The sequence below is a fragment of the Streptomyces sp. NPDC052107 genome (assembly GCF_040680215.1).
Classification (GTDB): domain Bacteria; phylum Actinomycetota; class Actinomycetes; order Streptomycetales; family Streptomycetaceae; genus Streptomyces.
This window is the reverse complement of the sequence record NZ_JBFAWG010000047.1, coordinates 1-57,671: the sequence shown is the minus strand read 5'-3', so window position 1 is coordinate 57,671 and position 57,671 is coordinate 1. Positions and strand designations below refer to the sequence as shown.

Annotated in this window: 41 protein-coding genes and 3 pseudogenes (1 of these 44 running past the window's edge); 24 read left to right on the top strand and 20 right to left on the bottom strand. The window is 71.4% G+C overall.

All coding sequences use genetic code 11. The features are described 5' to 3' along the window. Nucleotides 1-530, top strand: the end of a protein-coding gene (locus tag AB0M27_RS32880) for a carbohydrate-binding protein (RefSeq protein WP_365727183.1). It extends 2,476 nt beyond the left edge of the window; 530 of the gene's 3,006 nt are visible here — the last part of the coding sequence; its start codon lies off the left edge, out of view; its stop codon occupies nt 528-530. 114 nt (nt 531-644) lie between these two features. On the opposite strand, the gene AB0M27_RS32875 is transcribed toward AB0M27_RS32880, so the two are convergent. Together AB0M27_RS32875 and AB0M27_RS32870 are read right to left on the bottom strand one after the other, a co-directional pair. Continuing rightward, nucleotides 645-1,481: a discoidin domain-containing protein gene (locus AB0M27_RS32875; protein WP_365727187.1), complete on the bottom strand. Its 837-nt coding sequence runs from the start codon at nt 1,479-1,481 to the stop codon at nt 645-647. Nucleotides 1,482-1,563: 82 nt separating this feature from the next. After that, nucleotides 1,564-2,925 (bottom strand): annotated as a pseudogene (locus tag AB0M27_RS32870) (choice-of-anchor D domain-containing protein); the annotation flags it as partial. Nucleotides 2,926-4,326: 1,401 nt separating this feature from the next. Between AB0M27_RS32870 and AB0M27_RS32865 the strand changes: the two are divergent. The 11 genes and pseudogenes from AB0M27_RS32865 (at nt 4,327) to AB0M27_RS32815 (ending at nt 17,043) form a co-directional block, all read left to right on the top strand. Further along, a complete protein-coding gene (locus AB0M27_RS32865; protein WP_228620843.1) occupies nt 4,327-5,349 on the top strand; it encodes a LacI family DNA-binding transcriptional regulator in 1,023 nt (340 codons plus the stop codon). Between the two features lie 196 nt (nt 5,350-5,545). Continuing rightward, on the top strand, nt 5,546-6,904 hold the full coding sequence (locus AB0M27_RS32860) for an extracellular solute-binding protein (RefSeq protein WP_365727181.1): 1,359 nt from the start codon (nt 5,546-5,548) through the stop codon (nt 6,902-6,904). Nucleotides 6,905-6,955: 51 nt separating this feature from the next. Continuing rightward, nucleotides 6,956-7,897 carry a sugar ABC transporter permease gene (locus AB0M27_RS32855; RefSeq protein WP_365727179.1) on the top strand — a complete coding sequence of 314 codons (942 nt, stop codon included), beginning with the start codon at nt 6,956-6,958 and terminating at the stop codon, nt 7,895-7,897. After that, complete coding sequence (locus AB0M27_RS32850) at nt 7,894-8,760, top strand: carbohydrate ABC transporter permease (RefSeq protein WP_365727177.1); 867 nt, start codon at nt 7,894-7,896, stop codon at nt 8,758-8,760. The genes AB0M27_RS32855 and AB0M27_RS32850 overlap by 4 nt, the downstream gene beginning before the upstream one ends. A gap of 26 nt (nt 8,761-8,786) precedes the next feature. Further along, nucleotides 8,787-10,388, top strand: a complete 1,602-nt coding sequence (locus AB0M27_RS32845; RefSeq protein ID WP_365727175.1) for a glycoside hydrolase family 13 protein — start codon at nt 8,787-8,789, stop codon at nt 10,386-10,388. A gap of 170 nt (nt 10,389-10,558) precedes the next feature. After that, the gene (locus tag AB0M27_RS32840; protein WP_365727186.1) at nt 10,559-12,547 is read left to right on the top strand and encodes a glycosyl hydrolase family 28-related protein; all 1,989 of its coding nucleotides are present in this window, start codon (nt 10,559-10,561) and stop codon (nt 12,545-12,547) included. A 90-nt stretch (nt 12,548-12,637) separates the two neighbouring features. Further along, nucleotides 12,638-12,880: pseudogene (locus AB0M27_RS32835) on the top strand (IS5/IS1182 family transposase); the annotation flags it as partial. A gap of 1,164 nt (nt 12,881-14,044) precedes the next feature. After that, nucleotides 14,045-14,227, top strand: a pseudogene (locus tag AB0M27_RS32830) (serine/threonine-protein phosphatase); the annotation flags it as partial. 257 nt (nt 14,228-14,484) lie between these two features. Then, on the top strand, nt 14,485-14,811 hold the full coding sequence (locus AB0M27_RS32825; RefSeq protein ID WP_365727172.1) for a putative quinol monooxygenase: 327 nt from the start codon (nt 14,485-14,487) through the stop codon (nt 14,809-14,811). Nucleotides 14,812-15,112: 301 nt separating this feature from the next. After that, entirely contained in the window at nt 15,113-16,117 is a 1,005-nt protein-coding gene (locus AB0M27_RS32820) for an aldo/keto reductase family protein (RefSeq protein ID WP_365727171.1), read from the top strand. A 155-nt stretch (nt 16,118-16,272) separates the two neighbouring features. Next, the gene (locus AB0M27_RS32815) at nt 16,273-17,043 is read left to right on the top strand and encodes an SDR family oxidoreductase (RefSeq protein WP_365727170.1); all 771 of its coding nucleotides are present in this window, start codon (nt 16,273-16,275) and stop codon (nt 17,041-17,043) included. A 230-nt stretch (nt 17,044-17,273) separates the two neighbouring features. On the opposite strand, the gene AB0M27_RS32810 is transcribed toward AB0M27_RS32815, so the two are convergent. The 5 genes from AB0M27_RS32810 to AB0M27_RS32790 all read right to left on the bottom strand — a co-directional run bounded on the left by AB0M27_RS32810 (nt 17,274) and on the right by AB0M27_RS32790 (nt 20,874). Further along, nucleotides 17,274-17,888, bottom strand: a complete 615-nt coding sequence (locus AB0M27_RS32810; RefSeq protein WP_365727168.1) for a GAF domain-containing protein — start codon at nt 17,886-17,888, stop codon at nt 17,274-17,276. Then, nucleotides 17,851-18,474 (bottom strand): ATP/GTP-binding protein, encoded by a 624-nt coding sequence (locus AB0M27_RS32805; protein WP_365727166.1) that lies wholly within the window; start codon nt 18,472-18,474, stop codon nt 17,851-17,853. The genes AB0M27_RS32810 and AB0M27_RS32805 overlap by 38 nt, the downstream gene beginning before the upstream one ends. After that, complete coding sequence (locus AB0M27_RS32800; RefSeq protein WP_365727164.1) at nt 18,452-18,841, bottom strand: DUF742 domain-containing protein; 390 nt, start codon at nt 18,839-18,841, stop codon at nt 18,452-18,454. Before AB0M27_RS32800 ends, AB0M27_RS32805 begins: the two co-directional genes overlap by 23 nt. A 3-nt stretch (nt 18,842-18,844) precedes the next feature. After that, the gene (locus AB0M27_RS32795) at nt 18,845-19,237 is read right to left on the bottom strand and encodes a roadblock/LC7 domain-containing protein (protein ID WP_365727184.1); all 393 of its coding nucleotides are present in this window, start codon (nt 19,235-19,237) and stop codon (nt 18,845-18,847) included. A gap of 74 nt (nt 19,238-19,311) precedes the next feature. Then, nucleotides 19,312-20,874, bottom strand: a complete 1,563-nt coding sequence (locus AB0M27_RS32790) for an ATP-binding protein (RefSeq protein WP_365727163.1) — start codon at nt 20,872-20,874, stop codon at nt 19,312-19,314. 171 nt (nt 20,875-21,045) lie between these two features. On the opposite strand from AB0M27_RS32790, the gene AB0M27_RS32785 reads away from it, so the two are divergent. Then, nucleotides 21,046-21,540 (top strand): 2-oxo acid dehydrogenase subunit E2, encoded by a 495-nt coding sequence (locus AB0M27_RS32785; RefSeq protein WP_365727162.1) that lies wholly within the window; start codon nt 21,046-21,048, stop codon nt 21,538-21,540. 205 nt (nt 21,541-21,745) lie between these two features. Here the strand turns inward: AB0M27_RS32785 and AB0M27_RS32780 are convergent, their stop codons facing one another. Continuing rightward, entirely contained in the window at nt 21,746-22,255 is a 510-nt protein-coding gene (locus tag AB0M27_RS32780) for a peptidoglycan-binding domain-containing protein (RefSeq protein ID WP_365727160.1), read from the bottom strand. A gap of 288 nt (nt 22,256-22,543) precedes the next feature. Between AB0M27_RS32780 and AB0M27_RS32775 the strand changes: the two genes are divergently transcribed. The 5 genes from AB0M27_RS32775 (at nt 22,544) to AB0M27_RS32755 (ending at nt 30,761) form a co-directional block, all read left to right on the top strand. After that, the gene (locus AB0M27_RS32775; RefSeq protein WP_365727159.1) at nt 22,544-26,794 is read left to right on the top strand and encodes an FtsK/SpoIIIE domain-containing protein; all 4,251 of its coding nucleotides are present in this window, start codon (nt 22,544-22,546) and stop codon (nt 26,792-26,794) included. Between the two features lie 107 nt (nt 26,795-26,901). Further along, nucleotides 26,902-27,180 (top strand): hypothetical protein, encoded by a 279-nt coding sequence (locus AB0M27_RS32770; RefSeq protein ID WP_365727157.1) that lies wholly within the window; start codon nt 26,902-26,904, stop codon nt 27,178-27,180. Between the two features lie 30 nt (nt 27,181-27,210). Beyond that, entirely contained in the window at nt 27,211-28,875 is a 1,665-nt protein-coding gene (locus AB0M27_RS32765) for a serine/threonine-protein kinase (protein WP_365727155.1), read from the top strand. Nucleotides 28,876-28,917: 42 nt separating this feature from the next. Next, a complete protein-coding gene (locus tag AB0M27_RS32760) occupies nt 28,918-29,220 on the top strand; it encodes a hypothetical protein (protein ID WP_365727154.1) in 303 nt (100 codons plus the stop codon). Between the two features lie 29 nt (nt 29,221-29,249). Further along, nucleotides 29,250-30,761 (top strand): hypothetical protein, encoded by a 1,512-nt coding sequence (locus AB0M27_RS32755; protein ID WP_365727152.1) that lies wholly within the window; start codon nt 29,250-29,252, stop codon nt 30,759-30,761. Here AB0M27_RS32755 and AB0M27_RS32750 read toward each other — a convergent pair. Further along, entirely contained in the window at nt 30,732-31,868 is a 1,137-nt protein-coding gene (locus AB0M27_RS32750; protein WP_365727151.1) for an AraC family transcriptional regulator, read from the bottom strand. The genes AB0M27_RS32755 and AB0M27_RS32750 overlap by 30 nt on opposite strands. Nucleotides 31,869-32,180: 312 nt before the next feature. On the opposite strand from AB0M27_RS32750, the gene AB0M27_RS32745 reads away from it, so the two are divergent. Next, complete coding sequence (locus AB0M27_RS32745; protein WP_365727149.1) at nt 32,181-33,143, top strand: DUF2690 domain-containing protein; 963 nt, start codon at nt 32,181-32,183, stop codon at nt 33,141-33,143. On the opposite strand, the gene AB0M27_RS32740 is transcribed toward AB0M27_RS32745, so the two are convergent. Next, nucleotides 33,121-33,621 (bottom strand): peptidoglycan-binding protein, encoded by a 501-nt coding sequence (locus AB0M27_RS32740; RefSeq protein ID WP_365727147.1) that lies wholly within the window; start codon nt 33,619-33,621, stop codon nt 33,121-33,123. The genes AB0M27_RS32745 and AB0M27_RS32740 overlap by 23 nt on opposite strands. Nucleotides 33,622-33,752: 131 nt before the next feature. On the opposite strand from AB0M27_RS32740, the gene AB0M27_RS32735 reads away from it, so the two are divergent. Then, a complete protein-coding gene (locus tag AB0M27_RS32735) occupies nt 33,753-34,709 on the top strand; it encodes a DUF2690 domain-containing protein (protein ID WP_365727145.1) in 957 nt (318 codons plus the stop codon). 294 nt (nt 34,710-35,003) lie between these two features. Here AB0M27_RS32735 and AB0M27_RS32730 read toward each other — a convergent pair whose 3' ends face one another. The 8 genes from AB0M27_RS32730 to AB0M27_RS32695 form a co-directional block, all read right to left on the bottom strand. Beyond that, on the bottom strand, nt 35,004-35,921 hold the full coding sequence (locus AB0M27_RS32730) for an alpha/beta hydrolase (RefSeq protein ID WP_365727143.1): 918 nt from the start codon (nt 35,919-35,921) through the stop codon (nt 35,004-35,006). Between the two features lie 417 nt (nt 35,922-36,338). Next, nucleotides 36,339-36,569, bottom strand: a complete 231-nt coding sequence (locus tag AB0M27_RS32725) for a hypothetical protein (RefSeq protein WP_365727141.1) — start codon at nt 36,567-36,569, stop codon at nt 36,339-36,341. Further along, nucleotides 36,566-37,195 (bottom strand): ParA family protein, encoded by a 630-nt coding sequence (locus AB0M27_RS32720; RefSeq protein ID WP_365727139.1) that lies wholly within the window; start codon nt 37,193-37,195, stop codon nt 36,566-36,568. Before AB0M27_RS32720 ends, AB0M27_RS32725 begins: the two co-directional genes overlap by 4 nt. A 181-nt stretch (nt 37,196-37,376) precedes the next feature. Further along, on the bottom strand, nt 37,377-37,958 hold the full coding sequence (locus AB0M27_RS32715; RefSeq protein ID WP_365727137.1) for a hypothetical protein: 582 nt from the start codon (nt 37,956-37,958) through the stop codon (nt 37,377-37,379). A 210-nt stretch (nt 37,959-38,168) separates the two neighbouring features. Next, a complete protein-coding gene (locus AB0M27_RS32710) occupies nt 38,169-38,468 on the bottom strand; it encodes a hypothetical protein (RefSeq protein ID WP_356316759.1) in 300 nt (99 codons plus the stop codon). A 67-nt stretch (nt 38,469-38,535) separates the two neighbouring features. Then, entirely contained in the window at nt 38,536-39,390 is an 855-nt protein-coding gene (locus AB0M27_RS32705) for a mycofactocin-coupled SDR family oxidoreductase (RefSeq protein WP_365727135.1), read from the bottom strand. Nucleotides 39,391-39,584: 194 nt separating this feature from the next. Next, a complete protein-coding gene (locus AB0M27_RS32700) occupies nt 39,585-39,977 on the bottom strand; it encodes a cold shock domain-containing protein (RefSeq protein WP_365334298.1) in 393 nt (130 codons plus the stop codon). 105 nt (nt 39,978-40,082) lie between these two features. Continuing rightward, nucleotides 40,083-41,795: a DHA2 family efflux MFS transporter permease subunit gene (locus AB0M27_RS32695; protein ID WP_365727133.1), complete on the bottom strand. Its 1,713-nt coding sequence runs from the start codon at nt 41,793-41,795 to the stop codon at nt 40,083-40,085. A 166-nt stretch (nt 41,796-41,961) separates the two neighbouring features. Here AB0M27_RS32695 and AB0M27_RS32690 point away from each other — a divergent pair, with 166 nt between their 5' ends. Continuing rightward, the gene (locus AB0M27_RS32690; RefSeq protein ID WP_356316751.1) at nt 41,962-42,699 is read left to right on the top strand and encodes a TetR/AcrR family transcriptional regulator; all 738 of its coding nucleotides are present in this window, start codon (nt 41,962-41,964) and stop codon (nt 42,697-42,699) included. Between the two features lie 14 nt (nt 42,700-42,713). Here AB0M27_RS32690 and AB0M27_RS32685 read toward each other — a convergent pair whose 3' ends face one another. Continuing rightward, a complete protein-coding gene (locus AB0M27_RS32685; protein ID WP_365727131.1) occupies nt 42,714-44,285 on the bottom strand; it encodes an AMP-binding protein in 1,572 nt (523 codons plus the stop codon). Nucleotides 44,286-44,374: 89 nt separating this feature from the next. Between AB0M27_RS32685 and AB0M27_RS32680 the strand changes: the two genes are divergently transcribed. Continuing rightward, nucleotides 44,375-44,620: an acyl carrier protein gene (locus AB0M27_RS32680; protein WP_365727129.1), complete on the top strand. Its 246-nt coding sequence runs from the start codon at nt 44,375-44,377 to the stop codon at nt 44,618-44,620. Between the two features lie 38 nt (nt 44,621-44,658). Here the strand turns inward: AB0M27_RS32680 and AB0M27_RS32675 are convergent, their stop codons facing one another. Then, nucleotides 44,659-45,615, bottom strand: coding sequence for an ACP S-malonyltransferase (locus AB0M27_RS32675; RefSeq protein ID WP_365727128.1), 957 nt, complete (start codon nt 45,613-45,615; stop codon nt 44,659-44,661). A 250-nt stretch (nt 45,616-45,865) separates the two neighbouring features. Between AB0M27_RS32675 and AB0M27_RS32670 the strand changes: the two genes are divergently transcribed. Both AB0M27_RS32670 and AB0M27_RS32665 read left to right on the top strand, forming a co-directional pair. Beyond that, nucleotides 45,866-47,470, top strand: a complete 1,605-nt coding sequence (locus tag AB0M27_RS32670) for an AMP-binding protein (RefSeq protein ID WP_365727126.1) — start codon at nt 45,866-45,868, stop codon at nt 47,468-47,470. A gap of 473 nt (nt 47,471-47,943) precedes the next feature. After that, nucleotides 47,944-57,671, top strand: a 9,728-nt coding sequence (locus AB0M27_RS32665; RefSeq protein ID WP_365727124.1) for an SDR family NAD(P)-dependent oxidoreductase, incomplete at its 3' end; no start/stop codon positions are given.

Below are 57,671 nucleotides of genomic sequence, written 5' to 3'. Positions count from 1 at the left end.
TCAGCGTCACCTTCACGCCGACCGTCTCCGGCACCCGCACCGGCACGCTCACCGTCAACAGCGACGCCTCCAACGGCCCCACCACCGTGGCGCTGTCCGGCACGGGCGGCACCACCAGCACCGACCTGGCCGCCGGCAAGGCCACCAGCGAGTCCAGCCACACCCAGACGTACGCCTCGTCGAACGTCACCGACGGCAACCAGTCCACCTACTGGGAGAGCGCCAACAACGCCTTCCCGCAGTGGGTCCAGGTCGACCTCGGCTCCGCCCAGAGCGCGTCCCGCGTCGTCCTCAAGCTGCCTGCCGGCTGGGGCGCCCGTACCCAGACGTTGTCCCTGCTCGCGAGCACGGACAAGGCCACCTTCACCACCCTCAAGGCGTCGGCGAGCTACACCTTCGACCCGTCCGGCAACAACACCGTCACCATGACCTTTCCCGCCACCGCCCAGCGCTACTTCCGGGTGAACATCACGGCGAACACGGGGTGGCCGGCCGGGCAGCTCTCGGAGTTCCAAGTCTGGAACTCCTGAATCGACCGGCACCTCATCGGTACGTCCCTGCTGGTGTCTGTGCCTGCCGAAACGGACGGCATGACGGTGCCGCCGAGCACACAGGGCCCGGCGGCACCTTGGGTTCGGGTCAGTTCAGGTGTTCCAGACCTGGAGCTCCGAGATCTGTCCCGCCGGCCAACCGGTGTTCGCCGTGATGTTCACCCGGAAGTAGCGCTGGGTGGTCGCGGGGAAAGTGATGGTGACCGTGTTGCTGGTGGCGGGGTCGAAGGTGTACGTGGCCGACGCCTTGACGGTGGAGAAGGTGGTGCCGTCGGTGCTGCCCAGCAGCGACAGCGTCTGGTCGCGGGCGCCCCAGCCGGCAGGCAGCTTGAGGACGACGCGGGACGCGCTCTGCTGGGAGCCGAGGTCGACCTGCACCCACTGCGGGAAGGCGTTGTTGGCGCTCTCCCAGTAGGTGGACTGGTTGCCGTCCGTCACGTTCGACGACGCGTAGGTTTGGGTGTGGCTGGACTCGCCGGTGGCCTTGCCGACGGCGAGATCGGTGCTGACGGTGCCGGAGTCGTTGCCGCTGGGGAACACCTCGAAGTCCGACAACTGGGCTGCGTTCCACCCGGTGTTCGCGGTGATGTTCGCCCGCACGTAGCGCGCCGTGGTGGCGTTGAAGGTGATGGTCACTGTGTTGGTGTTGGTGTTGGGATCGAAGATGTATCCGGCCGACCCCGCGATGGTCGAGAACGTGGAGCCGTCCGTGGATCCCAGCAGTGACAGGGTCTGCGTGCGGGCCCCCCATGCCGTCGACGGCGGCAGCTTGAGGACGACCTTGCCGATGCTGTAGCCCTGGCCGAGGTCGACCTGGGCCCACTGCGGGAACGAGCCGTTGGTGCCCTCCCAGTAGCTGGACGGTGAGGTTCGAGGCGACGTACGGGCTGTTGCTCGAACTCGCCGATGCCGGCCGGCCGGCCGCCACATTGGTGCTGCTGTCGATGCCGCTGCCGGCGAGGGCCACCGTGAGCGGGTTGTTGTTCGCGTTGCTGGACACGGTGAGGGTGCCGGTGCGGGATCCGGGGGCGGTGGGCTTGAAGGCGACGCTCACCGTGCAGGACGCGCCGACGGCGATGGTGGAGCAGTTGTTGGTCTGACTGAAGTCGCCCGTCGCCGCGACGCTGGACACGGTCGCCGTGCTGGTGCCGGTGTTGGTCACCGTCACCGTCTTCGCGTCGGCGGAGGAGCCGACCACCGTGCCGGGGAAGGACAGGTCCGCCGGACCGGCGCTCAGCACGGGGCCGGCGGCGGTGCCGGTACCGGAGAGGCTGATGGTGTTGGTGATGCCGCCCGCGTCGACGGTCAGCGTTCCGGTGCGTGTGCCGGTCGCCGTCGGCGTGAAGGTGACGCTGACGGTGCACGAGCCGTTCGCCGCGATGGAACTGCCGCAGTTGTAGGTCTGGGCGAAGTCACCGCTGGTGGAGATGGAGGAGACCGAGGCGGACGAACCGGTCGGGTTGGAGACCGTCACGGTCTGCGCCGCGCTGGTCGTACCGCCGGCCTGCGAGCCGAAGCTCAGCGCGCTCGGGGAGGCGGTGACCGTGCTGGCAGGGTAGGGCGGGTAGACGGGGGTGGGCCACCCGCCGCAGTACGCGGTGCCGCCGATGCCCGAGTTGCCGCCGCCGTCGGTCACCGTGAAGTTGCCGCCCTCGCAGCAGTAGACGGGTGCGGGTCCGTTGACGCCGGTCGCGGTGACGTTGGTGAAGCTCGCCGAGCCGCCGGTCTGCTCCTGAAGGGCGAAGGTGCCGGTCCCGGCGATGGTCACGTTGTCGAGGTGGACACCGCTGACGGTGCCCTCGACCCACTGGATCGCCTCATAGGGGCTCTGCTGGATCAGCGCGTTGGTCACGTTGACCGGACCGTTGATGGCCCCCTGGCTGCCGTCGAACCACAGAGAGCCGACCCCGAACTGCCAGTTGGGGTCGAGGCTTCCGTTGCGGATCAGCGCGTTGTCGGAGATGGTCGTGGTGCCGACCGGGGTGGAGCTGAAGCGCTGCCCGACGTGGATGCCGCCACCCTGGGTGATGCCGGTGTCCTGCACCAGGTTGCCGCTCACGGTGTTGTCGTGCCCGCCGTAGATGGCGATGCCGTTGGCGAGCATCTGAAGCTGCACCGTGTTGTCGGAGATGGTGTCGTTGGCGTCCGCGCCGATGCCGGCGTCCGCCCAGGTCGCGATGCCGTCGTCGCCCGTGTTGCGGATGTCGCTCCCCCTGACCTTGGAGTTGGTCACGCCGCCGTGGAAGTTGATGCCGTCGGCGGTGGTGTCGCGGATGCGCATGCCGCTGAAGGTCGGGCCGTCCATCGGCCCGTCCATCCAGGCGCCGACCTTCTCGTGCTCGATCCACACGCTGGACACGGTGGAGTTGCTCATCGCGCCGCCGATGCCGTTCACCTGCGCGCCGTCGTTGCGGTCCTGGACGTCACCGGAGATCGCGAAGTTCTGCAGGTGCACGCCGGTGCTCGGCGACGGCGCGGAGTTGCCGTAGAAGCCCGGCGCCGACCCGGTGACCGTCGAGTACCACATGCCGGCGCCGGCGATCGTCACGTTGTTCACCGCGACGTGGCCCGGGATCTTGTACGTGCCGGGCGGGATCCGCACGGTGCCACCGGCGCCCGCGGCGCTGATCGCCGAGTTGAAGGCGCTGGTCGAGTCGTTGACTCCGGTCGCGTCCGCGCCCTTGCTGGTCACCGACACCGAGCCGGCCGGCTGCGTCAGCGGGGCACCGACCTGCTCGAAGTCGGCGAAGTCGATGGTGTAGGACGTTGCGGTGTCCTCGGGGTCCACCTGCAGCGTGAAGGTGGTCCCGGCCGGATAGGTCTGCGTGAAGAGGCGATGGGCCTCGTCGAAGAAGTGGTGCGGGTTGCTGCCCGGGCTGTTGGTGAAGGGGTAGCTGCCGTAGAACCAGCTGTATGCGTTGGGCAGGGTGAAGTTGCTCTGCTTGGTGCCGTTGACGTACAGGGACAGCGGCGCGTTGTAGACCGACCCGTTCGAGCTGTCCGGGATGCTGTACCGGAAGTTGATCGAGTTCGTGGGCACCGGCGTGGTGAAGGTGACGTACTTGCCCGCCCCCTGCAGCGTCACGGCCTTGCGGTAGGAGGCTTCGTCGGCCAGCTGGCCCTGCGTGTAGCTGGGACCGATGACGCTGCCGTTGGTGGCGGCGTCCTCCGCCTGGACCTCGACATAGGGGAGGGCGGCACCGCTGCCGCCGGTGGCGGCGGCCTATGCCGGGGGCGCCGCCAGGAGGACGCCCGTGGCGACCAGCACTGCGCTGGTGCCGCCCAGGGCGACCGCGCGTCTGAGTGTGCGTAGGGACTGTAACAATGGTTGTTCCTTGGGACCGAAGCCGTCGTGAGGCGTGCCGCCGTCGGGTGGGGTGCCCGAGGTCAGGTGCCCTTGGGCACGACGCAGCGCTTCGCCGGCCCTTCGCGGCCGGGCAAGGTGGAGCTGGTGCGAACAGGTGGAGCGGGAGGATCCGATCACAGGCGGCGGCGCGCGCGGCACCGTATTGGCTCGGACAGACGCGAGTAATATTCCGACCATAGTTTGTTTCAAACTTACTTTTTCTTGTAAGTTGTCGATCTCCAGCATCGCGGTCGCGTCGGCGTATGGAGAAGGCCTACTCCCCTGGGTAGGGCGCGTCCGCCCCTGGCGTCGGATCGTCCCCGGGTGAAGCTTTCTCGCCGTGGCTGTCCCGACGTTCTTGCTGCAAAGACTGACGAATTTTTACGCCAGGCCGTAAGTGGATTGCGGATCATGCCCTAGGCTTGAGCCATGACACGACGACTTGCCGAGGTGGCCAGGAAAGTCGGGGTCAGCGAGGCGACGGTCAGCCGGGTGCTCAACGGCAAGCCCGGTGTCTCCGAGCAGACCCGCGAGGCCGTGCTGACCGCCCTGGACGTGCTCGGCTACGAGCGCCCGACCCAGCTGCGGGGCGAGCGCTCGAGGCTGGTCGGGCTGGTCCTGCCGGAGCTGCAGAACCCCATCTTCCCCGCCTTCGCCGAGGTGGTCAGCAGTGCCCTGGCGCAGCAGGGCTTCACCCCGGTGCTGTGCACGCAGACGGCGGGCGGCGTCTCCGAAGCCGACTATGTGGAACTGCTGCTCCAGCAGCAGGTCTCGGGCGTGATCTTCTTCGGTGGCCTGTATGCCCAGGCCGAGTCCCCGCACGAGCACTACGAGCGGCTGTCCCGCCGCGGTCTGCCGACGGTGCTCATGAACGCCGCCATACCCGACCTGGACTTCCCACAGGTCAGTTGTGACGACGCGGTCGCGGTGGAACAGGGCGCCGGGCACTTGCTGTCGCTGGGCCACCGGCGGATCGGCCTGGTGCTCGGGCCGCCCGATCACATGCCGTCGCGGCGCAAGCTGGCGGCGGCTCGCACGGTACTGGAGGGGGCCGGGCTGGAGCTCGAGGAGGCGGACGTCGCACACGCGCTGTTCTCCCTGGAGGGTGGGCAGGCCGCGGCTGCGCGCCTGCTGCAGCGCGGTGTCACCGGCATCATCTGCGCCTCGGACCCGCTGGCCCTGGGGGCGGTGCGTGCTGCCCGCAGGCGCCGGCTCGATGTGCCCCGGGACGTGTCGATCATCGGCTACGACGATTCCTCCTTCATGACCTGCACCGATCCGCCGCTGACCACCATCCGCCAGCCCATCGAGGCGATGGGCCGCGCCGCCGTGGAGCTGCTCGTGGGAGAGCTGGCCGGCGCCAAGGTCACCCACGACGAGCTGCTCTTCGAGCCGGAGCTCGTGGTGCGCGGATCCACCGGTCTGGCGCGAGAGAGCCCGGCCGCTGACTGAGCGCCAACTCGCAGCGCCGGCAAGGGCCGTACCCCCACGGGGTGCGGCCCTTGCGTTGTTTGTGGCGCGCTCCATCACGGTTTCGCGTTGACTTCTTGCAAAGTACCGTCGAGATATTGCGGCGCCGACGGGGTCAGTGCTTAAGTGAGGCACGCCACATCCCCACGCACTCCGCCCATGAAGGGGTCTTCCATCCATGCGCAGATCCGCAGCGCTGCTGATCGCCGGCGCTCTCACCCTGACCGCTGCCGCCTGTTCCAGTTCCTCCGACGGCGGTGCCAAGCCGACCAACGGCAAGGTCACGATCTCCATCGACTGCGCCCCGCCGAAAAGCCGCCCGACGCAGCGCAAGCAGTGGGCCGACGACATCGCGGCCTTCGAGAAGCTGCACCCGAACATCACGGTGAAGAGCATCGACACGTTCCCGTGCGAGACCCCTGAACTGTTCACAGCCGCGCTCAAGGGCGGCACCGAGCCCAACGTCTTCTACACCTACTTCACGGACAAGCAGCAGGTCCTGGACGCCGGCCAGGCGGCCGACATCACGAAGTACGTCACCTCCGAGAACCTGCCGGTCAAGGACGACATCATGTCCTCGGTGTGGGACACCCAGAAGTCCGGCGGGAAGATCTACGGCATTCCGCGCACCAACTACACCATGGGCGTGATCATCAACCGGAAGCTCTTCCAGAAGGCCGGGCTGAACCCCGACCAACCGCCGCAGACCTGGGCCGAGGTCGAGGCCGACGCCAAGAAGATCGCCGCTCTGGGCAAGGGCATCGCGGGCTACGGCGACTACAGCGCGGGAAACAACGGCGGCTGGCACTTCACCGCCGAGATCTACGCCCAGGGCGGCCGGATGGTGAGCGACGACGGCACCAAGGCGGCCTTCAACAACCCCCAGGGCCTGGCCGTGCTGCAGAACCTGCACAAGCTCCGCTTCGACGACAACGTCATGGGCAGCACTCAGCTCTACAAGTGGGGCGACCTCCAGAAGCAGATGGCCGCGGGCAAGTTGGGGATGTACATCGCCGCGCCTGACGACATCACCTACATGGTGCAGAGCCTCGGCGCCCACTACGAGGACTTCGGCATGGGCCCGGTCCCCGGCCAGAGCGGACCCGGCGTCGGCACCCTCACCGGCGGCGACGACTACATGTTCAACGTCAAGGACACCCCCGAGCAGATCAAGGCCGGGATCCAGCTGCTCAGCTACCTCTGGCTGACGGAGGGCCAGGGCCAGCAGTACAACTACCCCCGCTCCAAGTCCTCCGGCCAGGCGGTCGGCCTGCCCCAGCCGCAGCTGTTCCAGGGTGCCACCGCCACCAAGGACGCCCAGCTCAAGGCCGCCAACGCCACCATGTCGGTACAGGCCTTCGAGTCCTTCGTGAAGGCCAACGTCCCCGGCGTCACCGAGCCCGGCAACGCCCAGGCCATCTACAAGATCCTCGACACGGCAATGGCGTCCACGCTGACGAACCCCCATGCCGACCTGCAGAAGTTGCTGGACACCGCTGAGCAGCAGGTCAACCAGGTCCTCGCCAACGCCCAGTAGTCGCAAGGGCCGCCAGGCCCCGGGACGGGCAGCCTCCCAAGGAGATCGACGATGGCGGTCGCGACCGCATCCTCCGGAACCGACGCGCCGCCCGCCAGGGCGGCCGGCCGGGCCGGGGCACTGCGCAGATCCGTACAGCGCAACCTCACCGCACATGGCTTCCTGATCGGCGCGGTGCTCTGCTTCGCCTGCTTCCAGTGGTATCCCATGGTCCGCGAAGTGATCATGAGCTTCCAGAAGGCGAAGGCGGGCAGGACCACCTGGGTCGGCCTGCACAACCTCGACCAGATCGTGCACGACCCCAGCTTCTGGCCGGCCTGGCGGAACACCGCCGAATTCACCGGCCTGGCCCTGCTGTTCGGCTTCGCGCTGCCGTTCGTCACGGCCGTGGTGATGAACGAACTGCGGCACGCGCGCGGCTACCTGAGGATCCTGGTGTACCTCCCGGTCATGCTGCCGCCGGTGTCCTCGCTGCTGCTGTTCAAGTACCTGTACAACCCCGAGTACGGGCCGATCAACCGGTCACTGCAGCTGCTGCACCTGCCCACCTCCGGCTGGCTGCAGTCCCCGGACATGGCGATGCTCGCCGTTGTCATCGCATCCACCTGGATGAACATGGGCAGCGCCACGCTGATCTACCTGGCGGCGCTGCAGAACATACCCGGTGAGCTCTACGAGGCCGCCGAACTGGACGGAGCCGGACTGCTGCGGCGCGTCTGGCACGTGACGATCCCACAGACCCGGCTCGTCCTCTCGCTGATGCTGATGCTTCAGATCGTCGCCACCATGCAGGTCTTCGTCGAGCCCTTCATCCTCACCAACGGCGGCCAAGGGGTGGAGGGTTCGACCACCACCGTCGTCTACCTGATCTACCAGTACGCCTTCAACTTCTCCAACTACGGCGCAGCCTGCGCCCTCGGGCTGCTCCTGCTGCTGGTGCTCGCCGGGTTCTCGGTGATCTACGTGCGACTCAACCGGAGGCTGGAGTCATGAGCGACACCCGCACCCTGGTCAATCCGGCCCAGCTGAACCGCACGCTCTACCGAGCGACGCTGATCCTGATCGTCGTCGCCTTCACACTGGTCTTCCTGGGCCCCCTCTACCTGCTGGTGACGGGCGGACTCAAGGGCACCACCGAGTCCATCCAGACCCCGCCCACCTTCTACCCGCACCACATCGAGGCCTCCAACTACAGCGACGCGTGGACTCGCCTCAGCATCGCCCACCTGCTGCTCAACACGCTCTGGTACGCCTTCGGGGCACTCGCCTTCCAGCTCGTCCTGGACGTCACCGCGGCCTACTCGCTGTCCAAACTGCGGCCGGCGCTGGGCAACGCGATCCTCGGCCTGATGCTGGCCACTCTCATGATCCCGGCCATGGTGCTGGTCGTCCCGCAGTACCTGACCGTGCTGGACCTGCCGCTGATCCACCAGAACCTGCTCAACTCCCCCTGGGCGATCTGGCTCCCGTCGGTGGCCAACGCCTTCAACATCTACCTGCTGAAGCGCTTCTTCGACTCGGTGCCCCAGGAACTGCTCGATTCCGCCGCCATCGACGGCGCCGGACCGCTGCGCACACTGCTCTCCATCGTGCTGCCCATGTCCCGGCCGATCATCGGCGTCGTGTCCATCTTCGCCCTGGTCAACGTGTGGAAGGACTTCCTCTGGCCGCTGCTGGCCGAGCCCGACCCGACCAGGCAGACGCTCAACGCCGGCATCTACTCGCTCTCCCTGGGCGTGCCGGAGAACGTGCTGATCGCCGCCTCGGCCATCTCCGCCGTGCCGACGGTGGTCTTCTTCCTGATCTTCCAACGCAACATCATGTCCGGGCTCACCGCCGGCAGCCTCAAGGGCTGACACCATCTCCCGAGGAGACTTCTACCGTGCACCAACCCCACGAGTGGTGGCGTGGCGCCGCGATCTACCAGATCTACGTGCGCAGCTTCGCCGACGCGGACGGCGACGGGGTGGGCGACCTGGCGGGCGTCCGGTCCCGGCTGCCGTATCTCGCCGAACTCGGTGTCGACGCGCTCTGGTTCACCCCCTGGTACGCCTCACCGATGGCCGACGGCGGCTACGACGTGGCCGACTACCGTGCCATCCACCCGGCCTTCGGCAGTCTGGGGGAGGCCGAGAAGCTGATCTCCGAGGCACTGGCGTCGGGTATCCGCACCATCGTCGACATCGTGCCCAACCACGTCTCCGACCGGCACCGCTGGTTCCAGGAGGCGCTCGCCGCAGGCCCCGGCTCACCCGAGCGCGATCGGTTCTGGTTCCGTGAGGGCCGAGGCGCGAACGGCGAACTTCCTCCCAACAACTGGATGTCCCAGTTCGGTGGGAGCGCCTGGACCCGCGTCCCGGACGGCCAGTGGTACCTGCACCGCTTCGCCTCCGCCCAGCCCGACCTGAACTGGCAGCACCCCGAGGTGCGCCGGGAGCACGAGGAGGTGCTGCGCTTCTGGTTCGACCGGGGCGCGGCCGGGGTCCGCATCGACTCCGCCGCCGAGGTCATCAAGGACCCGGCGCTTCCCGACCTGGTGGACGGCGCGGACCCGCACCCCTACCTGGACCGCGACGAGATCCACGACGTGTACCGGGACTGGCGCAAGGTCGCCGACTCCTACACCCCGCCGCGCGCTCTGATCGGCGAGGTCTGGCTGCCCGACCCCGAACGCTTCGCCCGCTACCTGCGCCCCGACGAACTCCACACCGCCTTCAACTTCGGCTTCCTCACCTGCCCTTGGGACGCCGTGCGGCTGCGCGAGGCGATCACGACCACGCTGGCCGTGCACACGCCCGTCGGCGCGCCCGCCACCTGGGTGCTGGCCAACCACGACGTGACCCGGACCGTCACCCGCTACGGCCGTGCCGACACCGGCTTCGACTTCGCGGCCAAGGCCCACGGCACCCCCACCGACCTCGCACTGGGCACCCGGCGCGCCCGGGCGGCAGCGCTGCTGAGCCTGGCCCTGCCCGGCTCCGTCTACCTCTACCAGGGCGAGGAGCTCGGCCTGCCCGAGGTCGAGGACCTGCCGCACTCGGTCATCGAAGACCCGATGTTCCACCGCACCGGAGGAGCCGACCCCGGCCGGGACGGCTGCCGCGTGCCGCTGCCGTGGAGCGGCGACGCCCCGCCGTTCGGCTTCGGCCCCGAGGGCACTCGGCCCTGGCTGCCCCAGCCTCGCCACTGGTCGGCGATGACGGCGGAGCAGCAGGTGGCGGACCGGGACAGCATGCTGAGCCTGTACCGCACGGCGCTGCGCCTGCGCCGGAGCGAGACCGCACTCGGCGACGGGCAGATGACCTGGCTTCCCAGCGGCCCCCAGGTCCTCTCCTTCACCCGCGACCCCGGCTTCGGCTGCGTCGTCAACCTGGGCTCGGAGCCGGCACCGCTGCCTCCGCACCGACAGGTCCTGCTGAGCAGCGCCCCGCTGACGGACGGGAAGCTGCCCACCGATACCGCGGTCTGGCTGCGCCTGCCCTGACCCGGACGCGGCACCGACCGCACCCGGGCCGTGCCGCTCATCGAAGTGAGCGGCGCGGCCCGCCCCTTTCCACAGCTCCCGCGAGGATCCATCGCCTTCCACCACAGAATCGAGGCGCAGTGAACCGCACAAGCAGACGAACCGGTGCGAGGCGAAGAGCCGCCGCAGCACTGGCGGTCGTGACAGCGACGGTAGGCCTCACCGCCGTACCGGCCGGCGTTGTCGCGGCGGCACCGGCCGGCGTGGCCGGGGAGACCCAGGCCACGCCGGTGACCCGCGCCGGGCTCGACCCCGCCCTGGTCGCCGGTCGCGGAGCCGATCTCGGCTTCCTGGAGCAGGAGGCGGAGCGCGCCCCGACCGACGGCACCGTCATCGGCCCGGGTCGCGCCGCGTACACGCTCGCCGCCGAGGCTTCAGGCCGCAGTGCGGTCAGTCTCGCGCCCGGCCAGTACGTCGAGTTCACGCTGCCGCGGGCCGCCAACGCCATCACCGTGCGCTACAGCATCCCGGACGCTCCGACCGGCGGCGGGATCGACGCCCCGCTCGACGTCGGCGTGAACGGGCGCCACCGCAGCACCATGACGCTGACCTCGCGGTACGCCTGGCTGTACAACCAGTATCCCTTCACCAACGACCCCACCGCCGACGTGCTGCACCCCGACTGGTGGATCACCGAGTGCGGCTGTGTCCCAGGCGCCACCACCCCGGCCCCGGCGATTCCCAAGCCGTTCCGGCCCAACCACTTCTACGACGAGCAGCGGCTGCTGCTCGGCCGTACCTATCCGGCCGGTGCACACATCCGGCTGCGCGTGCCGCAGCGCAGCGAGGCCGCGACCACCGTGATCGACCTGATGGACTCCCAACTCGTCGCTCCGCCGAAGACGGACCCGTCCGCGGTCGACGTGCTGGCCTTCGGAGCGGACCCCAGCGGACGGCGCGACTCCGCCGACGCTGTCGACAAGGCCATCGCGTTCGCCGGACGAGCACACCGGAAGGTCTACATCCCTCCGGGGACGTACCAGGTCAGCCGCCACATCATCGTCGACGACATCACGATCGAGGGCGCCGGCAGCTGGTACACGATCATCAAGGGACACCAGGTCACCCTCGCGGCACCGGCCCCGGACGGCTCGGTCCACACCGGCGTCGGTTTCTACGGCAAGGACGCCTCGGCGGGCGGCAGCCACCACGTGCACCTGTCGGGCTTCGCCATCGAGGGCGACGTGCGCGAACGGATCGACACCGATCAGGTGAACGGCATCGGCGGGGCACTGAGCGACTCGACCGTCGAGGGGCTGTACATCCACCACACCAAGGTGGGCATGTGGTTCGACGGGCCCATGAGCAACCTGCGGATCACCGGCAACCAGATCGCGGACCAGATCGCCGACGGCATCAACTTCCACACCGGGGTGACCGACTCACTCGTCTCCAACAACTTCATCCGGAACACCGGCGACGACGGGCTGGCCATGTGGTCGGAGAAGGCGGAGGACGCGGGCGACGTCTTCGACCACAACACCGTGCAGACCCCCGTGCTGGCCAACGGCATCGCGCTGTACGGCGGAACGGACAACACCGTCTCCGGCAACCTCGTCGCGGACCCCGTCCGGGAGGGCAGCGGTATCCAGGTCGGCTCCCGTTTCGGCGCCGAAGCCTTCACCGGCCACCTGTGGATCACCGACAACACCACGGTGCGTGCCGGTACCTACGAGCTCAACTGGAACATCGGGCTGGGGGCGATCTGGTTCTACGCCCTGGAGAAGGACATCGGCGCGGACGTCGAGGTGGTGGGCGACTCCTTCCTCGACAACACCTACAACGCGGTGATGTTCGTCGCCGACTGGCCGGTCAAGGACAAGTACTCGATCACGAACGTGCACTTCAAGGACATCAAGGTCGACGGTACCGGCACGTCCGTGGTCAGCGCACGCGCCGCGGGGTCGGCGAGTTTCGAGGACGTGCAGGCCCGCAACGTCGGTGCGGTGAGCATCAACAACTGCGGGTCCTTCCACTTCACTCCCGCCGGTTCGGAGTTCTCCGTCTCCGACCGCGGCGGCAACGGGTCCTGGCTCGCGCCGTGGGAACTCCCCAACACCATCACCTGCGACGACCGGCCGGCGGTGATGCCCCCACCCGCACCCAGCCCCTGGCCCTAGGAGTCCAGAGGATCCCCTGTGACGGTCACCTCCCCGGGCCCCCAGGCTCAGGGAGGCCGACTGCGAGGGCCTGGACCGCCTGGACGCCGGGGACCGCTGCCCGACGACGTCACCGTGCACCTGGACGCCGGCTACGACTCGGACAAGATCCGCACTCTGCTCGACGAACGCGGTCTGCACGGCCGCATCGCGCACAAAGGGGAGAAGGCGTCCATCCAGGCCAGTCAGCGCCAGCACATCGAACGTACCCACGCCGGGCAGAACGCCTTCCACCGGCTCGCCCGCTGCTACGAGCGCCGCACCACCGTCGTCGACGCCCTCGCCTACTTCAACCGAGACGCCAGGGGCGTTGGACGTGATCCGCCTGCGCCTCCTGGCGTTGCACAGCGTCCAGTCCAGCGCGGCCGTTGCACCGACGCGATCGACCGCGGCGATGGCCGCCACCATCACCCCGCCCGGAGCCGCCACCGTCATCCACGACGACCCGTACGAGCTGGGCGCGGCGGCACGGACGCGCTCGTTCGGTGCCCGCTCCGCTCCGTACGCTGTCCGCGCCTGCCAGGCAGCCGCCACGGCCGACCGTCAACCGCCGCCTCGGCCCGCTAGAGGGCTTGGTCTTCTGAGGGATGCCCGCTGGACGGGCCTGATCCCCGGCCCCGGTGGTGTGCGGAGGCTTCCGCGACCTGCTTGAGAGCAGACGCCGTGGCAGAATCACCGACCCGGGCGGGTTGCTCGTGCGGGTGGCTCTCGTGGTGGAAGTGGGAAGGCGCCAGCCTGTCGCCCGGACCGTAGCGCTGCGACAAGGTGTCGGAGGATGTCGCGGGGGCGCGGGCGGGGGCTGCCGCAGCGGGCCGCCTGCCGTCCCTCGTGTCATTCTCAGCGCTTCCGGCCCTGTCGGCCCGGGCCGCCTCCTCCCGCGCGCCTCGTCGGGGGCCCGCCTGGGTCAGCCACGCCACAGCCGCGCCGGCGAAAGCCACGGGCCATTCCACCACCCCGGCGACGCCGAGCACCCCGGCTCCGGTGTAGACCGCCATCCGCCGACCGCGTGGAGAGATCGCTCCGATCCAGTCCAGCGCGCTGTCGGCGACCTTGCCCACCTGCTCGGCTCCAGGCAGGCGGCTCAGCCGGGAACCGACCGCCCGAAACGGTTGCGGAAGATCCGATGAATTTGTCCTGACCTGGCTCATGTCCTGCTCCCTCCGACGTCCACAAGGGGTGCCAGCCCCCGAGTTTCCCGATGTCACACCGCATATGCCCCCGTCCAAGCGTTGTCAGGTTCCAGGGCCCCGGCGCGTCCGGTCTCTGATCGCGCGTGCGAAGCCAGGCTGGCGTAACTCGGGCCGGATGGATCAGGGAGGTGGCTTGGTGGCTGGTGAGGGTTTGGGCCTGGACGAGGTGCTGCGGGCGGCGGAGGACGCCGCGCCGGTGGAGTCGGTGGACGTGGTCGCCCGGAACCTGGGGAAACGGTTCTCGGCGACAGAGGTGTCGTTCCTGTTCGTCGACCTGCCCGCCCTCATCCATGACACCCGCGACGAACACCCCCGCGAAGTGGTCCGCGCCCTGACTGGTGCGGTCCACGACGCGTGCGGCGGCTCTCTGCGGGACGACGCCACCACCATGGTCCTGGACTGGCACAGCGGCTCCGGCCGACGCCACGGCGACGCCGGCGCCGACACCTGACACTGCGGGTGCCGATGATTCATCCATCCAGGTCGGGGCCCTGCTCTCGATGCCTGTTCCACTGTTCCACCACCTCCCGAGGAGTAACCCGCAGCGCCTGCTCCTCCTGGTACGCCCTGAGACGCTCCTACGCTGGCACCGTGATGCTCAAACGGCGCCATGCTGGGACTTGCGTGCCCAAGCGACGCGGCCGTCCGCGCGGTGGCGGCCCGTCGTCCTACGATGGGTGAAGATCACCTGCGATCAGGGAGCGTGAAATGATCTTTATCACGGCCAAGTTCCGGATCAAGCCGGAGTACGCGGAGAGGTGGCCCGAGATCTCGCGCGAGTTCACGGAGGCCACCCGCAGTGAGCCCGGCTGTCTGTGGTTCGACTGGTCGCGCAGCGTCGACGATCCGACCGAGTATGTGCTCGTCGAGGCGTTCCGGGACGGTGACGCCGGTGCCGCGCATGTCCAGTCCGGCCACTTCAAGTCGGCACAGCAGACCCTGCCACCCCACCTGGTCGAGACGCCGCGCATCGTCAACGCGGTCCTGGAACAGGATGACTGGTCCCTGCTCGGGGAAATGGCCGTCCAGGGCTGACGGAGTCGCGGAGGAGCAGGGGAACGCGGCTGCCGCATTCTTCTGGGCCGGAACATGTCACTCACCGGCACCATGTGCGTCGCCGGGGCACGAGGCCGGCCGGCGGCTGGGTAACCCTGTCCTGAGTACGTTCAGCAGGAGCAGGCAAGTGCTGTTGCCGGGAGGCACGAAATGATCTGATGAAAGCCCTGCCAAGCGTCGCTCCAGCAACCGCCCGGGTGCCGAGCCGGCGGCAGACCATGGTGCGCTCGCACCGGGCCGTGTCGACCGCCTCGCACATGCCGACAAAGGACTGCCACCTATGGAATACCGTCATCTCGGCCGCAGTGGCCTGGTCATCAGCGAGATCGCCTACGGGAACTGGCTGACCCACGGCTCGCAGGTGGAGGCGGAGGCGGCCACCGCGTGCGTGCGCGCGGCGCTGGACCTCGGCATCACCACCTTCGACACGGCCGATGTCTATGCGGCGACGCGTGCCGAGTCGGTCCTGGGCGACGCGCTGAAGGGCGAGCGCCGCGAGGGACTGGAGATCTTCACCAAGGTGTACTGGCCGACCGGACCGGGTCGCAACGATCGAGGGCTCTCACGCAAGCACATCATGGAGTCGATCGAAGGGTCGCTGCGACGCCTGCGGACCGACTACGTGGACCTGTACCAGGCGCACCGGTACGACGTGGCCACGCCGCTGGAGGAGACGATGGAGGCGTTCGCCGACATCGTCCACTCCGGCAAGGCCCACTACATCGGTGTTTCCGAGTGGCCCGCGGAGCAGATCCGGCGTGCTCACGCGCTGGCGCGGGAACGGCACATCCCTCTGGTGTCCAATCAGCCGCAGTACAACGCCTTGTGGCGGGTCATCGAGGGGGAGGTCGTGCCCACCTGCGAGGAACTGGGCATGGGTCAGGTGGTGTTCTCTCCCATCGCGCAGGGTGTGCTGACGGGCAAGTACGAGCCCGGTCGCCGGCCTCCGCAGGGCTCGCGGGCCACCGATGACAAGGGCGGGGCCGACATGATCGCGCGGTGGATGCGCGAAGAGGTGCTGGAGGCCGTTCACCGGCTCAAGCCGCTGGCCGTCGAGGCCGGGCTGTCGCTCGCGCAACTGGCGGTGGCCTGGGTGCTGCAGAACTCCAACGTCTCGGCCGCCATCATCGGTGCCTCGCGTCCGGAGCAGGTCGAGGAGAATGCCAAGGCGTCCGGTGTCGTGCTGGAGGCTGACCTCATGGACCGCATCGAGGAGGTCCTGGAGCCGGTTGCAGTCACCGACCCCAAGAGGGTCCACGACAATGTGCCGCAGCGCCGCCCCTGAGCCATCGACGCCATTACGGTGATCGGAAGTCGCGACCGTTCAGGCGTCCAAGCCGACTTCCGTGAAGCGTCACCACAGCACGCCCCGCCTGCTCCGGCTCGACAGGGCAGTCCACTTCCTCCGCACATCCGAATCACACACAGTGGCTGGATCACATGGCTCGTTTTCAGGACCGGGTGGCCATCGTCACGGGCGCTGGAGCTCCGGACGGGATCGGTGCCGCGGTGGCGCGGGGACTCGTCGCGGAGGGCGGCCGCGTCGTGTTGTGCGCGACCTCCGAGCGGATCCACGAGCGCGCCGCGGAATTGGGCGAGGCTGCTGTGGGTGTGGTCGCCGACCTGACCCTCGAAGGAAGCGCGGATGCCGTGCTGCACGCCGCGTTCGAGCGGTGGGGCCGGGTCGATGTGCTGGTGAACAACGCGGGCATGACCTCGGTGACCTCGGGCTGGGACGCCGATGGGGATGTCGTCGCCCTGTCACTGGCGGACTGGAACGCGGCTCTGGCCCGTAATCTCACGACGGCCTTCTTGATGTGCCGCGCCGTGGTGCCCGCCATGAGGGCGGCTGGATACGGCCGGATCGTCTCGGTCGGCTCCACCACGGGAACGGTCACTGCGATGCCGGGCCAGGCCACCTATACAGCGGCGAAGGCCGGGCTGGTGGGGCTGTCCCAGGCGCTCGCCCTCGAGGTCGTCAGGGATGGCGTGACGGTGAACGTCGTGGCTCCCGGGTATGTGGCGACCGGTTCACAGCTGGAGTTCGAGGCCGCGGCCGCCGTGGCGGGGCCGTTCGGGCGCAGCGGTACGGCGGAGGAGATCGCGGCGTGCGTGCTGTTCCTGGCGCACGAATCGGCTTCCTTCGTCACCGGCACGGTCCTGGTGGCGGACGGCGGTCACCATCTCCCGGAGACCTGGCCCGCCCCGTGAAGCCACGGGGTCAGGCATCCTCCTGTCGCCCCTGCCCTTGTCGAAAACCTCATCCGTGCTGATGGGGGGCGGTGTGCGCGGTGCAGGGGATCTTGGTGTGGTCGCTGGGGGGCTGCCGTGAATGCCGAGAACTGCGAGAGCATGATCGATCGTGCTGCTGGCGGTGGCTTGTGCGCCCCGAGACGGTGTGGCCGCTGCGGGGCGGCCGCGTGCGAGTCCGGCAGTGCCCGTCAGCTGCGACGGTGCGCCGACTCCTCCAGCCGCTCGACCAGTTCGGCAGCCATGGCCTTGATGGTTTCCAGCCCCTTGCGCCCCCATGGCTGTGGGTCCTGGTCGACCACGCAGATCGTGCCGAGCACCACGCCGGTGCTGTCTATCAGCGGTGCGCCCAGGTAGGAGTGGACGCCGATCGCGTCGACCACCGGGTTACCGGCGAACCGCGGGAAGTCCCGGATGTCCTCCAGCACCAGCGCCCGGCGGCGCTTGACCACGTGCGGGCAGATGCCCATGTCGATGTCGCGGGGCATGACGCGGCCGGGCACCGGGTCCTCCAGCAACGGCGGCCCCACGTGGACCGTGGTGTCCTGCGCGGCGCTGTACAAGCCTGCGAAGTACTGACGGTCGGCGTCGAGGAAGAAGTTGACCCCGGCGTAGCAGCCGCCGGTACGGTGTGCCAGTTCCCGTGCGAAGGCGTCGAGTTCAGCATCCGGACGCGCATCGATGCCCAGCTCGCGCAGCCGCTCGGAGCGGGCACGTACCTGTGGGTCCTCCGGGGGGAGGAGCAGGTGGCGCAAGGCGATCCCGGACTCAGGCCCGGAGGAGGGGTTGGTCGGTGTCGCTGCCATGGGAACTCCTTGTCGTGAGCAGATGCTGAATCAGTTCGAGCAGCACACGGATGCCCGAGCTCTGGACGCGGGCGTCGCACAGCACCACCGGCACCTCCTGACTGAGGTCGAGCGCGGCCCGCACCTCCTCCCCGCGGTAGCGGTGGGCCCCGTCGAACTGGTTGACGGCGACGACGAAGGGCACGCCGCGCCGCTCGAAGAAGTCCACCGCCGCGAAGGAGTGGTCCAGTCTGCGGGTGTCGGCGAGAACCACCGCCCCGAGCGCTCCCTCGGAGAGTTCGTCCCACATGAACCAGAAGCGCTCCTGTCCGGGCGTGCCGAACAGGTACAGGACATGGGACGGACTGAGCGTGATCCGGCCGAAGTCCAGCGCCACCGTGGTCGTGGCCTTGTTCTCCACTCCGTCCAGCCGGTCCGTGGCCGCGCTGACGGCGGTCAGTATCTCCTCGGTGCTCAGCGGCTCGATCTCGCTGAGCGCGTTGACGAAGGTGGTCTTTCCCACGCCGAACCCACCGGCGATCAGCACCTTGATTCCCACCGGCAGGACGTCGGCGGTCAGCAGGTCACAGTCGTTTGAGGAGGCCATCGCGTACCGCTTCCAGGAGGTCTCGGTCAGGTCGTGCGCAGTGGCTGCCCGGGGGCGCCGGCGGCGCATCGCCTGCGACCACCGCGCCTCCCTCGGCCAGATCGGACAGCAGCACCTTGACCACGGCGGCGGGCACCTGCATCCGGGCCGCGACCTCGGCGACGCTCACAGGCCGCTGGCACAGCGCCAGCACCTGCGCATGGTCCAGGCCGAAGGCGCCCTGCGTCTGGGCGCCGGTGGCCCGCACCATGGTCACCAGCGTGAAGGGGGACGTGGCCCTGGTCCGGCCGTCGCTCACCGTGTAGGGACGGACCAGCCGCCCGGCCGCTTCGTCGACCAGCGGTCCGTCCGGGAGGACCGGCGTCATCGGTCATCCCACCGGGTGCCGGGGCGGCGTAGCCAGGTGGGGGCGCACGCTCTTCACCATCATCCCCATCTCGTAGCCCAGCACCGCTGCGTCCGCCTCGCGTCCGGCCAGCACCGCCAGCACCGCGCCGTGCCCGGCGGCCGAGACGAACAGCAGCGAGCTGCTGAGCTCCGTCACGATCTGTCGCACGTCACCGCCGTCGTCGAAGTGCCGGCCCGCGCTGCGCGCCAGCGAGTACAGCCCACTGGCGAGCGCGGCCAACTGGTCCGCGGCGTCCTCGTCGAGCCCCTCCACTGCCTTCACCAGCCCGTCCGAGGACAGCAACAAGGCGCTTCGGGTGTGCGGCACCCGGTTCACCAGGCCCGTCAACAGCCAGGAAAGGTCTTCGCTCGCCACGATCGTGTACTCCTCTTCGACGGAAGGAAACGGCTTGCAGGACGGGGCCCGGGCCTGCAGGGCGGTGTCGGCCATCAGGGCGTCTCCGCTTCCTCCGCCCTGCGCAGGCCGGTCTGGAACGCGGCCATCAGGCCCGGGTCGTGTGCGATGTCCTCGGAAGCTCCGGCGCCGCGGACCGGGTGCGGCCGTTCGGCGGCGTGGTCCTGGCGGCGGCGCTGAGGCAGCCGCGGACGGTCGCCCTCGCTGTCGGAGTGCGCCGGGGCGGGCTGGGTTTCGGAATCGGACACGCGCGGATCCGCAGCGACGGTCATCACTGTCGCCCCGGGGTCCGCCGCCTCGGGCTCCCCTGGGTCCTGCGGCGCCGCGCCAGGGGTCGGGACGGTGTGGTGCGCGGGAGCTGCCGGCTGCGGGCCGAGCAGTGCGCTGGGCAGCACCATGACGGCCTGAGTGCCGCCGTAGACGTTGCTCTGCAACCGCACAGCGACGTCGTGCCGCTGAGCCAGGACGGAGACCACGTACAGGCCGATCCGGCCGTCTTGCAGCAGCTCGCCGAGGGCGACCTTGTCGGGTGCACTCAAAACGGTGTTCATCTGGTTGCGCTCGCCCGGGGACATGCCCAGGCCCCGGTCCTCGACCTCGATCGCCACCCCCGCGGCGACGGTCTCCACCCGCACGTGCACGGTGGTCTGGGGCGGTGAGAAGACCGTCGCGTTCTCCAGCAGCTCGGCCAGCAGATGGACGACGTCGACCACGGCGTGGCCGCTGACCGTTCCATCGATGGGTGGGACCAGCTTGACCCGGGCGGACTGGTCGATCTCGGCGACGGCGGAACGCAGCACGTCGGTCAGGCCGACGGGACGGGTCCACTGGCGGTGGGTGTTCGCGCCGCCGAGCACGGCCAAGTTCTCGGCGTAGCGGCGGATTCGGGTGGACAGGTGGTCCACCCGGAACAGCCCCTTGAGCAGGTCGGGGTCCTCGACCTCGTTCTCCAGGGTGTCCAGGAGGCCGATCTCGCGGTGCACCAGGGACTCCAGGCGGCGCGCCAGGTTGGCGAACACCTCGAACTGCTCCAGGCGGGAGTTGTGTTCCGCGCCGACCGCGCGCGCGGCGGTCTCCAGCAGGGCTGCCTCCGCCTCTTGCCGGGCCGCAGCGATCTCGAATCCGAGGCGGGAGAGCTCGTCCGGGCCGGTCTGCGGCGGCAGTTCCGGCCGGCGCCGCACAGGCCGCTCCCCGGCCTGCAACCGGCGGCACAGCGACTCCAGTTCGGTCCTGCCCTCGGCTGTGGTACGGGTCAGCTCGGCAAGCTCGGCACGGTTCCGGTCGGCCGCGCGGGACAGCTCCGCCCAGTGCTTGGTGACTGCTCGTGCCTCCGCCGAAGCCCGTATGCCCGCGATCCCGGCCGCCATGGTGCCGATGAGGACCACGCCGCCGAACAACGCGCCCTGGTCCGCCCGGTCCAGGTGGCCATCGCGCACCAGCGCGGTGGCCACGGCACCGGTCACGGCGACCACGCCCGGCGGCAGCACGGACGACAGCACCAGACGCCGCCTCAAGGACCCGGCTCGCGACTCGGCCGTCACACGGGCGGTCACGGGCGACGTCGGCCGGTCGTCCGGCGGCATGGAAGGATCAGGCATGGCAGTCCCGGGACAGTGCGATGATCGGGTCGAGCGCGCACGCTATCGCGCACCAGGACCTCGGTGTCAGCCCCTGGCGCGTACAGAAATCGAACCGTTGTCCTCAACTGCGATTCGAAGTGCCCGTCCCCAGCGTGCGAGTGGGGACAAAGAAGCATTGGGGACGGCGTCGTGCGTGCGGCACTCAACGCGTCTGTGCGGGGCGACGGGCTGCTCGTCCACCGCGACGTGCACCTCGGCATCGCCGTCGACCTCGACGCCGAAGGCCTGGTGGTGCCGGTGATCCGGTCGGCCGGCGGCAAGCGGCTGCGCCGGATCGCGCAGGAGGTGAGCGAGTACGCCGTACGGGCGCGGGCCGGCCGACTGCGCGCCGACGATCTCGGGGGCGGGCCGTTCACCATCACCAACCCCGGCCCCTACGGCACCTTGCTCACCGTTCCCATCATCAACCATCCCCAGGTCGCGATCCTGGCGACCGACCACGTGCGACCGCGCCCGGTCGCGGTGCCCACCAATGGCGGCGGCGAATACGCCGCAGCCGTGCGGCCGGTCGGCAACGTGACCCTCAGCTTCGACCACCGAGCCGTGGACGGCGCGTACGCCGCCCGGTTTCTCGCCGAGGTCCGCAAGAACAGCGAGGGGCGCGACCGGGACTCCGAGTTCTGAGCGCCGGGCGTGAGTGCGGTCTCGAAGACGAGACGGACACCGGTCGACCGAGCGACCGGTTCGCCATCGACTTCGGGCCGCGGCTCGTAATCACCTCAGCCGACAGGCCCGTGATCCTCCGGTCGCTGGTGATCGCCGCACGAGTCGCAATCCCCACCACGCAACCGTGATCGACGATCAACGGCTCGACGCCTCCGTGCCGCGCTCAGCACACGCTGAAGGTGGCGGTGTTGTAGAAGAGCCCCTTCTTGTCGCTGCCGATGTACATGTACCAAGCGCCGCTGTAGTCGTCTCGGTCGAAGGTGATGTATCGGCCGTTGACCCCCTGGTAGATGTAGTTGGCACCTGACTGATAAAGCCATGTGCTGGCCTTTTTCAGGGTGTTGGGTCCGACGATGCCGTCGGCGGTGACCCCGTGCTTGCTTTGCCAGCTCTTGGTGGCGGACGTGGTCCCGGACCCGAACCGGCAGTCGATGCCGGAGTACGAGAGGTACCCGTCCGCCCAGAGGATCGTCTGCCACATCGCGGCCGCGTTGCTGTAGGAGTGTGACGACGCCGAGATCGGGCCCTCGTCCCACCAGTCGTCAGTCCAATCGCCGCTGCCCGAGACGTAGCCCAGGCTCGTGTCGGCCGAAGCCGGCGTCGTCGAGACGGTGATACCACCGACGACAGCGACGGCCAACGCCAATGCGGCTGCGTTGGTGCGCAGTGACATGCGTGATTCCTTTCCGTACTTGCCCGGAGTGACCACCGACCTGCCGACGGTCGTCGATGACCGTGGCCTGCTCAATACCGTCCCTTCCGTCAGGGGGGGTGTCATTGACGGACAACGCAAAGTCATGGACGTCGAATGAGCCGCCGATGGGTGGTGGAACGGGATGCATACGACGGATGCGTGTTGCGTGCTCGGTCAATCGGTTTGCACGCGGTGCCGATGCCCTCCCCGGCGAGCCGCGGAAGACTGGACGCTCCGTCATCTGGAGCGATGGGGAGGCGGCGCGCGGTGCGGATCGTCTGTGTCGACGGTGGTCGCGAGTGGGACGTGGAGGTGCGATTCGGCCGGCCGGACGCCTCTCTCGCCGATCTGGCCGCGGCCGTGGGCATGCCAGGCCATGTGCTTGTTGTCGACGGCCGGGTGATGCCCCCGGAGACGGTGGTGCACGAGTCCGGCCTCGTGCACGGGTCGCGGGTGGCCGGTGCCGGTGGACCTGTGGCCGGGCGGTCTGTGGTCGGCGGGCTACGGAAGGCGGCGGTCGTCCTGCGGCTGGTGGGAGGGCTGGAGGCGGGCCGCAGCATCCCGCTGGCGGCGGGTCGCACGGTCGTCGGGCGCGGAGCGGACGCGGACGTCCGTCTTGTGGCCACGGGCGTGTCACGGCTCCATGCCGCATTCGATGTCCTGCCCGACGGCCGGGTCGCCGTCAGCGACCTCGGTTCGGCGAACGGCACGGACGTCAACGGCGCCAGGATCCGCGAGGCGGTCCCAATCCGTGCCGACGACCTGGTGTCGCTCGGCGGTGAAATTCTTCTCCGCGTGCTGCCCGGGGACCGGCTCGGCCCGGTGCAGCGGATCAACGCCGTCCGCGAGGCCGGGCCCGGTGGGACGCTGCCGTTCAACCGCCCGCCACGGGGTGGACGTCCGGCCGGGACGGGGCCGATCGCCGTTCCTGTGCCGCCGGCTCGTACACACAAGGCTCCCTTCAGCATCGCGGCCCTGCTCGGCCCGCTGGCCATGGCCGCCGCGACCGTTCTGCTGACCGGCGACCCGCGCTACGCGGCCATCGCGGCGCTCACCCCGCTGATGTTCCTGGCCAACTTCGCCGAGGAGCGCCTGCGCGGCAGGTCCGCGCTGCGCCGGGGGAGTCGCGAGTACGCCGCCCGGCTCGCGGAGTTCGAGGTGGCGGTGGAGCGGAGGCACACCGACGAGGTCCGATCCCGCCGCGCCGCTCACCCCGATCCGGCCGAGGTGCTGTACCGGGCGACGGCCCCCGGGACCGCGCTGTGGGAGAGACGTTCGGCCGCGGAAGACTTCCTCCAGCTCGTGGCCGGCACGGCCGACCTGCCCTGGGATCCGCCGCTGGACCGGGGTACGACCGAACCGGCACCGAATCCCGCGGCCGTGCTCGCGCGCAGGTCCGTACTGCCCCAGATGCCCGTGGTGGTGGGGGTCTCGGCGGGTGAGGCCGTGGGCTTCGAGGGCAACCGGAAGGCGTGCCTGGCCGTCGCCCGTTCCCTGCTGTGCCAGGCCGTGGTGGGCAGTGGGCCCGCGGACGTCACGGTGGCGGTGTTCACCGACGCCGACCGGCTCGCCGACTGGGACTGGACGAAGTGGCTGCCGCACGGAGCCGACGTACGATCCGGGACGACACGCCTGGTGGCGGTCGGCCCCGAGCAGGCCGAAACGCTGGCTCAGTACCTGCTCGCCGCGGGGTCGCCCCGAGACGCCGCGGCCGGTGGGCCGGCCGCCGGCCCGGTGCTGCTCGTGGTGGTGGACGGCGCCACCTTGCTGGAGGGCCGTCCCAACCGGCTGCGGGACCTGATCGCCGGCACCTCCGTGCGCTGCGGGGCGCTGGTGCTGACCACCCGGCTGCCCGCGCTGTGCACCTCCGTGGTCACCGCCTCGCCCGAGGGGATCGGGCAGGTTCGTGACGTGGCCCTGGGCGTCACCGTGGAGCGGGTGCTGCTCGACGGCATGCCGGTGGCCGAAGCCCGGGACACCGCACGGGCACTGGCCCGCTTCGAGGACCCCGAGCTGCGGATCGAGGGCGCCGGACTGCCGGACCGCATCTCGCTGCTTCCCCTGTTGGACCTGGAGAGGGTGGACGGCACCGCGGTGGCCGGCCGCTGGGAAAAGCGGGTGCCCGAGCTCCGGATCCGGGCGGTGCTGGGGGTCACCGAACGGGACCTGTTCACCGTGGACCTCGATGACGACGGCCCGCACGCACTCATCGCCGGGACGACCGGTTCCGGCAAGAGCGAGCTGCTGCGCACGCTCATCGCGAGCATGGCGGTCGACGCGGACCCGGAGCACCTCACCTTCGCGCTGATCGACTACAAGGGCGGCGGTGCGCTGGACGAGTGCGCCGCTCTGCCGCACACCGTGGGCCTGGTCACCGACCTCGACGAGCAGCTCAGCGAACGCGCCCTGCGCTGCCTGGAAGCCGAACTGCGGCACCGCGAAAGGCTGTTGCGTGAGACGGGCCTGAGCCACGTACGCGACTACCAGCGGCTGCGGGACAACGGGCGGACCGAGCTGGAGCCCATGCCGCGGCTGGCCGTGGTCATCGACGAGTTCGCCACGCTGGTCAAGGCGCTTCCGGACTTCGTGGACGCCCTCGTCGGCATCGCGCAGCGCGGCCGCAGTCTGGGCGTCCACCTGATCATGGCGACCCAGCGGCCCGCCGGCTCCGTCAACGACGCGATCAAGAACAACGTCAAGCTCCGCATCGCGCTGCGGCTGGAGTCGACCGGCGACTCGCAGGACGTCATCGACGATCCGGCCGCCGCGGCGATCGGCAGCCGGCAGTGGGGCCGCGCCTTCTACCGGCTCAGCGCCCGTGAAGTCGTGCCGGTGCAGACCGCCCTGTCCACCGGCGTCACCCCTGAAACGGCCGTGACAGCACCGGTGACCTCGGTCCCCTTCCTGCTGGGCCTGCCCGATGCCGGGCCGGGCGTGGCGGATCCCGGCGGAGAAACCGATCTGCAGCGCCTGGTCGCGGCGGCCAGGGAGGCGGCAGGGCTGGCCGGGTTCGCCGAGCCGCGCCGGCCCTGGCCCGACCCACTGCCCGCCGTCGTACGCACCGCGGATCTGCCGCCCGTCGCGGAGCGCGGTCTGCAGACGGAGACCGCCGGCCTGCCCGCGTACGCCCTCGCCGACGACCCCGAGCGGCAGCGGCAGTACCCGGTCGGTTGGGACCCCGCGGCGGGGAACGTCCTGATCTACGGCAGCGGCGGCTCGGGGACGTCCACCGCCCTGGCCGCCCTCGCCCTGGCCGTCGCCGGCGCCCAGCAGCCCGAGCGGTGCCACATCTTCGCACTCGACATGGGCGCGGGCGACCTGGCGCCGCTGACCGGCCTGCCGCACACCGGGGCCCACATCGGGCCGGCCGAACGCGAGCGACAGATCCGCCTCATCCGGCTGCTGCGCCGGGAACTCGACGAGCGCAAGGCACGTGGCGCCGCGGCGCCCGGCCACCGGGAGCCGGACCCGGACTGGCTGGTGCTCCTGGACAACCTGGGGGCGCTGCTGTCGGACTTCGACAAGGACATCGCCGGAATGAACCTCATCGACGAACTGGCCCGGGTCTACGCGGACGGGCCGGCCGTCGGCATCCGCTTCGCCGTCGCCGCGGACCGGTCCGGCGTGGTGCCGTCTGCCTGGGCGGCGCTGACCCAGCAGAAGCTGCTGATGCGCATGGCCGACTCCGGCGAGTACGGCTACTTCGACGTGCCGCGCGGCGCGGTTCCCGCCTATGTCCCCGGGCGCGCGCTGGTGGCCGCGACCCGCCAGGTGATCCAGATCGGGCTGCTTGCCGAGGACCTCGGTGCCGCGGTGGCCGCCTGCACCGCCCGCTGGCCCGGCGCCGTCACCACCGCGCCCCGCGTCGGCCTGCTGCCCGCCGAGATCTCCCTCGGCGCCCTCGCGGCACCGGCCGCCGTGACCGCCGAGCCCTGGCACATCCCGATCGGTCTGGACGCTGAGACCCTCGCCGGCACGGGCCTGCGGCTGTACGAGCAGGAGCACGCGCTGATCGCCGGGCCGCAGCGGTCAGGCCGCTCCACCGCCCTGTGCACGATCGCCCGCCAGGTGACCGCCGCGGCCGACCCGCCGACCGTCGTCGCGTTCGCCCCGCGCCGCTCGCCGCTGCGCGAACTGTCCGGGCCGGCTGTGCTCGTCACCGAGTACAGCGGCCTCGAAGCGGCCCTGGCCCGGCACCCGGGCCCCACCCTCCTCCTCGTCGACGACGCGGACACGGTGGAGGACGACCTGGGGGTCCTGGACCGCTGGCTGTCCGCGGCCGTGCCCGGACACCACCTCGTCGCCGTCGGCCGCGCCGACGCCCTGCGCCGCACCTACGGCCACTGGACGCAGCGGGCCCGCGACAGCCGCTGCGGCATCCTGCTCGCCCCGGACCACGACCTCGACGGCGACCTGCTCGCCACCACCTTTCCCCGCCACGACCGCCTCGCACCCCTCCCGGGCCGCGGCTACCTGGTCACCGACGGCATCGCGGCCGGAGTCCAGGTGGTCCGCTGAGACTCGCTGCGTGCAGGGTCAACGGGTCTGCGCTGCGTGTCAATGACACGGCGGATGCGGCCTCGGAGAATCCTCGTGACGGCAGTGGCCCGCGTAAGGAGAAGGAAATGGCGAGGGTAACCTCCAGCGATCTGGCGCACCAGGAAGCCGGCAAGATGATGGCCCTGATCAACAACCAGCTTCCGGGCCTCATCAGCCAGTTGAACAGCCACGGGCAGACGCTGAGCGACCCCAACCACTGGGACGGTCCCCTCGCGCAGAGGTTCCGTGCCGAGGTGTGGCCGCAGGCCAAGGGCGACCTGGACAAGATGAAGGCGTCGCTGGAGCACCTGCAGCAGCAGGTACAGAAGATCCTCACCAACATCTCGCACGCGGGCGGCGCGTGATCGTCGGCGCGGCGTTTCGAAGGGTTCCTGATGTCCGTTGCGGATCCGGGCCGGTCCGGTGCCACGGAGTTGAGTGCGAGTGATGCGGCCCTTCTCGGCGCGGAGTCGCTGCGCAGGACGGACCCCCGGGACATCGGCCCGTACCGGGTGCTCGCGCGGCTGGGCGGCGGGGGGATGGGCCGGCTGTACCTCGGCCGAAAGGCGGAGACCGAGGGGGCGTACGGGGCGCGGTCGCTCGTCGCGGTGAAGGTGATCCGCTCGGAGTACGCGGAGGACGAGCGGTTCCGCCGCCGCTTCGAGCGCGAGGTCGAGGCCGTGCGCCGGGTGCACGGCACGTACACCGCCGAACTGCTCGACTCCGGCTACGACGGCGACGAACGGTTGTGGATGGCGACCGCCTACGTGCCCGGGCTCAGCCTGGGCGACGCCATCGAGCGGTGCGGGCCCCTGCCCGCGCCGGTCGTGTGGCGGCTGGCGTACGAGATCGGGCAGGCGCTCACCGCGATCGCCGCCGTGGGCATCGTCCACCGCGACCTCAAACCGTCCAACGTCCTGCTGGGGCCGGACGGAGCGCGCGTCATCGACTTCGGGGTCGCGCACACCGCGGACGCCAGTTCGCTCACCATGACCGGTCAGCACCTGGGGACACCGGCCTTCATGTCCCCGGAACAGGCGGACGGCCGCGAGGTGGGCACGGCCTCGGACGTGTTCTCCCTCGGCTCGGTCCTCGCCGTGGCGGTCACGGGTGCGGCCCCCTTCGGCGAGGGAACCACCGGTGACGTCATCCACCGGATCATCCACTCGCCGCCGAGCGAGCAGGTGCTCGCCGAGGTCGCCCGGCGCGATCCCGTCCTTGCCGAACTGATCGGCCGGTGCCTGGACAAGGACCCGCGGCGGCGCCCGAGCCCGCAGGACGTCGTCGAGGCCACGCGGGGGCACGTCGTCGGCGGGGAGTGGCCGGATGCGGTCGCCGAGACCGTCGGGGAACGGGTCGGCTGGTGCGGGACAGCGGTGGCGGTGCAGCCCATGGATCAGCTGACGGTCCTGCGCCGCACCAAGCCCGAGGAGCCGCGAGAGGAGGCGGCCCGCCGGCGCCGGTGGCCACTGGCCGTGGGCGCGGCGGCAGCGGTCGCGGTCGCGGCAGCGGCCGGCGCCCTGGCGTTTTCCGGAGGAGGCACCGCCCGCCAGGAGGCATCGACTCCGCTCGCCGGATCACACTCCTCCGCCACCGCCACGATGTCGCCGCACACCACGCCGGCCTCTCCGCGCCCGCGGGCCCGGCACACGAAGGGGGCGGCCGCCGTCACTGTCACGGCTCCACCCCCGCCGGGGAATGCGCCGCCCGACGGCGCCACGGTCTCTGTCCCGCCGCAGCGGCCGTACGATCCCCCGTCGGCCGCACCGCCCACCACTTCCGCGGCCGAGAAGCCCGCACCGCCGACCACCCCTGCCAAGCCCTGGAAGTCCTGCACGTACTACTCCGGCACCGATCTCACCCGGTACGGCGACCACGGGCCGGCGGTGCAGGAGGTGCAGTGCATCCTCAAGGCCCGCGGCTACAACATCGGCCCCAGCGGCGTGGACGGCATCTTCGGCGCCGACACGCTCACCGAGGTCAAGAAGTTCCAGAGCAACCACCACCTCCAGGTCGACGGCGAGGTCGGCGTCAAGACCTGGGCCGCCCTGCGGGCGTGAGCACCCTCGCGACAGCGCATCCGAAAGACGACAGGGAACACGATGGCCCCACCGTACGAGCACGTGAACTACGACTTCGGCGCGGCAGCGGAGCTGAGCCAGGCGCTGGCCCAGGCCGTGAAGAAGCTGCACGCGTTCGCGGGCCTGCGGGTGAAGCAGCGCTCGCACCTGCTGGGCGAGTCCCCCGGACCGAACTGGAGGGGCGCCAAGCGCAACGTCTACGACACCGCGTTCGGGCCCCAGAAGGACGCGCTCGACAGGATGTCCGACAACCTCGCACGGCTCGTCTCGGCGGTCGCCAACGCCACCGATGACGCCCACGCGGTCAACGCCCGCACCCACTAGCCGCCGACAAGCGCAGGAAGGAGGACGGCATGAGCGGCAAGAGCGACGTGTCCGCCGTACCGGCCCATCTCTACAGCTACTCCGACCGGTGCACCCATGCCGCCCAGGAACTCCAGGACTTCCTGCGCGGCACCCTCATCCCCGCGCTGCACGCCTACATCAGCGGCGCGGCGGCGCGGGGGGAAGGCGTCAATGTCGACATCGGCGCCGTGCTGAGCCGGGTCTCCGCCGTCGAGGACGAATTGCCCCGGCACATCACCGAGGCGTACCGCACCGATCGCGACGTACGGACCGTGGGTCTGGCCTTCCAGCTCGCCGGCGGCGGTGGCGCCCTCTCACCGCCGCTGAAGACGGTCGTGCACAGCAGCAACGACAAGATCGCGGGCCTGACCGCACAGTACGAGGCCGGCGCAGCTGCCGCGGCCCGGCTGCCGTGGCCCCCGGCCGGCGACGACGGGACGTCGTCCCCCCGGGACTTCTACAACAGCGTCTACGCGCTCCTCGCCCAGAACGCGGACAACCCGGAGTTCTGTCGGGGGCTGCTGCAGGCCGGCGGACCGCAGGGGGTGCAGAAACTCCTGCTCTCGCTCGAGGACAACCAGTTCCAGGGCAACCTCAAGGACGGCACCCTGGCGACCGACCTCGTCACGAAAATCCTCCGCAACGGCTTGGCCGACCCCCAGATCGCGGCCGAACTGGCGCCCTCCCTGGCCACGGTGGTACCCGAGGCGCTGCACTGGCATCTGCCCTACATGCCCAAGCCCGAAATCTGGGCGAAGGTCCTGCCGGTCGTCACCGCGGTGATCCCCGAACTGCACGACCCGGCCGCCGTGGCGCGGCTCACGCAGAGCATCGGCGAGGCGATTCCCAAGGACTTCAGCTCCGGCGACCTGAAACGGCTGACGCCCCAGCTCGGTGCCCTGATGGCCGCCGGCACGGCGCACTCCATTCCCTCCCACAATCCGCACGAGAAGGACATCGACTGGGCAGAGCGGTACGGGCAGATCGCGCTGACCGAGATGCTGCCCTACCTCAAGGCCATCAAAGCGGCCGACCTCAGCACCAATGACAAGAACGCGCTGATCAGGAGCCTGATCCAAGGCGCTTACCTCAACGTCGCGTTCATGCCCCTCGGTGTGGAGCTCGCAGGGGCGGCCGACATCGCCTACAACGCGACCATGGGCGCGCTGCAGAGCTGGGTCGGTTCCCAGGACGACACCGACACGCTGGGGCTGGGCAAGCTCCTGAAGGACACCCATCCCGACCGGGACGTGCTCGCATTGAACAACCTGGCCACCAAGGCCGGCGAGATCTCGATCATCTCCACCCTGCTGGCGCAGGGGCGGGTGCTCGACGCGAACGGCAAACCCGTGCACTTCGGCCACGACCCGGCCGCCAAGGCGGCCGAACTGGCCACCCCGGACGCACAGAAGAAGTACACGGTCGGCAGGGAGCGACTCGACCAGATCCTCAACGACTTCCGGGCGCGGTCGCAGGACCTGCGTCCCGGGTCACCCCTGAACAAGCTCCTCGGCGAGTGAGGACGGCACCTGGCGCCTGCGGTACGTGCCCGGGGTCACGCCGTAGGCGGCCTTGAAGGTGCGGTTGAAGACCGCGGGATCGCGGAAGCCCCTGCGCCTCGCGATCTCGCGCACGCTGCGGTGCGCGTGGGCCGGGTCGGACAGGTCCGCCCTGCACTGTTCCAGGCGGCGTTCGCGCAGGAACGTACCGACGGTGAGCCCGTCCCGCTGGAAGAGGTGGTGCAGGTAGCGCAGCGAGATGTGGTTGGCGGCGGCGATCGAGGTCGGCGACAGGTCGGCGTCACACAAGTGGTGCTCTATGTACGCCTTGACGCCGCGCAGCAGCAAGTCGGTCCCTGACGGGGCGGGTTGTGGCGCGGCGGGCACCGGTTCGGTCGGGCGCGGACCCGTCCCGTCGTGAACGAACGCGGCCTCGCTGTCGAGGAAGACCGTCGCGAGGTTGACCGCGGCGGTGCCCAACCACGCGGTGTGCCGGGCCTCGGCGGCGGACGGTGAGTGCGCGGCGAGCCCGTACACGAAGGACGCGAGGAGGGCCGCCGGTCCCGACCGGGTTGGTGCGGGACGTCCGGACACGTCGTGCAGCACTTCACCGGGCAGCGGTAAGACGGCTTCGGGCAGGTGCAGCACCAGCGCCCGGACCGGGGGGCCGGCCGTGACAGCGGAGAGCCGGAAGCACTCGGAAGGCTCCCAGAGCAACACGCTGCCGGGCTCCATCCGGACAAGCTGCTGATCGTGGCCGAGGATCAGTGGCCCACGGGCCGCGAAGACCAGGTGCCAGGTCCGCGGAAGGCCGTCGGCGTGCCGGTTCTCCATCTCCACCCCGGCCGGTGGCACGAGTGGGCTCAGCAGCGACAGCCGCACCGGCCCCAGGTCGACGTGGCGATGGTCCGTCCCCCCGGCCGCCACCGTCCGGGTCCGCACCGGAACAACGCCGGTCAGCGGGGTTTCCGGAGCTGCCGGGTGGTCGGCGGCAGCACGGGACCGCCGACCCGCACGCGTGCCCGGCCCTCTGGTGGCGGGCTGCCGGCGGCGCCTGCCGGTGGTGGCCGCCGCAATGTTCGCGGTCTCGCGCTCGTCCGGGCCGGACGAGCTGCCGTAAGCCGTCATGTTCGGATTCCCCTGCAGTATGCGTGAAGTGCCGTGCGAACCTGCGGCGCCGCGACCGGCGGCCGGGCCCAAAGCCCGCGCCGTGGAGCAGGGGGAGGCTTTCGTGCGCAAGGTGTTCCGTCCTGCTGACCGGCTCCCCTCTGCGGGACGGTCCGTACGACGGCCGGTCCGGGCCCCCACAGGTGCTGACCCCGAGTCTGGGTCGGGCGGACGGCAGCAGCCAGCGCTGCCCGCCAGGTGCGTCAATCCTGGGACGACATTGCCTCTGATCTGCGAAGATACCCGGCGGCCGGGCGGCGGAGCGGGACGGCCATGAGATATTGGTCCGTGCGGGAGAGGGGGGATGCGGTCGTGGGGCGCTGGCAGCCGCCGCGGGGTGACGTTCCGGCCGAGGTGCTCCGGCTGGTGCGAGAACTGCGCCAGTACGTGGACCGGTGCGAGATGAACACCGCGACCGTCGCCGCGAAGACCGGCTACAGCCGCAGTTCCTGGCTGCGCTATCTCAACGGGCGGAGACTGCCTCCCTGGCCGGCGGTCGCGGGACTGGGACGGCTGGCGCAGGCCGACGCCGAGCAACTGCGCGTGCTGTGGGAATCGGCAGCCCACGCCTGGAAGCCGGAGAGCCCGGCTGGGGACACCGGCCCGTCGCCCGCCCCGCGGCGTCCCGCGGGACCGGCGAAGGACCCGGACGCCCCGGCCACCGGCCGGTTACCGGCAGCGAACCGGCCGTCCCCGCGCAAGTCCCGGGTGCCGCGCACGGGCACCAAGGCCGCTGTCGCCGCGGCCTGCTCGCTGCTGGCGGCCGTCCTGCTCGCCCGGCCATGGGACACCGGCACGGAGGCTGACCGCCCGCCGGCCGGTGCTCCCCCTGGAGCACCGGCCTGGCCATGGCCGTTGCACAGCACGGTGGACCGGGCGGCAGCCGCTTGCCGGTCGACCGGCTGCCGGGGCCTGGACCCTTACCGCGAGAGGTGCGATCACGACAGCGTCGCCGTCCACCGGCTGCGCGCGTTCGGCCACGTCCTGACGCTTCAGTACAGCCCGGCATGCCTGGCGAGCTGGGCGGAGGTCGAGACTCCGGCGGCGACGGCCGAGTTACGGATCGCCACGACCGGTGGCGACCAGCAAGTGGTCGCCACCGGCGGGGCGTACACGGCGATGGTGGGAAGCGGGCCGGACGCGGTGCGTGCCACGGTCGTCGTCGACGGCCATCAACTCGGCGTCGCGCGGTACGACAGCTGGGTCGACGCCATCACCGGCAGCGCGTCAGGGTGACGGCGTCGGTACGCAGCGGGTGGAACCGCCCGGTGTCGTAGACCTCGTACACGCCGTCTCGGTCCAGGCGCAGCGGAAGGCCGTGGCGTTCGCCCTGGTAGACCATCCACTGGCCCTCGCGGACGATACGCTGTGCCGCCATGCCCCAAGTGGCCGGCCCTACGATCCCGTCCGCGGACAGGTGGTGGTTGCTCTGCCAGACGCGGGTGGCGTCGGCGGTCGCCTCGTTGTACGTGCAGGTGACCCCGGAGCGGGCAGAGTATCCGTCGGCCCACAGCATGCTCTGCCACAGGCCGATCAGATCACTGCCCCGGGTGTCTCCGACCGCCAGCTGTTGCGCGGCAGGCAGCCCGCCGGCGATGAGTGCGCCGTCACCACGGTCGCCGGACCGGTGGTCCCGGGGGCTCCCGGACCCCGCGCACACCAGTGCCAGAACCAGTACGCACAGTGCCCCGCGCGCCGAATTTCCTCCGTTCATGACACCGTCATAACGTCAACTGCGCTGCAGATGTGCCTGGTTGTGCGAAACCATCGTTCCGGGTTCACCCATGACGAGCACGGTGGGGAAGAAAGTGATGAACAAGATGTACTGGGCTTCGGAGGATGTGCGTGACTGACTGGAAGCCGTTACCCGACGGTCTCGCCTCGGACGTCCGGCATCTGGTCGTCGAACTGAGGGCCTTGAAGGACCGCTCCGGACTGAGTCTGGCCACCCTCGCCAGGCACACCCCGCACAGCAAGTCCTCCTGGGAACGCTATCTCAACGGCAAGGCGCTGCCGTCGCAGCACGCGGTGGCTTCCCTCGGCAAGCTGGCCGACGCCGAGCCTGCCCGGCTCGTGGCGCTGTGGGAACTCGCGAACACCGCTTGGCACGCCCACGACGTCGACGACCGACGGCCGGGGGCACCCGCTCCTGTACCGGAGCGCTCTCCAGCCGCGCAGGCAGGGGAATCCGCAGACCGTCGCCCCGGCAGGCGGTCGCTGGTTTGGGTTGTGGTCACCCTGGTCGCTGTCGTGGCCTCGTCCATCTTCCTGTACGGTGCGTTCGGCCGGCATTCAGACGCACACACCGGCCGGGACGGCGCTGCGGGGACGGACACACCGACCAGGCAACTCGATGTCAACTGCTTCGCTGACAGCTGCGCCGGCAAGGACCCCGCACAGGCCGGCTGCGGTGGCGATGCGTGGACCGCCGCCCTGTACAGGGTCGCCGGGGTCTACGTGGAACTGCGCTACAGCGACGCCTGCAGGGCTGCCTGGTCCCGTATCAGCTGGGGACGCCCCGGCGACATCGCTCAGGTCGTGGGCGCGGGGGGCCGGACCTACCAGAACAAGGTCCACTACGACACCGACACGTTCAGCGCGATGGTCGCCGCCCCCAGCCCCTCAGCGGCCAGGGCCTGCGTTCTGCTCACCTCCGGGGTGCACGCCTGCACCGACCCCGGCGGCACCCGGCACCTCACCGAGCCCCCGGAGCCACCCACCTCGCCCACGTCCGCCACCAACCCGTCGGCGACCACCCCGAGCCCAGCCCACGCGTTGCCTTCCGGGCTCGGTTCGCCTTGAGGAAGCCGCTTCCTCGCCGCTCGTTCACACTGGAATCCAAGGCCGAGATCGCCTCCGACATGGTGACCGTTTCGAGGAAGCCGCATGCCGGCAGGGCGTCGGCCTGCGATCGGACCGCGGTGCCGGCGCAGCAGGAATGCGCGATCACTCGGGGAGAACCGGACCCTGTCACCACGGAGTTGGCGCTCATGGGCAGCAGGCGCGGCACGGCGACCTGTAGCCCTGATGCGAGGGGTGGGCCGGGCCACGTGCGCTGACGTCGTGGCCGACCAGGGAACCGGGGCAGCCGCGGACTCACCGGGATGCCGCGATCGATGCCGCCGTGAGTCTGTCCACGGCCGTCGCGACCGCCTCGGGGCTGGAGATCATCGTCAGGTGCCGGGCGCCCGGGATGAGCGTCGCAGGTGGTGCGCCTATGCGCCGGGCGGTCTCCTGCGGAGTCTGCCGGGTGAACACGTCGTCCTGGGCACCGAACACCACCGACTTGGGCAGGCGCACCCCGGCGAGCCGCGCCACCTGGTCCGCCGGCAGACCCGGCACACCCGCGGCCAGCATGCTCCAGAGCGCGTTCTCCGCGCCCGGCACCCGGAGCGGGCGTCGCCACTGATCCAGACCGGCGGCGTCCAGGCGCGGACAGGCAGGCCCGCACTGTGCGTCGTACACGCTGCGGATCAGCGCGTCGATGCCGAGCCCGATCCGCAGCAGGCTGGTGCGGTACGGGTCGATCAGCACGTGATTGAGGGCCGGCGGCGGCCCGGCGCCCGTGTCGAGGGCGTCGCCGTCGAGGAGCATCACACCTCCCAGCCGGCCAGGGGCCCGCAACGCCGCCTCGGTGACCACGGCGGCTCCGCTGGAGTGCCCCACCAGCAGTGGGCGCTCGCCCGCACCACCGAGGTGCATGGCGTCCAGGAAGCCCAGGAGCTGCCGGGTGAAATGGTCGACGGTGTACGGGCCGTGGCGCTCGCTGTATCCGTCGCCGGTCAGGTCGAGCGCGTACACCCGGTGGTCGCGGGCGAGCAGCGGGGCAAGGCGCGAGAAGGTGTCCACGGACTCGAAGGCGCCGTGCACCAGGACGACCGGTGGGCCCGCCGTACCCCAGGTCTGGTAACGCGTGCGGATGTCGGCGGCCTGCACGTACCTGAGCCCCCGCGGCGGCGCGGCGCGCCCGGCGGTGACGCCGTTGTAGACGAACGAGGCCACTGTGACGACCACCAGCACGACGGCACAGCCCAGCGCGGTGCGCCGAAGCCACCGCCGCAGCCGGGAGCGGCGTGGCCGGTGCGCGCGCTCGGCAGAGAGCGACGGCGGAGCGGATTCCGGACGGGCGCCCCCGTCCCCGTCCCCGTCCCCGTCTCCATCTCCGGCTGCGGCTCGGCGAAGATCAGCTGTCACAGCCCACAGCATCGCCCATGGCGCACCCGCGGTCATCCTGCGGGGGGACGCATCGTGACTACTCCGCCGGGTGTAGGGGAGCGCCGGTCACGAGCTGCGCGGCCGGACGTCCAGAGTCCCGGCCGTCCGTTTTGATCAAGGGATCCTGGGGGTCAGGAAATGCCGGTTCGGAGCGGTTGCGTTGCCGGCTCACGGTATGAACTGCCATGCGATCGACGATGCGTGGTCGAGGCCGGCCTACTGCTCCTGTCGCAGCGGTCGTAGGACTGCCTCGCCGGCGCGCACGAGTGCGGACAGCGGTTGTCCTGCCCAGGCGGTGAGGTCACGCGCAAAGGCGAGGTCCACTTCGATGGTCACCTTGACGTAGCGGGTGTCCAGCCGGGTGACCTTGGTGGGAGCCGAAGCGGGGGCCGTCGTGTCCGGTCGACGCTGCAGTGCGGCTCGATAGGTGTCCTTGCGCTGGTTCATACGCCGTCCTGACGGTTGATGAGCTCCTCGGCGAGATCCATGTAGGCCGTGCCCTTCACCTCGACGGGGCTGCCGAAGGACTGGGAGTACAGGTCGAGTCGTGGGATGTGCGTGGACAACACGTCGAAGCCCCGCTCCGTGAGGGCTTCGCGGGCGTCGGCGTCGGGACCGGTGCGCGTGGCGTCGGGGCGATTCGTGCGGTTCAGCAGGACGACGGCGCGGGCCGGGTGGGAACGCAGGGACTGCATGTCATCCATTTCGCGGTCGATGGGCGCCATGCGGTCCAACTCGATGGGGGCCGGGGTCACGGGCACGATCCACTCGCTCGCGTACCGCATGACCCCCCGGGCGATGGGGGCGTGGTCCTCCAGTTGGGGGGCGTCGAACACCACGGCCCGTCGGTTGTCGAGAAAGTCGTTCACCCGCCGGTGTACGTCGCCCACGGGAAGGGCGAGCACGGGGAACGGAAAACCGCCCGCCAGTTCGCTCCAGCGCAGCGCGGACGAGGCGGGGTCGCTGTCCACGAGCAACGGTGACAGGCCCGATGCGTGCAGCGCGTGGGCCAACCAGACCGCGCTGGTCGTCTTGCCCACTCCGGGTTTGAGGTTCACAAATGCATAGCTCAACGGCACAGGAGCCGACGCTAACGGCCGAGCACCGGCGCCTGCCGTTGACGCGGATCCACCGCGCACGGTTCACCCTGCGGCGCCGGTGAATCATTCCCGCGGGCTAACCTCCTGGCCTTCGCTTCGGGTGGCTGCTCGAAACAGTCGCGTGGCCGCCTGGCATCCGGCGGGCGTACGGCGGTCACCGGTGCTCGGTGGGTACCGGCTGGGGGAGGGGGCTGAGGCGCCAGGCCGGCGTACGGTTCCGGGGGCGGGTCGCGGCATGGGCGGAGAGGCTCACGGCGGTCAGGTCGAGGACCGCCTGGGTGAGGCCGGCGGCCGAGTCGAGGGCGCCGGGATCGGTGCGCCGGCGCTGCCGGGAGACGCTCGCGACCAGACGGCGGAACTGCTCGGTGACAGGTTCGCCGAGGGTGGTGTCGGGCAGCAGCACCGCGGGGGGCCGTCCCTGCAGCCGGGCGACGGCAGCGGCGATGACGCCCGCGAAAAGACCGCCGGGACCCAGTCCCAGGACGGCCCGTACCCGCAGGCCGCGGGCTCGCACGTCGTCGGTCCACGGCACTAGGTACGCGTCGAGGTCAAGCCCCGAGGGCCGGTGCCCGGCGGGGCCCGGCAGGGCCTGCCACACGGTGTGCTCGGTCTCCAGCAGCGGCGCCGCGTCCCGCAGGTCGGTGCCCGTCGGGCCGAGCAGGGGGCGGCCCACCGCGAGGACCAGTTCATGGGAGTGCCCGCGGTGCAGCTCCTCCCAGCAGACGAGATCGTGCACGCGGCCTCCTTCGGACGGGGTGCGCGCAACGGCGCGGCGTGGAAAGGCTCGGCGTGGAAACCCCGCGGCGCGGAAACGCGGCGTGGGAAGGACACGGCCGGCGAAGGCGGGGCGCGGAAACCGTGCGGCGCCCGCCCTCTGCGGGGGATCAGAGGGCCGCCCACACGGTTTCCGCGCGTCGTGAGGCCGCCTTCGGGGTGGCCGTGTCCGTCAGGCGCGCTGGCCGGTGACGGCCATCCGGCCGAAGTTGCCCGCGACGGTCCCGCCGGTCAGCGCGTCACCGTCGATGATGAGGTCGAAGTCCATCTTCATGGGCATCGGGCGCACCATGTTGATGGTGAACTGCGCACGGTCGCCCTCCAGGCGGCCGTTCTCGATGTCGACCGTGCTGCCCATGGCGGTGGCGGTGCCGCTGAGCGCGGCCCCGTTCTGCTTGACGTCCACGGTGCCGTGCTGCGGGCCGATGGGAGAGGCGATGGTGATGGACCACGTGCCGTCGAAGGCGCTCATTGATTCTCCGTAGGTTGGTCGGTGGCCTGGATAGGCCGGGTGGGGCTTGCGGACCCGCCCGGGCGGCTCAGCGCTGGATCGCCCGCTGCGCCAGGGCCCCGGCGTCGATCTTCAGCTGTACGCCGGTGAGGTACCGCGATTCGTCCGAGGCCAGGTAGACCACGGCGTGCGAGATGTCGATCGGATCCAGCAGCGGAACGCCCATGGCGTGGAAGTTCCTGAAGAGCACCTCGGCGTCCGCCTCGGTGGGGTGCTCCAGGTCGGGACGGTAGGTGCGGTAGGTGGACTCGTTCTGGACCATCCGGGTGGCCACGTTGCCCGGATGGACCGCGTTGACGCGGGTGCCCTTGGGGGCCAGCTGCACGGCGAGCCAGTCGACGTAGTCGACGAGCGTCTTCTTGGAGAAGCTGTAGCCGTAGCCGCCGGGTCCGGCGACCGCGTTGCCGGCGAGCTCCGGGGCGAGGCCGGCGACCGAGCCCATCACGATGACGGAGCCGCCGTCGACGAGGTGGGGCAGGGCGGCGTGGACGGTGGAGATCGAGCCGAGCAGGTTGACGTCGATCGTCTCGGTGAAGGCGGACAGCGGCCGGTCCATGCCGACCGGGCTGATGCCCGCGTTGGCCACGACCACGTCGAGCCGGCCGAGTTCCTCGACCGCTTCGGCGAACGCCCGGTCGAGCGCGGGCCGGTCGCGGATGTCGAGCTCGCGGGTCACCGCCCGCCGTCCGAGCTTGCGGACCAGTTCCGCGGTCTCCTCCAGGTCCGTGGAGGTCGACATGCCGTAGTCGGCGACGGGGATCTCCTGGCAGATGTCGAGCGCGATGATGTCCGCGCCCTCCTCGGCCAGTCGCAGCGCGTGGCTGCGGCCCTGTCCGCGGGCGGCTCCGGTGATTGCGACGACCTTGCCCTCGACGCGGCCCATGATTCGCCTCCGTAGGCACTTGGAAGGATTGCGTGTGCGCGGGCTGCGGGCCCTGCGCGTCCGCCACGGCGTGGCCGCACCGGGTGCCGGCCGCCTGGGGCTTCTATATAGCCACGGCCCCGGAAGGCGTACGACCCCTAGATTCACGGTCGGTGCAGACCTAGGGGGTGTCCTCGCCCCGGGCCACGGCCGGGTCAGTCGTGCACCCAGCCGTGGCTGCGGGCCACGGTCAGCAGTCGCTCCCGCAGCCGGGAGATCTGGGCCGCCGTCACCGACGGGGCGCCCGAGATGATGACGTCGGTGAACTCCTGCAGGAGTTCGGCCGACGTCATCGTCCCGGCCGCGGAATGGGACGCCGTCCGCGGGCCGTCCTGGCACGGGCCGTCGGCCTGGGTGGCCGGCACCCGGGTCAGCGGCCGCACGTTGACGGCCCGCAGACCCCGCTCGCTCTCGGTCTCCTCGAACTCGACCTGCACCCCTGGAGCGATGAGGTGCCGGTCGCGGAGGATGTCGTTGGCGTGCATGAAGGCGTCCTCGCCTGAGGGGTGGCTGACAAAGCCGTAGCCGTGAACGCTGTCGAAGCTCACTACTCGACCTACAGGCATGGGGGGTTCCGCGCTTTCTGTGTCGTCGGTGTCGTGGTCGCCGTGTCTATGGGGACCGACAGGGACGTCGCGCCTGAGCGCCCCTGGTCAGGTCCCCGGCCGCAGGTCGGCGTTCGGGGGAACGTCGCCCTGCCGGGCGGCGCCGGACGTGGTCGCGGTGCCGGCCGCACCCGGTGCGGCGCCGCCGAGCCCGGCCGCCGCTTCCTCCGGGTGGTGCGCCAGGTACTCGCTCAGACCGGGGAACTCCTCCTCGTAGTCCTCGGGATAGGTGGCCGGCGCGTGGCGCAGCGTGATCAGCGCCGTGATCGCGACCACGGCGAGCAGCACCACGTTGACCATGACGGCGGAGTGCAGGCCCCGCATGAACGCGGCGTCGGCCGCGTCGAGGAGGGCGGAGGCCGTCTTGGCGGGAAGTGCGGCGGCGGCCTGGAGGGCCCCGCCGAGGGAGTCGCGGGCCGCGCTGGCCACCTGCGCCGGGGTGCCCTGGGGCAGCTCCAGCGTGTGGGTGTAGCGGTTGTTGAGGATGGTGCCGAGCACCGCCATGCCCAGCGCGCCGCCCAGCTCGGCCGCGGTGGTGGCGAGCGCGGACGCGGCGCCTGAGCGCTCCTTGGGCGCGCTGTTGACGATGGTGTCGGAGGTGACGGTGAACGTCGACACGGCGCCGATCGCCTGCAGGATGATGGGGATGATCACGATGCCGTAGCTGGTGTCGGCCTTCAGGGTGCTGTAGAAGGCCATGGCGACGGCGCCCACGCCGAGTCCGAAGCAGCACAGCTTGGCCCGGCCGATCTTCGGCACCAGCATGCCGATCATCGGGGCCACCACGATCGCCACGCCGGCCGGGGGCAGCATGGCCAGGCCCGACTTCAGCGGCGACCACTGGTGCACCAGCTGGAAGTACTGGCTGAGCAGCAGCGTCGTACCGATGAAGGCGAACAGGGCGAAGGTGTTGGACGCCACGGCCCCGGAGAACGCCGTGTTGGTGAAGAGCTTGACGTCGATCAGCGGGTGCGCCATGCGGACCTGCTTCAGCGCGAACAGCACCAGTGCGACGACGCCGATGGCCGTGGCGGTCAGCACCCGGGTGTCCGTGAAGCCGTCGTGCACCGACTCCTGGATGGCGTAGACGATGCCGACGACACCGATGACCGACAGCACGACGCTGACGGGGTCGATACGGCCCGGCAGCGGGCTGCGGGACTCGGGGACCACGAAGACCGCCACCGAGAACAGCAGTACCATGATGGGGACATTGATCAAGAAGACCGAGCCCCACCAGAAGCTGTTGAGCAGCGGTCCGGCGACGATGGGCCCGATGGCCATACCGCCGCTGATCATGGCGGCCCAGATGCCGACGGCGGTGGTGCGCTCCTTGGGGTCGGTGAAGATGTTGCGGATGATGGAGAGCGTGGTCGGGTAGACCGTCGCACCGGCGACACCGAGCAGCGCCCGCCCGAAGATGAGCCAGCTGGGCGAGTCCGCGTAGGCGCACAGCACCGAGGCGGCAGCGAACGAGAACGACCCTGCCAGCAGCAGCTTCTTGCGGCCGATCCGGTCGCCGATGTTGCCCATGGTGACCAGCAGACCGGAGAGCGCCAGACCGTAGATGTCCGCGATCCACAGGATCTGGCTGGAGGTGGGTTTGAGGTCCTTGATGAGCGAGGGGATGGCGAGTTGCAGGACGGTAAGGTCGACGCTCAGCAGCAAGGCGGCCATGCAGATCACCACGAGTGCCACCCAACGGCGGCCCCCCAGTTGCGGGGGAGCGTCTAGGCGGGGCGCGGTGGGGGAGGTAACCATCAGAGTGTCTCCGGTTCAACGCGTGGTCGGACGAGGACGGTAACTGTGTATGCCGTACTCACTTGTGTAAGCTATACGCAGAACGGCGGGGTGGTCAATCGCTCCGTGCTCGACGACTGGAGTGTCTGTGTCGAAACAGGACAGAGCCGATGACTTCTCGAGGACGTTGGAGCTCCTCTGGGGCGGACAGGAGCGCTCGGCTCGCGGGCCGAAGCCGGCGCTCTCCGTCGAGCGCATCGTGGAATGCGCGATCGACATCGCCGACCGCGAGGGCTTCTCGGCGGTCTCGATGCAACGCGTGGCCGGTGAGCTCGGCTTCAGCACGATGTCGCTGTACCGCTACCTGCCCGGGAAGAACGAGCTGGTCAGCCTCATGATCGACGCCGCCCTCGGCGACCCGCCGGTGCTCGAGGACTCCGTCGGCGACTGGCGCGCCAAGCTCGAGGTCTGGGCACACTGCTATCTGATGGTCCTCAACGACCACCCGTGGGCCGTCCTGGCGGCAACGTTCGGCCGGGCCATGGGCCCGAACGAACTCGGTTGGCTGGAATCCGCGGTGTCCGCCCTGCGCGACACGGCCCTGAGCGGCAGCGAGAAGACCGACGCCGTCGTGGCCGTCAACGGACACGTGCGCAGCTGGGTCCAGTACGCCGGAAACGCCCCCTCCGGCCACACCTCCAGCCTGTCCAACGAACAGTGGGGCAGCGCCATCGCCGAACTGGTCCGCAAGCACGGCGACCGCTACCCGGCGCTGCTCGATGCCATGTCCTCGGGCGCCTTCGACCCCGCTGACGACAACGGCCCGGCCTTCGGCCTGCGCGTCGTCCTCGACGGCATCGGCGTCCGCATCGCCGAACGCCAGGCGATGAGGGACCGCGAGCGTCCCGCGGCCCCCCACTCCTGAGTCCCGGAAACCGGCTACGGGCCCGACTCCTCCGCTCCGGGCGGCAGTTGGGCCCGCCGGGCCAGTTCCCTGCGGTCGGTCTTCCGGTTCGAGTTGAGCGGGAACGACTCGACGTGCCGGAACTCGCGCGGCAGCGCGCCGCTCGGCAGCAGGCTCCGCAGATGCTTCAGCAGGCTCGCCGCGGGAACGCGCTCCCCGGTGTAGAAGACCACCAGCTCCAACGAGGTGTCGGCCGGCCGCGCCACCGCCACCGCGTCGGTCACCCCCGGACAGGAGCGCGCCGCGTTGTCGACCTCCGCCAGCTCGACGCGCAGCCCCTTGAGCTGCACCTGCGAGTCCAGCCGGCCCACATAGCTGTACTGGTCGGCGGTGCGCACGACCCGGTCGCCGGTCCGGTACCAGGTGCGTCCGTCCTCGACGAAGAACCGCCCCTCGCCGTCCGCCGGATCCAGATACCCGGGGGTCAACTGCGGGCCGCTCACGCACAGTTCACCGCTGTGCCGGCTCTCCTGGCCGTCGTCGTCCAGCAGCCGGGCCAGATGCCCCTCGTGGACGGCGCCGATCGGGACGACCCCGTTGACCGCGAGTTCACCGGAGATCTGCGCCGACCACCGGTGCGCACTGATCGTGATGGTCAGCTCGGTGGGGCCGTAGAGGTTCTCGATGATGCTGTGGTCCGCCGCCCGGTGCCAGTCCTCGACATCCCCGCACTTGAGCGCCTCGCCGGCGAAGAAGCTCCAGCGCAGGCCCGACAGGGAGCCGGGCGTCAGCCTGCCGGTGCGCCGCACCAGGGATATGGCGCTCGGCGTAGAGAACCACACGGTGATCCTCCGCTCGCGCACGAACGCCGGCAGATCCAGATAGGCGGTCGGCGGCACCGGGTGCACACAGGCGCCCGCCCCCCAGGCGCAGAACAGGTCGAAGGCGGTGCAGTCGAAGTTCAGCTCGACGGTCTGCGCGAAGCCGTCGCCCACCCCGAAGTCGTAGCGCGCGTCCACCACCGCGAAATAGTGCAGGAGATTGGCGTGGGTCAGCGGCACCCCCTTCGGCCGTCCCGTGGAGCCCGACGTGAACAGCACATAGGCCACGTCGTCGGGAGCGACCCTGGCGGGTTCCACGAGGGCGTCCGCCGGCTCCAGCGGCAGCAGCCCGCCGAACGGTCCGTCGTCCGCGCCGGATCCCGGCCGGTCCGGACACAGCACCGGCAGGCCGAGTCCCGTCTCGGCCACCGTGAGCAGGCCGTCCGGATCGGCGATCACCGCGTCCACCCGCGCCGCCCGCAGCATCTGCCCGATCTGCTCGGCCGGCCACCCCACGTGCAGCGGCACCGCGGCGGCGCCCGTGTAGAGCGCCGCGAGCAGCCCGGCGTAACCGGTGAGGTTCTTCCCGGCGAGCACGGCGACACGGCGCGGGCGGCCGGCCAGGCGCCGGGTGAGCGTGCCCGCCCAGCGCAACGCGGTGTCGTGGAGTTCGCCGTACGTGTACCGCTCCTCGGCGCCCAGGCAGAGGGCGGGCTGGTCGTGGGCGGCGCGCAGTCCCTCCAGGAATCGGTGGTGCACCCCGACGTCCGACACCGGCTCCGTCATCGTGGCCTCCTGCCAGGGTTAGGGGTTGTTGTCATGCGCGGGGCGCCCTTAGGTTGACGCCGAGTTCGCCGAGCAGGAAGGGCCCGACCGTGTGGGATTCCGAGTTCGAGCAGCTGCTGCGCCGGCACACCCCGTTCATGGGGCCGGACGAGCCGCTCACCGAAGACGTTTCGCTGAAGGACCTGGGACTGGACTCCATGGCCACCGTCGAGCTGCTGGCCGCCCTCGAATCCGCCTACGGGGTGCGGTTCAGCAACGACGCCATGAGCATGGAGCGCTTCTCCACACCGGCACTGCTCTGGCAGACCCTCACCGAGGTGCGGGCGTCGCAGTAGGCCCCGCGCGGGGGCGCCCGCCGTCGCGGCCGGCGCCTTCATCCGGTGCCCGCCGGCAGCCTCCGGGCCGGCGGAACCAGGGCGCGCCGGGGTGTCAGCGTCGTCACCACGAAGTTGTCGGTGCTGCACCGCACCCGCCCCCACAGGCTGTCCTGGCCGGCGACGACCAGCTCGCGCACACCGCGCTCCCGCAGCGTGGCCACCACGCTCGGCCAGCGCACCGGCGCGGTGATCCCGTCCAGGACCATCTCCCGCACCTGCCCGGCCGTGTGCACCGCGCCGCCGTCGTGGTCGTCGACCATGGGCAGCACCGGGTCGGAGAACTCCAGCCGCGCGAACACCTCCGCGGCCACCTCCTCGCGCAGCGCGGCGAAGGACGGTGAGTGCATGGGCGGGCGCATGGTGGCCAGCGGCAGCCCGCCGCGCGCCCGCATCTGCTCCACCAGCCACGGCAGGCGGCGCTCGCGCACCGAGACGATCGCGAAGTCGGTGTCGACGTAGCAGGCAACGTCGTGCCACTCGCCGTCCGCGCGCAGCTGCGCCAGCACCTCGGCCAGCTCCTCCTCCGGCAGCCGGGCGCACGACTGCGAGACCGTGTCGCTGTAGTGCTCGGCGAAGTAACGGTCGACGCGGTCGCCCCAGCCGGCGGTCATCCGCACCGCGTCGGCGAAGCCGACCGCGCCCGCGTAGGCCGCGGCCGGCATGCCGCCGAAGCTCGGCCCCACCACGACGTCGGGCCGCAGCTCGGACCGCAGTTCGGCGTCCCGGGCCAGCGCCAGACAGCCCACGAGGAAGGACACCCGGGAACTCGCGGTGAACCGCCCGTCCTCCTCCTTGTACCGGTCGAGCAGGTGATAACCGAGTATGTCACTCGCTTCCGCGACCAGCGCCCTGGCCGATTTACTGAGCATCAGGAATTTGGCCAGATCGGCATATGGGGTGGCGCTGATTCCGGGAAAGACAATCGCGGTGCTGCTCGTTTCGCTGATTTCCATGCGCCCTCCGAAGTGGCCGATTCGCAGCGTGTGCACGTCCTTGCAGCTGCTCGCAGGTGTGGTCCTGCCGAGTCTCCTGTCGGGCGTTCGGGCGCAGAACCCCTAGCGTCCCCTAAGCCCCCCAGGCCCGCTGGGAAACGGGCGTGAAGGTACTGTGTCGGTGGCCGGGATTGATTAGCGTCGGGCGCCGGAACGGTGCCGTGGAAATTCCCTGCGGACACCGCAATGCAGTCCGCCGACAGGAGAACCCGTGACGCTCCAGCCTCCGCGATCGGTCCGCTTCGCCTGTGCGACCGACGAGAACGACAATCTGCGCGGCTACCTGCTGGCCGCTGCCGCCACCACCCCCGACGCCCCGGCGCTGGTCGAACGCGCGCCCGACGGCGGCCTGCGCACCTGGAGCTACGCCGCACTCGAAGACCTCGTGGACGGGTACGTCGACACCCTGGACGGGCTCGGCCTCGACGTCGGCGAGCGGGTCGTCGTGCAGTCCCACCACTGCTCGTCGGCCCTCGCCGTGCTGCTGGCCTGCGCGACTCTCGGGCTGCCGTTCATCCCCGTGGCCCCGGACATGCCGGACGAGCGCCTGGCCCTGATCCTCGACAGCGCACGGCCGGCACTGTTCCTCCAGTACGGCGACGGCACCCGCGACCACCTGCCCGGCACAACCGGCACCGGCCGGTTCGGCGACGACGGGCTGCGCGTCGAGCGGGCGCCGCACACCCGGCCCCGCGTCCGCGCCGGAGTGACCCCCACCGACCCCGTCTACATCATCTTCACGTCCGGAACGACCGGCCGCCCCAAGGGCGTGGTGATGACCCACCGGGGTGTCGTGTCGTTCCTGCGCGGCGTACGGCGGCTCGGCTTCGTCGCGCCCGGCGACCGGGTCGCCACCACCTCCCCCCTGCAGTTCGACTTCTCCCTCGTCGACACCGGCATGGCCCTGGGCTGCGGCGCGACGCTCGTACCGGTGCCGCGGGACGAACTCGCCTGGCCCCGCCGCTTCCTGGAGTTCCTGTCCGAGGCCGAGGTCAGCCAGGTGCACGGCGTCCCGTCCATCTGGCGGCCCGTGCTGCGCACCGCGGCCGACGAACTGGCCGCCATGGACACACTGCGGCGCGTCGTCTACTCCGGTGAGGACTTCCCCCTGCCGGAGCTGCGCCGGCTGTCCGAACTGCTGCCCAAGGCCCAGATCGTCAACGGATACGGCGCGACCGAGTCGATGGCCGCCTCCCTCACCGCGTTGCCCAACCCGATTCCCGACACCCTTCAGCGGCCGTCCATCGGCTGGGCCCACCCCGGTGCGGAGATGACCCTGATCGACGAGGCCGGCCGTCCGGTCACCGAACCCGGGGTGACGGGGGAGATCCACCTGCGCAGCCCGGCGCTGTTCAGCGGCTACTGGAACGACCCCGAGGCGACGGCCGCCGCACTCGTCCCCGACCCCTTCGACCCCTCCTCCGGGCAGCTCGTCTTCCGCACCGGGGACCTCGCCTACCGCGGCCCGGAGGGCGAACTGTACTTCTGCGGCCGCGCCGACTCCCAGGTCCAGGTGCGGGGCAACCGGGTGGAACTCGGCGAGATCGAACGACGGATGCAGCGACATGACGGCGTCGCTTCGGCGGTGGTCGCCCTGGACCGGGACTCCGGGCCCGAACCGGTACTGACGGCTTTCCTCGTCCGCAGGCACGGAGCCGCCAGCGAGAGCGCGACCGCGGCCGCCGTACGCGCCTTCTGCGCCGAGACGCTGCCCGCGTACATGCTTCCGCATCAGATCCACTTCGTCGACGACATCCCCCTCACCACCAACGGCAAGGCCGACCGGCGCGCTTTGCTGGCGCGTGTCAGGGGGTGAGGCCGGGGGGTGACGCCGGGGGGGAGTCGGCCGCCGCGCCCTGGGGGCGGGGCGGCGGGACTCGCGGAGGCGCGGGACCCGTGGATCTGCGGACCCGCCGCGCTCCGGGGCTGCGGGACCGGTCCGCTGGATCTGCGAGGCTGTCTGCCGGAGTTGCCGGCGGCCTTCCGGATCGTGGGGCCCGTCCGTATGGTCTGGGGCCCGCAGGACCGTAGCCACCAGTCGGCTGAAACCCCCGTCTTCTCCCCGCCGTTACGGCGGCCGGACCCCCAGGTCCGCGCCGGCCGCAGGTCCCTGAGGTGGGGCCGTCGGCCGCCAGGTCGGCTCATGTCGTAGCCCCGTCCGCGACTCGGTCCATAGGGGGCGTCGCCCCATTCGCAGGGGTGGGGCGGATACCCGCCGAAAGCTACCGTCGATGGCCGAGACGCACCTGTCTTCCCGTAGGAACTCCGAGGTGACCAGGTGATAGCCCAGTGATCCCCGCCGACGACGCCGGTACCGACGCCGAGCGCGGTGCCGCCGAAGAGCAGCCGACCTTGCCGACGAGTGCGGAACTCACCCGCTCGCTGACCCGGCTGCTGCGCGAGCAGCTCCACGACATCCGGCTCCGGACGGACCCGGACGCCGACGGCGAGATCGACCTGGAGCGGCCCTTCCGCGACCTCGGGCTCGACTCCCTGGGGCTGGTCGAACTCCACGCGCGGCTCGTCGCGCAGACCGGGCTCGACCTGCCCGTCACTGTCGGCTTCGAGTACCCGCGACCCGCCCTGCTGGCGCGCTATCTGAAGGCGCGGCTCCTCGGGACGCCCGAGGAGGCCCCGGAACCGGAGCCGGCCGCGTCCTTCGACGACGAGCCGATCGCCGTCGTCGGCATCGGCTGCCGCTACCCCGGCGGCATCGGCTCGCCCGAGGACCTGTGGCGCGTGGTCTCCGCCGGCGAACACGTCCTGGCGGAGTTCCCCGACGACCGCGGCTGGGACCTGGACGGCCTGTTCGACCCCGACCCGGACGCGCCCCGCACCAGCTACGTCCGGCACGGCGGATTCCTGTCCGACGCGGGCCACTTCGACGCGGAGTTCTTCGGCATCGGCCCGAAGGAAGCCGTGGCCATGGACCCGCAGCAGCGCCTGGTGCTGGAGACCGCCTGGGAAGCGCTGGAGCGGGCCGGCGTCGACCCGAGCACCCTGCACGGCAGCCGCTCCGGCGTGTTCATCGGCGTCGAACCGCACGAGTACGGGCCGCGCACCCACGAGGCGCCCGACGGGGTCGACGCACACCTGCTGCTCGGCAACCTGCCCAGCGTCGTCTCCGGACGCGTCGCCTACACCCTCGGCCTGGAAGGGCCGACCCTGACCGTCGACACCGCCTGCTCCGGATCGCTGACCGCGCTGCACCTGGCCGTGCAGTCGCTGCGCCGCGGAGAGTGCGCACTGGCGCTGGCCGGCGGCGTCGCCGTCATCTCCAGCCCGGGGACGTTCACCACGTTCAGCCGGCAGCGGGGCCTCGCCGCCGACGGCCGCTGCAAGGCGTTCGCGGCCGAGGCCGACGGCACCGCGTTCGCCGAGGGCGCCGGCATGCTCGTACTCGAACGGCTCGACGACGCGCTGAAGGCGGGACACCCGGTCGTCGCCGTCGTACGCGGCTCCGCCATCAACCAGGACGGTGCCAGCAACGGACTCACCGCACCCAGTGGACAGGCCCAGAAGAAGGTCATCCGGCAGGCCCTGGCCGATGCCGGGCTCACCGGCGCCCAGGTCGACGCCGTCGAGGCGCACGGCACCGGCACCCGGCTCGGCGACCCGATCGAGGCCCGGGCGATCCTCGAGACCTACGGCCGGGACCACTCGGCCGAGGACCCGCTGTGGCTGGGCTCGGTCAAGTCCAACATCGGGCACACCGGCGCCGCGGCGGGCGTCGCGGGCGTGGTCAAGATGGCGATGGCCATGCGGCACGGCGTCCTGCCCGCCACCCTGCACGCCGACAACCCGACACCGCACGTGGACTGGTCGTCCGGCGCGGTGCGGCTGGCCACCCGGCCCGGGCCGTGGGAGCAGCGCGAGGACCGGCCGCGCCGGGCCGGAGTGTCCTCCTTCGGCGCCAGCGGCACCAACGCCCACGTCATCCTGGAGGAGCCGCCCGCGCTGCCCGCCGAGCCGCCGCGCCCGCCGGCCGCCGGTTCGGTGCCGCTGCTGCTGAGCGGCAGGAGCGAGGCGGCACTGCGAGCCCAGGCGGCCCGGCTGGCCGACTGGCTGGCCGAGCGGCCCGCCGACCAGACCGGCCTCGCCGACGTGGGCTTCTCCCTCGTCACCACCCGCGCCGCCCTCGACCACCGCGCGGCGGTCCTCGCCGGCGACACCGACCAGGCCCGCGCCCGCCTGGCCGAGCTCGCCGCGGGCCAGGCACCCACCGGCCGCGTCGCCGACGGTCCGCTCGCCGTGCTGTTCACCGGCCAGGGCTCCCAGCGGCTGGACATGGGCCGCCAACTCCACCGCCGTTTCCCGCTCTTCGCGCACCACTTCGACGTCGTCGCCGACCACGTCGACCTCCTGCTCGACCGGCCGCTCACCGACGTGGTGTTCGCGGCGGAGGGCTCCGAGGCGGCGCGGCTGCTGGACACCACCGAATACGCGCAGCCCGCGCTGTTCGCCCTGGAGGTCGCCCTCTACCGGCTCCTCGAATCGTGGGGGATACGCCCCGACTTCCTCGCCGGGCACTCCGTCGGCGAACTCGCCGCCGCGCACGTCTGCGGCGCGCTCTCCCTGCCCGACGCGGTCATGCTGACCGTCGCCCGCGGCCGGCTGATGCAGGAACTCCCGCCGGGCGGCGCCATGGCCGCCGTGGCCGCGACCGAGGAGGAGGTACTGCCGCTGCTCGGCGCCACGGTGTCCCTCGCCGCCGTCAACGGCCCGGCGTCGCTGGTGGTCTCCGGAGCCGAGGACGAAGTCGCCCGGATCGAACGGCACTTCGCCGAGCAGGGCCGCCGGACCCGGCGCCTGCGGGTGTCGCACGCGTTCCACTCGCCGCTGATGGAACCGATGCTGGAGGAGTTCCGGCGCGTCGCCGAGGCCGTGACGTACGCCGAGCCCGAGATACCCCTCGTCTCCACGATGACCGGCGAGCGGGTGGTCCCGGACGCCGACTACTGGGTGGAGCACGTGCGCCGCACGGTCCGCTTCGCCGACGCCGTACGCCACCTGCACGCCGAGGGCGTCACCACGTACCTGGAGGTCGGCCCCGACGGCGTCCTCACCGCACTGACCCCGGCCTGCCTGCCCGAGGACGCGGCGGACGTCGTCGCCCTGGCCACCCTGCACGCCGGGCGCGACGAGGAGAGCGAACTGCTCGGCGCGTTCGGCGCGGCCTGGGTGCGCGGTGCCGCGGTGAGCGGCGCCGGCCTGTTCCCCGGCGCCCGGGCGGTGCCCCTGCCCACCTACGCCTTCCAGCGCCGCCGCTACTGGCTCACCACCCAGGCCGCGCCCGACGTCGCGGGCGCCGGGCTCACCCCGCTGACCCACCCGCTGCTCACCGCCCAGATCTCGCTGGCCGACGGCGAGGGCACCCTGCTCACCGGGGTGCTGTCGACCCGGACGCAGCGCTGGCTCACCGACCACGTCATCGCCGGGGACCCGATCCTGCCCAGCACCGGGTGGCTGGAGATCGTCCTGCGGGCCGGACGGGCCGTCGACTGCCCCCGGGTGGACGAACTACTGGTCCAGGCACCGCTGCCACTGCCCGCCGACGCGACCGTCCCGGTGCAGGTCCGGCTCGCCCCGCCCGGCCCGGACGGGCGGCGCGAGGTGCGCGTGGCCTGCCTCGACGCCGCCACCGAGACCTGGGTCACGCACGCCCGCGCCACGGTGTCCGCCGCACCCGCCGACCCGCCCACGCATGCGGAGGCCTGGCCGCCGCCCGGCGCCCAGCCCATCGGCCTCGACTCCTTCTACGAAGACCGCGCCGCGGCCGGATACGGTTTCGGGCCCGCCTTCCGCAATCTGCGCGCGGCCTGGCGGCTGGGCGAGACGGTCCTCGCCGAGGTGGCGCTCGACGACACGGCACGTTCCGGCGCCGACGCCTTCCTCGTCCACCCCGCCCTTCTGGACTCCGCGTTCCACGCCGCCGACTTCCTGCCCCGGCCCGACGAGGGCGGCACCCGCATCCCCTTCTCCCTCGACGGCGTCACCGTGCACGCACCGGGCGCCACCGCGCTGCGCGTCCGGCTGGAGCGCGACGCGGCCGGGCTGCACGCCGAACTCACCGACGGCACCGGGAGCCCCGTCGCCACCGTCGAGACCGTCGTCGAACGGCCCCTGCACACCGCGCGCCCCACCCGCCCGCTCCACCAGGTCCGCTGGGAGCCGGTCACCGAGGCGGCGGCCGGCAGACCGCGACTGGCCCTGCTGGACAGCCCCGCCCTGCCGCTGCCCGGCGACCACCACCCGGACCTCGCCGCACTGCGGGCCGCGCTCGCCGCGGGCGCCGCCGCCCCGGACGCCGTCGTCGTCCACGTCACCGCCGACACGAGCGGCACGGCGGCGGCCGCCCGGGCCGCGGCCACCCGTGTCCTCGGCCTGCTGCAGCAGGCCCTCGTCACCGAATCGTCCACCCTGCGCTGGGTGTTCGTGACCGAACGGGCCGTCGCCTCCGGGGCCGGCGACCCGGCCGGGCTGGCCGCCGCACCCGTGTGGGGCCTGGTGCGCGCCGCGCAGGCCGAACACCCGGGACGGTTCGCCCTCGTCGACACCGAACCCGGCACCACCGCCGAGCGGTTGCTGGCCGCGCTGGCCCTCGCCACCGACCCCGAGCGGGGCGAGGACCAGCTGGCCGTCCGCGACGGCGAGCTCACGGCGGCCCGGCTCGCGCGGCTGACGGAAGCCGACCCCGAGGCCGACGCCGAACCCCGGGCGCCCTGGACCGCGGGGACTGTGCTCATCACCGGCGGCACCGGCGGCCTGGGCCGCCGCGTGGCCCGCCACCTGGTGACCCGGCACGCGGTGCGCTCGCTGCTGCTGACCAGCCGGTCCGGGGAACGCGCGCCCGGAGCGGCCGAGTTCGCCGACGAGCTGCGGGCGGCCGGCGCGCAGGTGCGCATCGAGGCCTGCGACGTCGCCGACCGCGAGGCCGTGGCCCGGCTGCTCGACGGAATCGACCCCGGCACACCGCTGACCGGCGTCGTCCACACGGCCGGTGTCGTGGCCGACGGAGCGGTCACCACCCTGACCGCGGACGACATGGACACCGTGTTCGCCGCCAAGGCCGACGGCGCCTGGCACCTGCACGAGCTGACCCGCGACGCCGGTCTGAGCGCCTTCGTGCTGTTCTCCTCCGCCGCCGCCACCATGGACGCCGGCGGCCAGTCCAACTACGCCGCCGCCAACGCCTTCCTGGACCGCCTGGCCGAACACCGCCACGCCCTCGGCCTGCCCGCCACCTCCCTGGCCTGGGCGCTGTGGGCCGGCCAGGAGGGCATGGGCGGCCGCCTCGACGAGGTCACCCTGCGCCGCTCGCAGCGCTCCGGGGTGCGGGCGCTGACCCCCGAGCAGAGCCTCGCCCTGTTCGACGAGGCCCTCACCCGCGACACGCCGGTCGTGCTGCCCATCGACCTGGACCTGCCCGCCCTGCGGGCCCGCACCGGCCCGCTGCCTTCCGTGCTCGGCTCCCTGGTGCCCAGGCGACGGCGGACCAGCGCGCCGGGCAGCGCCGCCGCGGGCGGCGAACTGGCCCGCCGCCTGGCCGCGCTGCCCGAGCGGGACCGCCGCGGCCAGGTCCTCGACCTGGTCACCGGGCACGCGGCCGCCGTCCTCGGGCACGAGCACAGCAGCGCCGTCGACCCGCGCCGCCCGTTCAGCGAGACCGGCTTCGACTCGCTCGGCGCCATCGAACTGCGCAACGCGCTCGGCACGGCGACCGGACTGCGCCTGCCGTCCTCCCTGATCTTCGACTACCCGACGCCGACGGCTCTCGCCGACCACATACTGGCCCTGCTCGCCCCGGCGGCCCCGGCTAACTCACCGCAGTCCGGGTCCGGCCCGCTCACCGACGACGACCCGATCGCCATCGTCGGCATGGCCTGCCGCTACCCCGGCGGAGTCACCACTCCCGAGGAGCTGTGGCACCTCGTCGCCCACGGCGTCGACGGCATCTCGCCGTTCCCGGTGAACCGCGGCTGGGACACGGCCGAGCTGTACGACCCGGAGGTGGGCCGCACCGGCAAGACCTACGTCCGCGAGGGCGGCTTCCTGCACGACGCGGCCGACTTCGACGCCGAGTTCTTCGGGATCAGCCCCCGTGAGGCCGTCGCCGTCGACCCGCAGCAGCGGCTGCTGCTGGAGACGTCCTGGGAAGCGATCGAACGGGCCGGCATCGACCCCGGCACGCTGCACGGCAGCCGCACCGGCGTCTTCGCCGGCGTCATGTACCACGACTGGGCGAGCCGTCTGCGGGACGTCCCCGACGACCTGCTGCCCTACCTCACCAACGGCAGCTCCGCCAGCGTCGCCTCCGGCCGGGTCGCCTACCTCCTCGGTCTGGAGGGCCCCGCCGTCTCCGTCGACACCGCCTGCTCCTCCTCGCTGGTCGCCCTGCACTGGGCGATGCAGGCGCTGCGCCGCGGCGAGTGCACCCTCGCCCTGGCCGGCGGCGTCACCGTGATGGCGACGCCGGAGACCTTCACCGACTTCAGCCTGCAGCGCGGCCTGGCCGCCGACGGCCGCTGCAAGTCCTACGCCGACGCCGCCGACGGCACCGGCTGGGGCGAGGGCGCCGGCACGCTGCTGCTGGAGCGGCTCTCCGACGCCCGCCGCAACAACCATCCGGTGCTCGCCGTGGTCCGCGGTTCCGCCGTCAACCAGGACGGCGCCTCCAACGGCCTGACCGCGCCCAACGGGCCGTCCCAGCAGCGCGTCATCCAGCAGGCCCTGGCCTCGGCCGGGCTCACCCCCGCCGACGTCGACGCCGTCGAGGGGCACGGCACCGGCACCCGCCTCGGCGACCCCATCGAGGCACAGGCCCTGCTCGCCACCTACGGCCAGGACCGCCCCGGCGAGCCCCTCTACCTGGGCTCCATCAAGTCCAACATCGGGCACGCCCAGGCCGCCGCCGGTGTCGCCGGCGTGATGAAGATGGTCCTCGCCCTGCGCGCCGGACTGCTGCCCGCCACCCTCCACGTCGACGCCCCCTCCACCCAGGTCGACTGGAGCGCGGGCCGGGTGGAGCTGCTGACCGGGCCGCGCCCCTGGCCGCGCACCGGGCGCCCCCGCCGCGCCGCCGTCTCCTCCTTCGGTGTCAGCGGCACCAACGCCCACGTCATCCTCGAAGCCGTGGACCCGGCCCCGGCCAGGCCCGTGGACCAGACCGTCTCCGGTCCCGTCTGCTGGCCGCTGTCCGGACACACCGAGCAGGCCCTGCGCGAGCAGGCGGCCCGGCTGCACGCCGCGCTCGACGGCGACGACACCGTCGTACCGGCCGCCGTCGCCCGCAAGCTCGCCCTCGGCCGCACCGCCCACCCCTACCGGGCAGCCGCCGTCGGCACCGACCCCGCCGAACTGCTGGCGGCCCTGCGGGAGATCGCCGACGGCCGCGCCGCGCTCACCGGCAAGGCCGGCCCCGGCCGCACCGCGTGGCTGTTCACCGGGCAGGGCGCGCAGTGGGCCGGAATGGGCCGCGGCCTGCACGCCCACTGCGCGCCCTTCCGCCAGGCCTTCGACGAGGCCTGCGCCGCACTGGACCGGCACCTGGACACACCGCTGCGCGACATCCTGTGGGACGACAGCAACAGCGGCGCCCTCGACCGCACGGAGTGGACACAGCCCGCGCTGTTCGCCTTCCAGGTCGGCCTGGCCAGAGCGCTCGGCCACTGGGGTCTGCGCCCCGACGCCGTACTCGGCCACTCCATCGGAGCCCTGGCCGCCGCGCACGTCGCCGGGGTGCTGGACCTGGACCCGGCCGCCCGCCTGGTGGCCGCACGAGCCCGCCTCATGCAGGCCCTGCCCCCCGGGGGCATGCTCGCCCTCAACACCGGTGAGGAACACGCCGAGCGGCTGATCGCGGACCTCGGCCTGGACGTCGCCGCGGTCAACTCGCCCACCTCCGTGGTGGTGTCCGGGCCCGTGCCCGCCCTGACCGAAGCCGCCGAGCGGGCCGAGGCACAGGGCGTGCGGCACAAGCGGCTGACCGTCTCACACGCCTTCCACTCGCGGATGACGGAGCCGATGCTCGCCGACTTCGCCGAGGTCGCCGCCGGCCTCGACTACCGCGAACCGGAACTGACCTTCGTCTCCGACGTCACCGGGCGCCCGGCCGGCCCCGGCGAACTCACCGACCCGGACCACTGGGTGGAGCACGTACGCCGCGCCGTGCGCTTCGCCGACGGCGTCACCGCCCTGCACGAGGCGGGCATCACGCGCTTCGTCGAGGTGGGCCCGGACGCCACGCTCACCGCACTGGCCCGGGAGACAGTCGCCCACACCGACGGCACCGTCTTCATCCCCGTCCAGCGCGCCCGCCGCGACGAGGCCACCGAGCTCCAGACCGCCCTCGCCGCCGCGTTCACCGCGGGCATCGAACCCGACTGGGCCGCGGTCCTGAAGGACGCGCCGGACGACCCCGAACTCGTCCTGCCCAGCTACGCCTTCCAGCGCCGCCGGTTCTGGATCGACGCCGGCAGCGCCACGGGCGACGTCGGCGGCGCCGGCCTGGACACGGTCACACACCCCCTGCTCACCGCCGCGGTGCCCGTGCCCGACACCGGCTCCACCGTCCTGACCGGCCGCCTCGGCACCGGACGCCACCCCTGGCTCACGGACCACGCCGTCCACGGCGTCACCTTGCTGCCCGGCACCGGGTTCGTCGAACTCGCCCTCGCCGCCGGCCGGGAGACCGACACGCCCACCGTCGAGGAACTCACCCTGGAGGCGCCGCTGATCGTGCCCGCCGACGGCTCGGTCACGATCCACGTCACCGTCGGTGAACCCGACGGCGACGGAGTCCGCCCCGTCACCGTGCACTCACGCACCGACGGCTCGGCCACCTGGACCCGGCACGCCACGGGCTCGCTGAGCGCGGCACCGCAGCCACCCGCCGCGCGCCCGGCCGCCTGGCCGCCGCCCGGCGCGGCCGCCCTCGACGTCACCGACGCCTACGCCCGGCTCACCGAACAGGGCTACGACTACGGCCCGCTGTTCCAGGGGCTGCGCGCCGCCTGGACGGACGGCGAGAACCTGTACGCGGACGTGGCGCTGCCGGAGTCCGCCGGTGACGCCGGACACTACCGGCTGCACCCGGCCCTGCTCGACGCCGCCCTGCACGTCGAATCACTCGGCGGCACCGAACCCGGCGAGACACTCATCCCCTTCGCGTGGGAGGGCGTCCGCGTGCACCGCCCGGGCGCCGCCGCGGTCCGCGTCCACCTGCACCGCGCCGCCGGCGCGGAACACAGCTCCCTCACCCTCCACGACGCCGACGGCGAACCCGTCGCCGAGGTACGCAGCGTGCGCGGCCGCCCGGTCAGCGAACAGCAGCTCGCCGAGGCCCGGCGCAGCCCCCTCCACCGCGTCGACTGGAAGCCGCTGGAGGTCCCCGCCGACGCGGACGGCTGGGCCCTGGTCGGCCCGCCCGAGGCCGGATTCGGGTTCACCACGCCCGTCGCCGCCGACGTGGCGTCACTCGCCGGCGCACCCGGAACCCCGCCCGCTCTGGTGCTGCTGAGCTGCCCGGCGCACGGAACCGGTCTAACGGACGGAGACGGAGCCGGGACGCCGGACACGGGCGACGCGGGTCTGCCGGACGCGGTGCACGCCGTGACCGCCCGAGTCCTCGACGCCGTCCAGCAGTTCCTCGCCGACCCCGCATTCGCCGACAGCCGCCTGGTCGCCGTCACCAGCGGACTCGCCTCGGCGGCGGTCGCCGGCCTGGTGCGGTCCGCGGAAGCCGAGCACCCGGGGCGTTTCGGCCTCGTCGACGTGGACACCGACCCCGCCTCACACGCCGCGATCCCCGCCGCGGCGGCCTGCGGCGAGTTCGAGGTACGCGTCCGCCGCGGGCACTGCTCCGTACCCCGCCTGCTTCCGGTCACCGAACCCGTGTCGCAGGTGCGTGAGCTGGATCCGGAGGGCACCGTCCTGATCACCGGCGGCACCGGCGGCCTCGGCGCCCTCCTCGCCCGCCACCTGGTCGCCCGCCACGGCGCCCGCCACCTCCTGCTCGC

Coding starts and splice junctions, on each gene's coding strand:
- AB0M27_RS32820 (WP_365727171.1), top strand. CDS start 15,113: ATGGAATACCGTCATCTCGGCCGCAGTGGCCTGGTCATCAGCGAGATC.
- AB0M27_RS32805 (WP_365727166.1), bottom strand. CDS start 18,474: ATGGCCTCCTCAAACGACTGTGACCTGCTGACCGCCGACGTCCTGCCG.
- AB0M27_RS32875 (WP_365727187.1), bottom strand. CDS start 1,481: ATGTGGCGGCCGGCCGGCCGGCATCGGCGAGTTCGAGCAACAGCCCGT.
- AB0M27_RS32760 (WP_365727154.1), top strand. CDS start 28,918: ATGGCCCCACCGTACGAGCACGTGAACTACGACTTCGGCGCGGCAGCG.
- AB0M27_RS32765 (WP_365727155.1), top strand. CDS start 27,211: ATGTCCGTTGCGGATCCGGGCCGGTCCGGTGCCACGGAGTTGAGTGCG.
- AB0M27_RS32825 (WP_365727172.1), top strand. CDS start 14,485: ATGATCTTTATCACGGCCAAGTTCCGGATCAAGCCGGAGTACGCGGAG.
- AB0M27_RS32790 (WP_365727163.1), bottom strand. CDS start 20,874: ATGCCTGATCCTTCCATGCCGCCGGACGACCGGCCGACGTCGCCCGTG.
- AB0M27_RS32745 (WP_365727149.1), top strand. CDS start 32,181: ATGAGATATTGGTCCGTGCGGGAGAGGGGGGATGCGGTCGTGGGGCGC.
- AB0M27_RS32755 (WP_365727152.1), top strand. CDS start 29,250: ATGAGCGGCAAGAGCGACGTGTCCGCCGTACCGGCCCATCTCTACAGC.
- AB0M27_RS32780 (WP_365727160.1), bottom strand. CDS start 22,255: ATGTCACTGCGCACCAACGCAGCCGCATTGGCGTTGGCCGTCGCTGTC.
- AB0M27_RS32810 (WP_365727168.1), bottom strand. CDS start 17,888: ATGGCAGCGACACCGACCAACCCCTCCTCCGGGCCTGAGTCCGGGATC.
- AB0M27_RS32685 (WP_365727131.1), bottom strand. CDS start 44,285: ATGACGGAGCCGGTGTCGGACGTCGGGGTGCACCACCGATTCCTGGAG.
- AB0M27_RS32800 (WP_365727164.1), bottom strand. CDS start 18,841: ATGACGCCGGTCCTCCCGGACGGACCGCTGGTCGACGAAGCGGCCGGG.
- AB0M27_RS32750 (WP_365727151.1), bottom strand. CDS start 31,868: ATGACGGCTTACGGCAGCTCGTCCGGCCCGGACGAGCGCGAGACCGCG.
- AB0M27_RS32705 (WP_365727135.1), bottom strand. CDS start 39,390: ATGGGCCGCGTCGAGGGCAAGGTCGTCGCAATCACCGGAGCCGCCCGC.
- AB0M27_RS32740 (WP_365727147.1), bottom strand. CDS start 33,621: ATGAACGGAGGAAATTCGGCGCGCGGGGCACTGTGCGTACTGGTTCTG.
- AB0M27_RS32855 (WP_365727179.1), top strand. CDS start 6,956: ATGGCGGTCGCGACCGCATCCTCCGGAACCGACGCGCCGCCCGCCAGG.
- AB0M27_RS32710 (WP_356316759.1), bottom strand. CDS start 38,468: ATGAGCGCCTTCGACGGCACGTGGTCCATCACCATCGCCTCTCCCATC.
- AB0M27_RS32865 (WP_228620843.1), top strand. CDS start 4,327: ATGACACGACGACTTGCCGAGGTGGCCAGGAAAGTCGGGGTCAGCGAG.
- AB0M27_RS32725 (WP_365727141.1), bottom strand. CDS start 36,569: ATGAACCAGCGCAAGGACACCTATCGAGCCGCACTGCAGCGTCGACCG.
- AB0M27_RS32850 (WP_365727177.1), top strand. CDS start 7,894: ATGAGCGACACCCGCACCCTGGTCAATCCGGCCCAGCTGAACCGCACG.
- AB0M27_RS32695 (WP_365727133.1), bottom strand. CDS start 41,795: ATGGTTACCTCCCCCACCGCGCCCCGCCTAGACGCTCCCCCGCAACTG.
- AB0M27_RS32770 (WP_365727157.1), top strand. CDS start 26,902: ATGGCGAGGGTAACCTCCAGCGATCTGGCGCACCAGGAAGCCGGCAAG.
- AB0M27_RS32675 (WP_365727128.1), bottom strand. CDS start 45,615: ATGGAAATCAGCGAAACGAGCAGCACCGCGATTGTCTTTCCCGGAATC.
- AB0M27_RS32815 (WP_365727170.1), top strand. CDS start 16,273: ATGGCTCGTTTTCAGGACCGGGTGGCCATCGTCACGGGCGCTGGAGCT.
- AB0M27_RS32860 (WP_365727181.1), top strand. CDS start 5,546: ATGCGCAGATCCGCAGCGCTGCTGATCGCCGGCGCTCTCACCCTGACC.